This window comes from Nocardia brasiliensis IFM 10847, assembly GCF_000710915.1.
In the GTDB taxonomy this organism is placed as follows: domain Bacteria; phylum Actinomycetota; class Actinomycetes; order Mycobacteriales; family Mycobacteriaceae; genus Nocardia; species Nocardia brasiliensis_A.
The window spans coordinates 1-52435 of record NZ_BAUA01000210.1; the positions used below are offsets into that span (position 1 = coordinate 1).

Annotated in this window: 48 protein-coding genes and 2 pseudogenes; 24 read left to right on the top strand and 26 right to left on the bottom strand. The window is 68.9% G+C overall.

Features of this window, described 5'->3' with window-relative positions:
* Positions 1–230 (bottom strand): annotated as a pseudogene (locus NBRGI_RS44780) (hypothetical protein); the annotation flags it as partial.
* Between the two features lie 127 nt (positions 231–357).
* Here NBRGI_RS44780 and NBRGI_RS41500 point away from each other — a divergent pair.
* Both NBRGI_RS41500 and NBRGI_RS41505 read left to right on the top strand, forming a co-directional pair.
* Positions 358–984 carry a Pr6Pr family membrane protein gene (locus NBRGI_RS41500; protein ID WP_029903568.1) on the top strand — a complete coding sequence of 209 codons (627 nt, stop codon included), beginning with the start codon at positions 358–360 and terminating at the stop codon, positions 982–984.
* A gap of 82 nt (positions 985–1066) precedes the next feature.
* Positions 1067–2290 carry an aminotransferase family protein gene (locus NBRGI_RS41505; RefSeq protein ID WP_029903570.1) on the top strand — a complete coding sequence of 408 codons (1224 nt, stop codon included), beginning with the start codon at positions 1067–1069 and terminating at the stop codon, positions 2288–2290.
* 41 nt (positions 2291–2331) lie between these two features.
* Here the strand turns inward: NBRGI_RS41505 and NBRGI_RS41510 are convergent, their stop codons facing one another.
* Positions 2332–2844 (bottom strand): GNAT family N-acetyltransferase, encoded by a 513-nt coding sequence (locus NBRGI_RS41510; protein WP_051728436.1) that lies wholly within the window; start codon positions 2842–2844, stop codon positions 2332–2334.
* Between the two features lie 139 nt (positions 2845–2983).
* Here NBRGI_RS41510 and NBRGI_RS41515 point away from each other — a divergent pair, with 139 nt between their 5' ends.
* Complete coding sequence (locus NBRGI_RS41515; RefSeq protein ID WP_029903572.1) at positions 2984–4615, top strand: acyl-CoA synthetase; 1632 nt, start codon at positions 2984–2986, stop codon at positions 4613–4615.
* 6 nt (positions 4616–4621) lie between these two features.
* On the opposite strand, the gene NBRGI_RS41520 is transcribed toward NBRGI_RS41515, so the two are convergent.
* Positions 4622–5350, bottom strand: a complete 729-nt coding sequence (locus NBRGI_RS41520; RefSeq protein ID WP_051728437.1) for an SDR family NAD(P)-dependent oxidoreductase — start codon at positions 5348–5350, stop codon at positions 4622–4624.
* 285 nt (positions 5351–5635) lie between these two features.
* On the opposite strand from NBRGI_RS41520, the gene NBRGI_RS41525 reads away from it, so the two are divergent.
* From NBRGI_RS41525 to NBRGI_RS41540, 4 genes are all read left to right on the top strand, one after another.
* Positions 5636–6673: an AraC family transcriptional regulator gene (locus NBRGI_RS41525; protein WP_063726388.1), complete on the top strand. Its 1038-nt coding sequence runs from the start codon at positions 5636–5638 to the stop codon at positions 6671–6673.
* 84 nt (positions 6674–6757) lie between these two features.
* Positions 6758–7435: a DUF5134 domain-containing protein gene (locus tag NBRGI_RS41530; RefSeq protein WP_029903575.1), complete on the top strand. Its 678-nt coding sequence runs from the start codon at positions 6758–6760 to the stop codon at positions 7433–7435.
* Positions 7436–7484: 49 nt separating this feature from the next.
* Positions 7485–8189 carry an ECF RNA polymerase sigma factor SigK gene (sigK, locus tag NBRGI_RS41535; protein ID WP_029903577.1) on the top strand — a complete coding sequence of 235 codons (705 nt, stop codon included), beginning with the start codon at positions 7485–7487 and terminating at the stop codon, positions 8187–8189.
* Positions 8182–8883, top strand: a complete 702-nt coding sequence (locus tag NBRGI_RS41540) for an anti-sigma factor (protein WP_029903579.1) — start codon at positions 8182–8184, stop codon at positions 8881–8883. Before sigK ends, NBRGI_RS41540 begins: the two co-directional genes overlap by 8 nt.
* 500 nt (positions 8884–9383) lie before the next feature.
* Here NBRGI_RS41540 and NBRGI_RS41545 read toward each other — a convergent pair whose 3' ends face one another.
* From NBRGI_RS41545 to NBRGI_RS41555, 3 genes are all read right to left on the bottom strand, one after another.
* Positions 9384–10058 (bottom strand): PhzF family phenazine biosynthesis protein, encoded by a 675-nt coding sequence (locus NBRGI_RS41545; RefSeq protein ID WP_029903582.1) that lies wholly within the window; start codon positions 10056–10058, stop codon positions 9384–9386.
* A 149-nt stretch (positions 10059–10207) separates the two neighbouring features.
* Complete coding sequence (locus tag NBRGI_RS41550; protein WP_029903584.1) at positions 10208–10747, bottom strand: carboxymuconolactone decarboxylase family protein; 540 nt, start codon at positions 10745–10747, stop codon at positions 10208–10210.
* 52 nt (positions 10748–10799) lie between these two features.
* Positions 10800–11387 (bottom strand): peroxiredoxin, encoded by a 588-nt coding sequence (locus NBRGI_RS41555; RefSeq protein ID WP_014986752.1) that lies wholly within the window; start codon positions 11385–11387, stop codon positions 10800–10802.
* A gap of 124 nt (positions 11388–11511) precedes the next feature.
* On the opposite strand from NBRGI_RS41555, the gene NBRGI_RS41560 reads away from it, so the two are divergent.
* Together NBRGI_RS41560 and NBRGI_RS49490 are read left to right on the top strand one after the other, a co-directional pair.
* Complete coding sequence (locus NBRGI_RS41560; protein ID WP_029903585.1) at positions 11512–12420, top strand: hydrogen peroxide-inducible genes activator; 909 nt, start codon at positions 11512–11514, stop codon at positions 12418–12420.
* Positions 12421–13269: 849 nt separating this feature from the next.
* The gene (locus tag NBRGI_RS49490) at positions 13270–13725 is read left to right on the top strand and encodes a gamma-glutamylcyclotransferase family protein (protein ID WP_051728438.1); all 456 of its coding nucleotides are present in this window, start codon (positions 13270–13272) and stop codon (positions 13723–13725) included.
* A 92-nt stretch (positions 13726–13817) separates the two neighbouring features.
* Here NBRGI_RS49490 and NBRGI_RS50055 read toward each other — a convergent pair.
* Positions 13818–14651, bottom strand: a pseudogene (locus tag NBRGI_RS50055) (endonuclease domain-containing protein); the annotation flags it as partial.
* A 148-nt stretch (positions 14652–14799) separates the two neighbouring features.
* Here NBRGI_RS50055 and NBRGI_RS41580 point away from each other — a divergent pair.
* The 3 genes from NBRGI_RS41580 (at position 14800) to NBRGI_RS41590 (ending at position 16405) form a co-directional block, all read left to right on the top strand.
* Positions 14800–15390, top strand: a complete 591-nt coding sequence (locus NBRGI_RS41580; RefSeq protein WP_029903588.1) for a TetR family transcriptional regulator C-terminal domain-containing protein — start codon at positions 14800–14802, stop codon at positions 15388–15390.
* Between the two features lie 65 nt (positions 15391–15455).
* Entirely contained in the window at positions 15456–16202 is a 747-nt protein-coding gene (locus NBRGI_RS41585; RefSeq protein WP_029903590.1) for an SDR family NAD(P)-dependent oxidoreductase, read from the top strand.
* On the top strand, positions 16202–16405 hold the full coding sequence (locus NBRGI_RS41590; RefSeq protein WP_029903592.1) for a tautomerase family protein: 204 nt from the start codon (positions 16202–16204) through the stop codon (positions 16403–16405). The genes NBRGI_RS41585 and NBRGI_RS41590 overlap by 1 nt, the downstream gene beginning before the upstream one ends.
* Positions 16406–16462: 57 nt before the next feature.
* On the opposite strand, the gene speD is transcribed toward NBRGI_RS41590, so the two are convergent.
* From speD to NBRGI_RS41610, 4 genes are all read right to left on the bottom strand, one after another.
* The gene (gene speD / locus NBRGI_RS41595; RefSeq protein WP_029903594.1) at positions 16463–17665 is read right to left on the bottom strand and encodes an adenosylmethionine decarboxylase; all 1203 of its coding nucleotides are present in this window, start codon (positions 17663–17665) and stop codon (positions 16463–16465) included.
* 38 nt (positions 17666–17703) lie between these two features.
* Positions 17704–18816: a type III PLP-dependent enzyme gene (locus NBRGI_RS41600; RefSeq protein WP_029903596.1), complete on the bottom strand. Its 1113-nt coding sequence runs from the start codon at positions 18814–18816 to the stop codon at positions 17704–17706.
* 171 nt (positions 18817–18987) lie between these two features.
* Complete coding sequence (locus NBRGI_RS41605) at positions 18988–21486, bottom strand: DEAD/DEAH box helicase (RefSeq protein ID WP_029903597.1); 2499 nt, start codon at positions 21484–21486, stop codon at positions 18988–18990.
* 35 nt (positions 21487–21521) lie between these two features.
* Positions 21522–22469, bottom strand: coding sequence for a PAC2 family protein (locus NBRGI_RS41610; protein WP_029903598.1), 948 nt, complete (start codon positions 22467–22469; stop codon positions 21522–21524).
* Between the two features lie 238 nt (positions 22470–22707).
* Between NBRGI_RS41610 and NBRGI_RS41615 the strand changes: the two genes are divergently transcribed.
* Both NBRGI_RS41615 and NBRGI_RS49500 read left to right on the top strand, forming a co-directional pair.
* Positions 22708–23415 carry a sensor domain-containing protein gene (locus tag NBRGI_RS41615; protein ID WP_235211287.1) on the top strand — a complete coding sequence of 236 codons (708 nt, stop codon included), beginning with the start codon at positions 22708–22710 and terminating at the stop codon, positions 23413–23415.
* A 139-nt stretch (positions 23416–23554) separates the two neighbouring features.
* Complete coding sequence (locus NBRGI_RS49500) at positions 23555–25594, top strand: DUF4192 domain-containing protein (protein ID WP_235211288.1); 2040 nt, start codon at positions 23555–23557, stop codon at positions 25592–25594.
* Between the two features lie 189 nt (positions 25595–25783).
* Here NBRGI_RS49500 and galE read toward each other — a convergent pair whose 3' ends face one another.
* Together galE and NBRGI_RS41630 are read right to left on the bottom strand one after the other, a co-directional pair.
* A complete protein-coding gene (gene galE / locus NBRGI_RS41625; protein ID WP_029903601.1) occupies positions 25784–26764 on the bottom strand; it encodes a UDP-glucose 4-epimerase GalE in 981 nt (326 codons plus the stop codon).
* Positions 26765–26767: 3 nt separating this feature from the next.
* Positions 26768–27454, bottom strand: a complete 687-nt coding sequence (locus tag NBRGI_RS41630) for a metal-dependent transcriptional regulator (RefSeq protein WP_029903602.1) — start codon at positions 27452–27454, stop codon at positions 26768–26770.
* A 198-nt stretch (positions 27455–27652) separates the two neighbouring features.
* Between NBRGI_RS41630 and NBRGI_RS41635 the strand changes: the two genes are divergently transcribed.
* Both NBRGI_RS41635 and NBRGI_RS41640 read left to right on the top strand, forming a co-directional pair.
* Positions 27653–28921 carry an acetoin utilization protein AcuC gene (locus NBRGI_RS41635; protein ID WP_029903603.1) on the top strand — a complete coding sequence of 423 codons (1269 nt, stop codon included), beginning with the start codon at positions 27653–27655 and terminating at the stop codon, positions 28919–28921.
* Positions 28914–31586 (top strand): bifunctional acetate--CoA ligase family protein/GNAT family N-acetyltransferase, encoded by a 2673-nt coding sequence (locus tag NBRGI_RS41640; protein ID WP_029903604.1) that lies wholly within the window; start codon positions 28914–28916, stop codon positions 31584–31586. The genes NBRGI_RS41635 and NBRGI_RS41640 overlap by 8 nt, the downstream gene beginning before the upstream one ends.
* Positions 31587–31681: 95 nt before the next feature.
* On the opposite strand, the gene NBRGI_RS41645 is transcribed toward NBRGI_RS41640, so the two are convergent.
* Complete coding sequence (locus tag NBRGI_RS41645) at positions 31682–32287, bottom strand: TetR/AcrR family transcriptional regulator (protein WP_029903605.1); 606 nt, start codon at positions 32285–32287, stop codon at positions 31682–31684.
* A gap of 126 nt (positions 32288–32413) precedes the next feature.
* On the opposite strand from NBRGI_RS41645, the gene NBRGI_RS41650 reads away from it, so the two are divergent.
* Positions 32414–33433: a hypothetical protein gene (locus tag NBRGI_RS41650; protein ID WP_029903606.1), complete on the top strand. Its 1020-nt coding sequence runs from the start codon at positions 32414–32416 to the stop codon at positions 33431–33433.
* 181 nt (positions 33434–33614) lie between these two features.
* Here NBRGI_RS41650 and NBRGI_RS41655 read toward each other — a convergent pair whose 3' ends face one another.
* From NBRGI_RS41655 to NBRGI_RS41665, 3 genes are all read right to left on the bottom strand, one after another.
* Entirely contained in the window at positions 33615–34583 is a 969-nt protein-coding gene (locus NBRGI_RS41655; RefSeq protein WP_014986732.1) for a sigma-70 family RNA polymerase sigma factor, read from the bottom strand.
* Positions 34584–34775: 192 nt separating this feature from the next.
* Complete coding sequence (locus tag NBRGI_RS41660; RefSeq protein WP_029903608.1) at positions 34776–36296, bottom strand: DUF7782 domain-containing protein; 1521 nt, start codon at positions 36294–36296, stop codon at positions 34776–34778.
* Positions 36297–36550: 254 nt separating this feature from the next.
* Positions 36551–37297 carry a VOC family protein gene (locus NBRGI_RS41665; protein ID WP_029903610.1) on the bottom strand — a complete coding sequence of 249 codons (747 nt, stop codon included), beginning with the start codon at positions 37295–37297 and terminating at the stop codon, positions 36551–36553.
* 150 nt (positions 37298–37447) lie between these two features.
* Between NBRGI_RS41665 and NBRGI_RS41670 the strand changes: the two genes are divergently transcribed.
* Positions 37448–38746 (top strand): MFS transporter, encoded by a 1299-nt coding sequence (locus tag NBRGI_RS41670; protein ID WP_029903613.1) that lies wholly within the window; start codon positions 37448–37450, stop codon positions 38744–38746.
* A 253-nt stretch (positions 38747–38999) separates the two neighbouring features.
* On the opposite strand, the gene NBRGI_RS41675 is transcribed toward NBRGI_RS41670, so the two are convergent.
* A complete protein-coding gene (locus tag NBRGI_RS41675) occupies positions 39000–39353 on the bottom strand; it encodes a DUF3099 domain-containing protein (protein ID WP_029903614.1) in 354 nt (117 codons plus the stop codon).
* Positions 39354–39560: 207 nt separating this feature from the next.
* Between NBRGI_RS41675 and NBRGI_RS41680 the strand changes: the two genes are divergently transcribed.
* A complete protein-coding gene (locus NBRGI_RS41680) occupies positions 39561–39806 on the top strand; it encodes a DUF3039 domain-containing protein (protein ID WP_086006299.1) in 246 nt (81 codons plus the stop codon).
* A 270-nt stretch (positions 39807–40076) separates the two neighbouring features.
* Here the strand turns inward: NBRGI_RS41680 and NBRGI_RS41685 are convergent, their stop codons facing one another.
* Positions 40077–41204, bottom strand: coding sequence for a YihY/virulence factor BrkB family protein (locus NBRGI_RS41685; RefSeq protein WP_029903618.1), 1128 nt, complete (start codon positions 41202–41204; stop codon positions 40077–40079).
* Between the two features lie 116 nt (positions 41205–41320).
* On the opposite strand from NBRGI_RS41685, the gene NBRGI_RS41690 reads away from it, so the two are divergent.
* Complete coding sequence (locus NBRGI_RS41690; RefSeq protein WP_370466265.1) at positions 41321–43174, top strand: DEAD/DEAH box helicase; 1854 nt, start codon at positions 41321–41323, stop codon at positions 43172–43174.
* A 64-nt stretch (positions 43175–43238) separates the two neighbouring features.
* Here NBRGI_RS41690 and NBRGI_RS41695 read toward each other — a convergent pair whose 3' ends face one another.
* Positions 43239–43871 carry a TetR/AcrR family transcriptional regulator gene (locus NBRGI_RS41695; protein WP_029903621.1) on the bottom strand — a complete coding sequence of 211 codons (633 nt, stop codon included), beginning with the start codon at positions 43869–43871 and terminating at the stop codon, positions 43239–43241.
* A gap of 102 nt (positions 43872–43973) precedes the next feature.
* On the opposite strand from NBRGI_RS41695, the gene NBRGI_RS41700 reads away from it, so the two are divergent.
* Positions 43974–44714, top strand: a complete 741-nt coding sequence (locus NBRGI_RS41700; RefSeq protein WP_029903623.1) for an SDR family NAD(P)-dependent oxidoreductase — start codon at positions 43974–43976, stop codon at positions 44712–44714.
* Here NBRGI_RS41700 and NBRGI_RS41705 read toward each other — a convergent pair whose 3' ends face one another.
* Positions 44715–45482, bottom strand: a complete 768-nt coding sequence (locus NBRGI_RS41705) for an AraC family transcriptional regulator (protein ID WP_148311160.1) — start codon at positions 45480–45482, stop codon at positions 44715–44717.
* A 55-nt stretch (positions 45483–45537) separates the two neighbouring features.
* Here NBRGI_RS41705 and NBRGI_RS41710 point away from each other — a divergent pair, with 55 nt between their 5' ends.
* Complete coding sequence (locus tag NBRGI_RS41710) at positions 45538–46107, top strand: class I SAM-dependent methyltransferase (protein WP_029903626.1); 570 nt, start codon at positions 45538–45540, stop codon at positions 46105–46107.
* A 414-nt stretch (positions 46108–46521) separates the two neighbouring features.
* On the opposite strand, the gene NBRGI_RS41715 is transcribed toward NBRGI_RS41710, so the two are convergent.
* Together NBRGI_RS41715 and NBRGI_RS41720 are read right to left on the bottom strand one after the other, a co-directional pair.
* Positions 46522–47082, bottom strand: a complete 561-nt coding sequence (locus NBRGI_RS41715; RefSeq protein WP_029903629.1) for an SWIM zinc finger family protein — start codon at positions 47080–47082, stop codon at positions 46522–46524.
* A complete protein-coding gene (locus NBRGI_RS41720) occupies positions 47082–48920 on the bottom strand; it encodes a DEAD/DEAH box helicase (RefSeq protein ID WP_029903631.1) in 1839 nt (612 codons plus the stop codon). Before NBRGI_RS41720 ends, NBRGI_RS41715 begins: the two co-directional genes overlap by 1 nt.
* 118 nt (positions 48921–49038) lie before the next feature.
* Between NBRGI_RS41720 and NBRGI_RS41725 the strand changes: the two genes are divergently transcribed.
* Positions 49039–49794, top strand: a complete 756-nt coding sequence (locus NBRGI_RS41725; RefSeq protein ID WP_029903633.1) for a TetR/AcrR family transcriptional regulator — start codon at positions 49039–49041, stop codon at positions 49792–49794.
* A gap of 92 nt (positions 49795–49886) precedes the next feature.
* On the opposite strand, the gene NBRGI_RS49505 is transcribed toward NBRGI_RS41725, so the two are convergent.
* Positions 49887–50081 carry a DUF7455 domain-containing protein gene (locus NBRGI_RS49505; RefSeq protein ID WP_029903635.1) on the bottom strand — a complete coding sequence of 65 codons (195 nt, stop codon included), beginning with the start codon at positions 50079–50081 and terminating at the stop codon, positions 49887–49889.
* 311 nt (positions 50082–50392) lie between these two features.
* Here NBRGI_RS49505 and NBRGI_RS41735 point away from each other — a divergent pair, with 311 nt between their 5' ends.
* On the top strand, positions 50393–50713 hold the full coding sequence (locus tag NBRGI_RS41735; RefSeq protein ID WP_148311161.1) for a DUF952 domain-containing protein: 321 nt from the start codon (positions 50393–50395) through the stop codon (positions 50711–50713).
* Positions 50714–50715: 2 nt separating this feature from the next.
* Here NBRGI_RS41735 and NBRGI_RS41740 read toward each other — a convergent pair whose 3' ends face one another.
* On the bottom strand, positions 50716–51363 hold the full coding sequence (locus tag NBRGI_RS41740; protein WP_029903639.1) for a response regulator: 648 nt from the start codon (positions 51361–51363) through the stop codon (positions 50716–50718).
* On the bottom strand, positions 51360–52435 hold a 1076-nt coding region (locus NBRGI_RS41745), incomplete at its 5' end, for a sensor histidine kinase (protein WP_029903641.1). The genes NBRGI_RS41745 and NBRGI_RS41740, both read right to left, overlap by 4 nt.

The following is a 52435-nucleotide window of genomic DNA, read 5'->3' on the forward strand; positions in this document are numbered from 1 at the left end:
CGTCGCGGCGCTGGGTGACGGGAAGCTGCTCCGGGTAGCGGATCGTGCGGCACCGCCGCGCGGCGCGCGTCGATGCGGAGTTCCGCGGCGGCGATCTCCGCCTCGACCGCGCCGAGGTCGCCGCCGCGCGCCCGGTCGAGCCGGCGGCGCAGCCGGTATTCGTCGCGGAGGGAGAGATTCGCCAGGCGGGTGCGGAGCTCGCGGGGTCCGGTATCAGCTGTCCTGGTCATTGCATCGATAAGCGTAGCGAAGGAAGGCAACCGGTATTTCCGGTAGGCGGCGCGTCAGGGTTGCCACAGATGTGCCGTTCGTCCGGATCTGCCGGGTGAACACGGGTTGATATGCGAGGATCGGGCGATGAGCGCCGATACGGGCACGGCTTTGTTCTATCGGATTCTGCGGGTCGTCTTCGGTGTGCTCGGTGCCGTCGCGCTGGCCTGGATTCCTCTGCGTGATCTGCACGAGGACGCCTTCTCTCTCGGAAACTACTTCAGCTTCTTCACGATTCAGTCGAACGTGCTCGGTGTGCTGGTGCTGCTGATCGGCGGCCTGGTGGACCCGCAAAGTCACCGCTGGCAGGTGGTGCGTGGCGCGACGACGCTGTATCTGCTCATCACCGGTGTGATCTACGCGGTCCTGCTGGCGAATATCGACGTGATGCTGACCGATCGCTGGATCAACGACGTCATGCACCGGGTGCTGCCGATCGTGCTGGTGGCCGATTGGGTGCTGGTCCCGGCCAGTGCGCGGGTGGCGCTGTCGCCGCGCCTGATCGCGCTCTGGCTCGTCTATCCGCTGATCTACGGCGCGTACACCCTGATCCGCGGTCCGCTCGTGGACTGGTACCCGTATCCGTTCATCGATCCGCGTGGTCAGGGCTATATCTCCCTGACCATCGGCCTGATCGTCTTGACCGGCGTCTTCACGTTGCTGGCCGTCGCCATCGCCGCGGTCGGCGGCCGGGCCCGCTACCGCGCGTCATGAGCGGACCGGGCGAACGTGGTACTGGCCATACCCGGGCGACGGGATTCGTTGGGCGACACCTTCCTGAGGTAAAGGTGGACACATGAACTCGCTATGGCACGGTTTTGCCGACATGGGTGCGGTCGAGCGGGACGGCGCGTTCGTCGTCGCCCGGGGCGAGGGCGCCTATATCTACGATGCCGCGGGCAAGCGTTATCTGGATGCCACGGCCGGACTGTGGTTCACCAACGTCGGGCACGGGCGCGGCGAGATCGCGGACGCGGTCGCCGCACAGCTGCGCCAGATCGCGCACTACTCCAACTTCGGCGACTTCGCCGAGCCGGCCACCCAGGAACTGGCCGAACGGCTCTCCGCGCTGGCGCCGGTGCCGGGCAGCAAGATCTTCTTCACCTCCGGCGGCTCGGACTCGGTGGACACCGCCGCCAAGCTGGCCCGCCGGTACTGGCACGAGCTCGGCCGCCCGGACAAGACGATCGTGGTCGGGCGCAGCAAGGCCTATCACGGCATGCACGTCGCGGGCACCGCGCTGGCGGGCATCCCGGTCAACCGCGAAGGCTACGGCGAGCTGATGGCCGACGCGCGCACCGTCGACTGGGACGACGCCAAGGCGCTGCTCGCGCTGATCGAGGAGATCGGCGCCGAACGCATCGCCGCGTTCTTCTGCGAGCCCATCATCGGCGCGGGCGGCATCTACCTGCCGCCGCAGGGATACCTCGCCGAGGTGCGGCGGATCTGCCGTGATCATGACATCCTCTTCGTCGCCGACGAGGTGGTCACCGGTTTCGGCCGCATCGGCGGCTCGTGGTTCGCCTCGTCGCGCTTCGACCTCGAGCCCGACTTGATGACCACCGCGAAGGGCCTGACCTCCGGCTACCTCCCGATGGGTGCGGTGTTCATCGCTCCGCGCGTCGCCGAGCCGTTCTTCGGCGGCGGTGTCTGGTGGCGGCACGGCTACACCTACGGCGGGCACGCGGGGTCGGCCGCCGCTGCGCTGGCCAACCTGGACATCGTCGAGCGGGAGAACCTGCTGGCCGAGGCCGCGCGCCTGGAGTCCACCCTGCACGCCAAGCTGGCGCCGCTGGCCGAGCACCCCCGTGTCGCGGAGGTGCGCAGCGGACTGGGCGCCGTCGCCGCGGTGCAGCTGGTGGACCCCGCCGAAGGGCTGCCGATGGTGAAAACCCTGCGCGCCCACGGCGTTTCCAGCCGCGCGGCGGGCCAGGGCGCGATGCAGATCTCGCCGTCGTTCGTGATGACCGACGAGCAGGTCGACGAGCTGGTCGCCGGCTTCACCGCCGCACTCGGCTGAACCTTCTCGAGCATCCCGAAGGACAAGGGGCGTGGCGGTTTTCAGAGCAAGCGCGTCATGAACCTGCTGTACGGGTCCGTCCGGTACGCGCCGAAGGGCGGGCACGACACGAAACCGTGTGCGGCATAAAGCTGCTGCGCGGGCGCGAAGTACTCCGGCGTGCCGGTCTCCAGGCTGACTCTGCGACAGCCACGCGCCCTGGCTTCGGCGAGCAAGTGCCGCAGCAGGATCGAGGCGACGCCGCGTCGTTTGTGCGTCGCGGCGGTGCGCATGGATTTGATCTCGGCGTGTTCGGCGTCGAGCTCCTTCAGCGCCGCGCACCCCGCGAGAACCGTGCCGTCCCAACCGGTCCAGAAGGTGATCTCCGGGCGGCGCAGCGCATCCAGATCGAGGGCGTGCATGCTCTCGGCGGGGGAGTTCGCGGCCATGTCCTCGAGGTGTTCGGTGAGCAGTGCGGCGATCTCCGGTCCGGATAGATCGTCGACGACGATGCGCAAGGCGAGGTCGGAGGTCTGCGCAGCCTCGGTATCGGACTGGTCGGTATCGCTGGACATCCGTCGATCTTGCCGCGCGGGGTGGCCGCTCGCATCCGGAAAACGAGTGCTCGACGGGACACCGCCGGACGCGCTTTACTGTGAAGGCACTCGCCCGCACTTTTGGATGGACGCGGTTGTCCGGCCAGGGGGTCAGATGATGAAGCTCGCCGAAGTCGCCACCCAGGCCGCGGTGGTCGCGCGCCGGGCCGTCGACGAAACCTATTACGCCACTTTGGCGGTGCGGGCCGGTCTGGTGACGCCGGAATGGCCGGACCGGCTGGCCAGGATGGGTGCGGCGGTCTATCGATCCGGCCTGCTCGGCGGGCTCACCGGGGTGGCCGCGGTGCGCTACCGGGATCGCGCCGCGGTGATCGACGAACTGGGCACGCTCACCTTCCGGGAACTCGACGAGCGCACCACCGCGCTGGCCAATGCCTGGCGGGTGCGCGGCCTGCGCGACGGCGAGACCGTGGCGATCCTGGCCCGCAACCACCGCGGCTTCCACTACGCGGTGTTCGCCGCGGCCAAGTGCGGTGCTCGAATCGTGTTGCTCAACACCGATTTCGCGGGCCCGCAGCTGCGCGAGGTGGTCGCGCGCGAGGGTGCCGACCTGCTGGTCTTCGACGAGGAGTACACCGAGATCCTCGGCGATCTCACCGCGCCGCGCGGGCGCTTCCGGGCCTGGGCCGAGGAACCCGGCGTCGGCACTCTGGAGAATCTGATCGCGGGCGCGCCGCGGACCCCGCTGCGCCGCGCCACCACCACCGCGAAGGTCATCCTGCTGACCAGCGGCACGACCGGAACGCCGAAAGGCGCGCCGCGACGGGACCCGACCTCCCTCGCGCCGCTGGGCGCGCTGCTCGACAAGGTGCCGTTCCGGGCCAAGGAGATCACCGAATGCCCGGCGCCGCTGTTCCATACGCTCGGCTTCGCGCACGTGGCCCTCGCGCTCGGGTTCGGTTCCACGCTGGTGCTGCGCCGCCGATTCGACCCGCAGGCGGTGCTGGACAGCATGCACCGCCATCGCGCCACCTCGCTGATCGCCGTGCCGGTGATGCTGCAACGCCTGGTCGATCTGGGGCCTCGAGCTCGTGCGGGGCACGACTTCTCCGCGCTGCGGATCATCTTCGTCGCCGGTTCGCAGCTGGGCGCCGACCTCTGCACCCGGGTGACCGAGGCGTTCGGCCCGGTGATCTACAACCTGTACGGCTCCACCGAGGTGGCCTACGCGACCATCGCCACGCCCGCCGATCTGGCCGTCGAACCCGGCTGCGTGGGTCGTCCGGTCTCCAGCGCCACCGTGAAGATCCTCGACGACGACGGCAACGAACTGCCGGCGGGACAGACCGGACGGATCTTCGTCGGCAACAACTTCCAGTTCGAGGGCTACACCGGCGGCGGGGACAAGGCGCGCGTCGGCAAGCTGATGTCCAGCGGGGATGTCGGCCACTTCGACAGCGCGGGCAGGCTTTTCATCGATGGCCGCGACGACGACATGATCGTGTCCGGCGGTGAGAACGTCTTCCCCGGCGAGGTCGAAGAGCTGCTCGCCGCGCACCCGGCGGTCGCGGAGGTGAGCGCGTTCGGCGTGCCGGACGAGCGGTACGGGCAGCGGCTGCGCGCGGTCCTGGTGGTCCGGCAAGGACATACCCTGGCCGAGGACGAGGTGCGCGAGCACGTCAAAGCGCATCTGGCCCGGTTCAAGGTGCCGCGTGACGTGCTGTTCGTCGACGAACTTCCGCGCAATCCCACCGGGAAGGTGCTCAAACGCGTGCTGCGCGAGCTGTGACGGAGGTCAGCGCGCCCGCCCGTTGCGCGCGAAGAAGCGGCGCAGTAGCTCGCTCGGCGGCCGCAAGGCTCGCAGGCCCCTGGGCGCGGCCACACTGATCAGCCCGCCCCGCTGCCGGACCACCGCCTCGACCACCGCATCGGCGACCGCCACCGGATCGGTGATCGACCCGGCCGCCACCGTGCTGACGGTGACACCGCGCTCGGCGAGTTCGTGATCGAGTGCCGCGCCGAGTCCGACCACGCCGTGCTTGGTCGCGCAGTACACCGCGACACCCAGCGCCGCGGTCACGCCGGCCGCGGTGCCGATGTTCACGATCTGGCCGTGCCCGCGGACGGCGAATCGTTCAGCGGCCAAACGGGTTCCGGTGATCACCGCGCGCAGGTTGATATCGATCTGGTGGTCGGATTCGGCCTCGGTCTCGGCGAGGAACGGACCGGACGGCGTCACGTCGGCGGCGTTCACCACGACGTCGAGCCCGCCGAGCTTGCGTTCGGCGTAGCCGAGAAAGCTCGCGAACCGGGCGCTGTCGGTGACATCGAGGGCCAGTCCCACCACGATCCCGCCGTGCATCCTGGCGAGCTGGTCGGCCACCGCGCGCACCGAGCCGACATCCGCGTCCCCGATCACGACGTCGGCTCCTTCCGCCAGGAAAGCCAGCGCGGTCTCGCGTCCGATGCCGTGCGCGCCCCCGGTGATCGCGATCCGTTTGCCAGCGAGTGTTTTTCGAGACATTTCGTTCTGCCCACCTTTGTCTCTGTCCAACGCTAGGGTGTCGCTGGGTGGCGTTCCATGCGATATCGGGTCATGAGCTTGCGCAATCCGGCCAATGCGGACAGGGTCGATGCTGTCCATGCCGACATCGGCCGATCCGATTGCGAGTTGCGGCCACTGATGTGTCATGTTCAGAACCGGTCGGACGGTTTTGTTGCCGGTAACCAATGACCTTGGGGCAGCGGAACATACGATCTCCGGCCAAAAACCTTGCGCATATCGGCCATAGCAAGCAACGATGGATACGTGGCCTCATGGGAGTGGCGGCGGTCGGTGACACACGCGGTGATCCTCGTCGAGCTCGGAGAAGATCACGGTCTGACCCAGTCGCAGTGCCTGCACGGCACGGAAGTCGACCCCCGCCTGCTGAAGACGCCCGGTGCGGAAATCACCGCGGCACAAGAGCTGGGCATCGTCCGCAATCTCGTCACGCGGCTCGGCGATCCGCCGGGCCTCGGCCTCGAGGCCGGCTCTCGCACGCACATCACCACCCTCGGGGTGTTCGCGCTCGCGGTGCTCAGCAGCCCGACCATGGGTCAGGCCATCGACGTCGCCATGCGCTACTTCAGCCTGATGACCTCTTTCGCGCGTGCCTGGCATGTGTACCGCGACGACGAGATCTGGCTCTACGGCGATGACCGTGACCTGCCTGCCGATCTGCGCGCCTTCCTCGCCGAGCGGGATGTCTCAGCGCTGCTGACGAATTGGTTCCTGGTGTTCGGCGTGCCGCCGCCGGTGTTGCGCGCCGAGATCGCCGGGGGGCTGGCTCCGCGCTTGGCGCCGATCCTGGAACAGTTCGAGATCCCGAGCACCGAATCCGCCGAACTGCAACTGGCCGTGTTCGACGCCGCCGACGTGGATGCGCCGATGCCGCAGGCGAGTCCGCTCACCGCGCAGCTCTTCGAGGAGCAGTGCGACGAGCTGCTGCAACGTCGCGGCCTGCGCCAAGGGGTGGCAGGTTCGGTGCGTTCGGTCCTGATGCACCGGATGAACGGCCGGCTCAGTCAGGAGGAGGTCGCCGCCGGACTGCACATGAGCCTGCGCACCATGCGCCGCCGGTTGGCCGATGAAGGCACCTCATACCGCAGGCTCTGCGCGGAAACCTTCGGCACCCTCGCCGAGGAGTTGCTCGCGACGGGACTGACCGTCGAGGATGTCGCCTACCGGATGGGATATTCAGGCGCACCGAGCTTTTCGAACGCGTTCAAGCAGTGGCGAGGTGTATCGCCGGGGCGCTTCGCGCGAACCGCCGCCGATCGGTACCGGACGTCGGTGAGCCACTGACGTCGTTCACCGTTCCCCAGTTGCGATCAATGCGAGCATGGAAGGGGACAGATCCCCGGTCGCCGCGGCGAAAGGTGGTGGGGTATGGCGCAGTTCGTGCAGCAGTACGCCGGATTGCGGTGGGCGGTGGTCGCGGCCTTCTTGCTCACGGCGGGAATCGTGGTGGGGCGGATGGTCGCACCGGTCGCGGTGCCGGAACAGGTTCGCCGGCACGGTGTATCGGGACCGGCGCCGCGCGGCGGGTACGCCGAATCCGACGCCGCGCACCTGATCATGTGCCTGGTCATGCTCGCGATGCTGGTGTTCCCGGCCGAGGCGAACCCGATCGCCCTGCGCAGTGTGCTGACCGCGCTGACGGTGGTCTTCGCGGCGTTGCTGCTGGCGCGCCTCGCGGAACCGCGCACCGAGGAGCAGCGGTCGCCGGCCACCGACCGACTGGTCCCGCTCGGGTATCACACGGTGACGGCCGCGGCGATGCTCTACGCCATGTCCGGGCATGTTCCCTCCGGACACGCCGACGGGCCCGCCCCGGTGCCCGCGCTGGTGCTCGCCGGGCTGTTCGCCGCGGACGCACTGCTCGTCACGGTGCTGGGCTGGTTCGGCCGTCCGGGCGTCGACACGCCTGGCTACCTGGGTGTTGTGCTCAGGTCAGGCGGGTGTGTCGCGCTGCTGGCCGGTCCGCGCCGGCGCTGGGCGATGGTGCCGCACGCGGTGATGGACCTCGGCACCGCGTACATGTTGATCGCCGCGGTTTCGAGTTGACGGGCGCCGCAGACCAATCCGCGCGCCATCGCAAACCGAACCCCTGTCTATGCAGGCAGGTGATTCGGCCATCGGCAAGACCGGTTCTGCGCCCTGGTACCGGTTCGCAGACCTGGTGCCGGACGGTATCGGCGAGGATGCGGCGATCGTCGCGTGTCCACGGCCGAGCGCCGTTGCTCGACAGCGATCCGCGCTCGTCAGCCGCGAACTGAGCGCCCTGCTGGCCGCGATCGGCGCCGAGGACAGGGCCGCGTTCACCGAGTTCTACCGGCGCACCAGCGCCCGGGTGTTCGGGCTCGCCGTGCGGATTCTGCGCAGCCACGCCACCGCGGAGGAAGTCGCGCAGGAGGTCTACCTACAGGTCTGGTCGCACGCCGCACGCTACGACCCGGCACTGTCGAGCCCGATCGGCTGGCTGATGATGCTCGCGCATCGCCGAGCGGTCGACCGGGTGCGCGCCGAAGCCGCCGCGGCCGGGCGCGACCTGGCGTTCGCGCACGCGCACGCGGGCCGGGACCACGATGTGGTCGCCGAATCGGTGACACAGCGAATGGAGGAGCGGACGGTCGCCGACTGCCTGGATACGCTCACCCCGACCCAGCGGGAAGCGATCGCCCTCGCCTACTACTCCGGGCGGACGTACCGTGAAGTGGCCGATCATCTCTCGGTACCGTTGCCCACCGTGAAAACCCGTATCCGTGACGGGTTGAAGAGACTGGAGAAATGCTTGTCCGGAGAAGGCGTCGATGGCTGAGGTCCCGCCGCGCTCGGACGCGGAACTACTCGACCTCGCCTATCCGTGCGCGCTCGACGCCGTCGCCGAGATCGAGCGCAGACATATCGAGGAGCGGCTCGAAGCCGCCGATCCCGCTGTGCGGCAAACCTTTCTGGACACCGTGTGGCGGATGCGCGAAGTGATGGCGCGGGTCGCCGCCCTCGACGCGCAGCAACCGCCGCCGGAACTGGAGGCCCGGATTCTGGCCGCGCTGCCGGACGAACGGTCGGGTTCGTCCTCGAGATGGTCGCGGCGCATGCGCTGGGCGGTCCCGGTCGCCGCCGCGGCGTGCCTGGTGATCGGTGGTGTGGTGGTCGCCGACCGGATCAACGACACGCCCTCGCCTGTGCCGAGCGCAGAGCAGGCGACCCGCACCCTCGCCGGACCGGTCACCGGCGGCGGCTCGCTCGTCGTAGAGGTCTCGCCCCAGCAGCGAGTAGCCCGCGTCGCCTTCGACGGGGTAGCGCAACCACCCGCCGGCCAGGTGTACCAGGTCTGGTTGCTGGCCGGCGCCCAACCCCGATCAGCCGGTGTGCTTGCTGAATTGCCCTCCGCCGCAAAACCATTCGTCACAGCATTCGCCCCGGGCGAGCAACTGGCGATCAGCGTGGAACCCTCGGGGGGATCGCCCGCGCCGACAACAAGTCCCATCGCGGGGGTGGTGTTGCCCTGAGGTTGGTGGGGACGGGTTCGAGATGTTTGCGGCGGTTCGCGCCGCGCGCGATCCTGGTGGAGCCGTCGGGGGTAGGCGACGTCGACAGCCACCGGGCGCCTCTCGTTGTCCCGCGTGCGTCTCGTCGCCTGGTGCGCGTCTCGTTGCTCGGTGCGCGTCTCGTTACCCTGCGCGCATCTCGTTGTCCCGCGCGCGTGTCAGCCGAGCGACACGCGCGCGGGGTGCGAAATATTGCGCGGCGCCCACCGTAGAGCCACTGCTCGGGAGCTGCCCCACTTCTGGGCCGCTGTCACGGGTGCGCCGCCGCGGAAGTGGTACGGGGAGTCGAGGTTTGCGTGTCGACACGCGCTAGGCCGGGAGACGGCAGCGGGTGCATCGGAAGCAGCTGATGCCCTGCATGTGTACCGAGCCTGTCGCGGGGTCCGTCGCGGCGCGTGTCTGCCCGATTCGCGCGGACACCCTTTGGTGCGCAACGGGACTCGTTGCGGGTGGGCAGCGGTTCAGATCTCCACGGCCTGGTCGGCGACGACTCGGCCGCCGAGGCGGACCCAGCCGTCGGAGTCCCAGCCGGTGAACAGCTGGGAACCCTGACCCTGGGTGATGATCAGGCTGCGGCGCAGCTGCGCGGTGATGGCGACGGCGGCGGCGCCGGTCGCCTCGTCCTCGGCGATCCCGAGGGTGGGCGCGAACATGCGCGACCGCAACGTCCCCCGGTTCTGGTCGGTCCAGGTCCACAGATAGTGCGGGCCGCCGGTGAAGTCGTCCGGCCGCAGCGCGGCGAGCTCCTCGGCGTCGCGCAGTTCGTGGAAGGTGAAGTTCGGTGTCCACTCCGCGCGGGCGGTGATCCAGGTGAGACCCTCGGCGAGCTCCACCGCGACCGGCCCGGCCGGGACCTCGAGTCGCTCGATCGCGGTGTGGTGCTCGGCGAACCACCAGGCGGTGCCCACACTGGGGTGCCCGGCGAAAGGCAATTCGACGGTCGGCGTGTAGATCCGCATCCGGGCGACGCCGTTCACCGCGTCCTCGACCACGACGGTCTCGCTGTACCCGGCCTTGGCCGCGAGCGCCTGGTGCTCGGTGGCGGCCACGTCGGCGGCCCGCGCGATACCCAGTTCGTTCCCGAAACGCCCCGCGCTGTCGGTGAACACCCGCACAACATCTACCTGTGTCCCCATGAGCGCCGAGCCTACTCGGCACCGGCGACAGCAACCGCCCGCGTGATGTACACCACGTGCCCTGCGGCGAATCGGCGCTGGTCAGTGGCGTGCGAACGAGAAGGCCGCCGTTTCGGTGAGCGAAACGGCGGCCTCCGGTACCCGAGCGATCAGACCGTGGCGCCGGCCAGCGCTTCGGTCGACTGCACAGCCTGGCCGACCCCGGCGACGATCGCGGCCGCACGCAGCGACTCGAAGATCACCTCGCGGGACACGCCCGCCTCACGCAACGTGTGCTCGTGCGCTTCCAGGCAGTGCTGGCAGCCGTTGATCGAGGAGACCGCGAAGGACCACAGCTCGAAGTCGGCCTTGTCGACCCCGGGCGTGCCGATGATCTGCATCCGCAGACCGGCCCGCAGGTCGTCGTAGCGCCCGTCGAGGAACGCTTTGCCGCGATAGAAGACATTGTTCATGCCCATGATCGAGGCGGCGCCGAGCGCGGCGTTGTAAGCCTGCTCGGACAGCACGTCGGCGGCTTCCTCGGCGATCTCGCGCAGCGTGGTCGCCGACCGGGTCGCGGCCGCCGACGCCAGCAGGGTGCCCCACAGCTGCTGTTCGTTCAGCACGGTGGTGCGCGCGAGCGATGACAGATTGAGCTTGAGGTCCTTGGCGTACTCGGGGAGGGAGTTCTTCAGGTTCTCAATGCTCATATGTCGTAATCCTTCTCTGGTTCACTGAGTTTCGTAGTTCTGCGGGTTTGCGTCAGACGCTCGCGGCGAGCAGTTCGCCCGCGTTGATGGTCGGATCGCCCTTCTTCCAGTTGCAGGCGCACAGCTCGTCGGACTGCAGCGCGTCGAGCACCCGCAGCACCTCGTCGACATTGCGGCCGACCGAGCCCGCGGTCACCGACACGAACTGGACCTCGTTGTTCGGGTCGACGATGAAGGTGGCCCGGTCCGCGACGCCGTCGGCGTTGAGAACGCCGGTGGCGGTGGCCAATTCGCGCTTGAGGTCGGACAGGATCGGGAACGGCAGCGTCTTCAGATCCTCGTGCTGGGCCCGCCACTGGAAGTGCACGAACTCGTTGTCGACGGAGGCGCCGAGCACCTGCGCGTCGCGGTCCGCGAATTCCTCGTTGAGCTTGCCGAACGCGGCGATCTCGGTCGGGCACACGAAGGTGAAGTCCTTCGGCCAGAAGAACACGATGCGCCACTTGCCCGCGTGATCGTCGCTGGTGATGGTGGTGAAGTAATCGTCAGGCTGCTGAGCGTCGACCTTGGACAGGTCACCTCCGATGACGGCGGTGAGGTTGTATGCCGGGAATTGGTCGCCGATGGTCAGCAAGGCCATGCCTAATCTCCTCAGTTCTGGGTGGGTTTGCTAGCACTGTGCAGAAAAGCAGAAAAGCTCCCTTTCGATCTTGCCGAAGGGCTAGTGAAAGGTAAAGGTGATCAGTCGCACTACACTGATAGCCGTGACCGATCAGACTTATCAGCCGACCCTGTCACAGCTGCGTGCGTTCGTAGCGGTCGCGGAATACCGCCACTTCGGCACTGCCGCAGCGCGGCTCAGTGTGAGCCAGCCCACGCTATCGCAGGCGCTCGCGGCCCTCGAACACGGGTTGGGGCTGCAGCTGATCGAGCGCAGCACGCGGCGCGTGCTCGTCACCGCGGCGGGGATGCGCTTGCTGCCCAAGGCGATGGCGACACTCGAGGCGGCGGACCGGTTCGTCGCGTCGGCGACCGGCGACGGGCTCGGCGGGTCGCTGCGGATGGGCATCATCCCGACGGTTGCCCCGTATGTGCTACCCGGCCTTCTCCCGGAGTTGCGCAAGAAGTTACCCGCGCTGCACCCGCAGGTGATCGAGGATCAGACCGCGCGGCTGCTGGACGGGCTGCGCACCGGCGTGCTCGACGTCGCGCTGCTCGCGTTACCGGCCGATCTGCCCGGTCTGGTCGAAATACCTCTGTACACCGAAGAATTCGTGCTGGTCACCCCGCGCGGTCACGAACTCGCCGGACGGAAGGATCTGGCGCCCTCGGTACTGGACTCGCTGCCGCTGCTGCTGCTCGACGAGGGGCACTGCCTGCGCGACCAGACCCTCGATGTGTGCCGTTCCGCGGAAATCCATCCGGCGGCGGTCGGCGACACCCGCGCCGCGTCCTTGGCGACGGTGGTGCAGTGCGTCGCAGGCGGTCTCGGTGTCACCCTCATCCCGGAAATGGCCGTCGCCGCCGAAACCGCCCGCGGCACACTGGATACCGCCCACTTCGCCACCCCCGCCCCGGGCCGCACCATCGGCCTCGCCTACCGCACCTCCACCGCACGAGCCGACGACTACGAATACCTGGCCGCCATCATCCGCACCCAGCGCCCGGGATAGGTCGCCCGGCTTCGCGGAAGTGCCTGCGGTGCAGCGGTGTCGGTGCGCGTCGACAAGCGGAGTGGGTAATCTCGCCGTTATTGCCCGCACTCAGCGCCCGGGGTAGACCGCCCGGTTCCGTGGAAGTGTCTGCGGCGCAGCGTTTGCTCGGTGCGTGTCGTCGAGCCGAGTTATCCGATGTCGAGTGGGGCCGCTAGGTGCCGAGCAACTGCCCCGCTGCCGCCGATTGCACGAGCGGCGCCGAATCCGAGCGCTCGGCCTACGAGCCGGTGGTCCGCGAATACCTGCTGTTGGGGCTGCGTCCGGGAAACTGATCGACGGTTTCGGGACGAGATTCGTCAGTACTTCGATGTGGAGATCGCGCTCGGAGATCCGGCGTGCTATGCCGATGCACACGAGGCGATCGCCGAGTTGCTACCGGGCACTGGCGGAGCGTGACGACACGGCGCGTCGGCCACCCGGTGAGGTTTCCTTTGGGCTGGGTCGCGAGGATATCGGTGCTGATGCCGGGCAAGTCGGCGAACAGGTCGCTGTACCGGCTTGGGCCCGAGGATGATTCGCGCAATAGCAGCAGGCTTCAGTGGTCGCCGACGACGTCGAGGGCGCGGCCGACGCCGCAGCAGTGGTCGTAGCTTCGGGTGTGGCACGTCCCCTTTTCGGGTGCCGGCCGCCGAGCGGTGCGTGTGGGGTTATCGGGGCCGCCGGGAACTGGTGGTGGCACGGCTACGGGCTGGGCGAACGCTGCGCACGGATGACCGGAACTCGCTGCGGGGCTCCGTCGACGTGGTGCCCGACTGCCAGGAACCGATCCGACTGGCGCGAACGGCTGGGACGGGAGACCATCGCTCGATGGGATCGCGGGACGGTGGAGACGCTCGGTTGTCCGCAGTGAACGGCGCCGGACAATCGTTGTTCGCTTACGGGACACTGCAGTTCCCGCAAATGCTCGAGGTTCTGCTAGGCCGCGTACCCACGCTCACCCCCGCCGCCGCCGTGGGCTGGCGCGCCGCCGCACTACCAGGCCTGCTTTACCCGGGTCTGGTCCCGCAGGCTGACGCCGTTGCCCACGGAGTCGTCATCACCGGCCTCACACCAGGGGAGTGGCGAACCCTCGACACCTTCGAAGACGACGACTACGACCTCCGCCCCATCCCCCTACGAGACGCACCCATCGCGCCGTGGACCTACGTATGGACCGGCCCAGTGGCACAAGACAATTGGGACGCCCCCACCTTCGCCCGCACCCACCTGGCCTCCTTCGTGGTGCACACCCGCGCCTGGCGCCGCGCCGCACTGGACGAGTGATCAGGGGGAACTGGTGGCGGAGCCTTCTCGGGCGATGCCGCCACCAGTTCCCCCTGATCATTCGTCCAGCCGTGGGAGCGAAGCGCGGCGCAGACGCGGTCGAGGATCACGTGCGGGCGGCGGCGGAGAAGGGTCGCGTTGACCCGTACGACACGCCATCCCAGGGACTCCAATGTCGCCGTGCGGTCGATGTCCTTGGTCCGTTGTGCGGGGTCGGTCCAGTGCTGGGCGCCGTCGTACTCCACGGCGACGTGCCAGCGCTCCCATCCCATATCGACCCGGGCGACGAACGATCCGTAGGGATCGCGGATGACCAGTTGTGTTGTGGGACGCGGGAACCCGGCATCGATGAGCAGCATCCGCGTGAGTGATTCCGGTGGAGATTCCGCCCCACCGTCGAGTAGTCCCAGTATTTTCGGCAAGCGAGCGGCGCCGCGTACACCAGGATGCGCGCGAACCAAGGACTCGATCTCCGACGGCGTCACCCCTGTGGCCCGGCAGAGTGAATCGAGGAGCGGTACAGCCTGCTCACGAGTCGATCCGCGACCGATGTCGAATGCTGTTCTCGCTGCCGTAGTCAGTTGAAAACCATCTATTTCGCAGCACTCGGCGGGGTCGAGCACCGTGCGGACGGCGCGAATTCCGGCAGGTGGCTTGCAGTGTGTACGCCGTGCGATTTCCGCGGGTTCGTCCGGGTCGAGCCATAGAGTGCCGTGCAGCGCCGCGGCCGAGAGTCCGATAAGAATGCCGGAACCCTTTGCCCAGTGCGCCGCCGCGCGGGCGCGCGCCGCCGCGTCGAGCGGGTATCCCTTGGGCAGGTAGACATCCGGGAATACCCGCACGAAGTTGTGCCGGAGTTCCCATCGAGAAATCAGCCCGGCGGCCAGCGCCCAAGATCCTGGAAACGGTGCGTCGAGTGCCCCCATGCGCCCCCACTATGCCGCTAGGTACCGACAGTTTCGGCGAGGAGGAACTGGTGGTGGAGCCTTCTCGGCCGATGCCGCCACCAGTTCCCCCTGATCGCCGGTTCAGGTCGAGTTGGCGTTCCTAGACGACCGGTCGTATATTGGGTGCATGGCGCGACCTCGACGGAGTGGAGATACTCGGCAGCTGCTGGTGGAGGAGGGGGCTGCGGGGTTCTTGAGCAGCGGGTACCACGGGACCGGGATCAAGCAGGTGCTGGACAAGGTCGGGGTGCCCAAGGGGTCGTTCTACAACTATTTCGACAGCAAGGAGAGTTTCGGGCGGGCGGTGATCGAGCATCACTCGCTGTGTGTGCAGCGCAACCTGACCGAGGCGTTCGGGGCGGCGGCGGATCCGATCAGCGGACTGCGCGCGTTCTTCGGTCGTCTGATGGGCGAGTTCGTCGCGGCGGATTTCACCGGCGGCTGCTTGATCGCGAATCTCGGCGGTGAGCTGGAAGGCAGTGAGCTGCTGCGGGAGTCGCTGTCGAGTGCGTGGGGCGCGTGGCGGGATCGGGTCGCCGAGCAGCTGCGCGCGGCGCAGGCGGCGGGGCAGATCCGTGCCGATATCGACGCGACCGAACTCGCCGATCTGCTGCTCGAATCCTGGGAGGGCGCGGTGATCCGGATGAAGATCGACCGGACGCTCGATCCGTTGCACAAGTGCCTGAACCGGCTGCTGGACGACTACTTCCGACCCTGACAGGCGGCGCGAACTCTCAGGGGTCTCGCCATATCTATTCCAAGACGACCGGTCGTATTAAAGAGATGAGGAAGAACATGACCAAGACGGTGATCGTGACGGGATCCTCCAGCGGGATCGGACAGGACATCGCGCGCGCATTCGTCGCGCGCGGCGACAACGTGGTACTCAACGGCCGCGACGCGGGCAAACTCGCGGAGGTGGCCGCGAAGCTCGGCGCCCCGGCCGCCGTGGCGACCGTCGCGGGCAACATCGGTTCCCCCGCAACGGGTTCGGAGCTCGTGCGTACCGCCGTCGACCGGTTCGGTGGCGTGGACGTGCTGGTGAACAACGCGGGCATCTTCGGCGCGACGCCGTTCGTGGACGTCACCGAGGCCGAACTCGACAGCTATATCGACGGCAACCTCAAGGGCACCTACTTCACCACCCAGGCGGTGGTCCGCCGGCTGCGCGAGCAGCAGACGGGCGGCAGCATCGTGAACATCGGGACCGTGCTGGTCGAGCACGCGCTGGCCGGCTTGCCCGCCTCCGCCGCCCTGGTCAGCAAGGGCGGTGTGCACGCGCTCACCACCAGCCTGGCCGCCGAACTCGCCGCCGACGGCATCCGTGTCAACGCCGTCGCTCCGGGGGTCATCCGCACCCCGCTCTTCGGCGACGGCGACGAATCCGCCTCGGCGCGGCTGGCTTTGCTGAACCGGATCGGCGAGGTCTCCGAAACCACCGCCGCCGTGCTGTATCTCGCCGACGCCGAGTTCACCACGGGACACATCTTCCCCGTCGACGGCGGCTACATCTCGGGGCGGGCCGCCTGATGCCCTACGTCAACATCAAGGTCACCGACGAGGGCGTCACCCGGGAACAGAAGTCCCGGCTGATCGCGGGCGTCACTGAACTGCTGCGCGAGGTGCTCGGCAAGGACCCGGCCACCACGTTCGTGGTGATCGACGAAGTCGCACTCGCGAACTGGGGTGTGGGCGGCGTCGACGTGGAGGAGTACCGGCGCAGCCGGTCCTGAACAGCCGAACGCCCCACCGGCCAACGGATTTCCGGCCGGTGGGGCGTTCGCGAGGAGCTACACGCGCAGCGCGTGCGGTTCGATCGCGCCGCGGACCAGCGCGCGAGCGTCGATGGTCTCGGGGCGGTAGGGGAGGGTGACCAGACGATCGGTCATGCCCTGGACCGGATCCTCGATGCGCTCGTTCAGGCCGAACAGGAAGGTCCATTCGTGTTCGTCGCTGCCGTACTGGACGACGGTGCCGAACTGCTCGTGGAACCGAGCCCAGGAGCGCTTCAGCGTCTCGTTGCGCCACATCGTCGCGCAGCCCGCCTGCGCGGTGAGCACGCCGCCGGGCGCGAGCAGCGCCCGACATCGGGACAGGAACTCCGACTCGTACAGGCGGTTGTGCTGCGCGTCCTCTACCCGCTCGTCGGGCAGGTCGATCACGATGACGTCGTAGCGGGTGCCCGCCTGCGCGGCGTCGGCGAGGAAGTCCCAGCCGTCGGCGTAGTGCACCTTGACCGGGCCCTCGCCCTTGACCGCGGCGGCCAGCTCGTCGCTGGTGTAGCCGTAGGGCAGGTGCTCGGCGCACAGCTCGACCTCGAGCTGGTCGATGTCGACGTGGTCGACCAGGGTCGCGCCCGCGGCGACCGACATCTGACTTGCCACACCCTCACCGGAGCCGATGATCAGCACCTTGTCCAGCTTCTCGGCGAGCACGAAGGCGGGCACCATCATGGCCTCGTGGTAGGTCAGCTGGGAGAACTCGGTGGACTGGCGATCGTCGTCGGAGAACAGGCTGATGCCCTGCTCGGTCCGCGCGATCACCATGTGCTGGAACGGAGTACGGGTGTCGACGATCACCTCGTGCAGGTCCCAGATGCGGGTCAGGCCCGCGCCCACCGGCTCCTCGATCCGCTGCGAGCCGTGCCCGCGGCGGATCACCTGCATGCGAACATCCTTGGGGGAGAGCTTGTCTCGCAGGAGTTCGACGGCTTTCGACGCACCGGCGCCGATACTGCCGCAGGTGAAGACGTCGACGAAGATGTCGCCGGACTCGGGATAAGTGTGAATCGAGGCGTGAGACTCCGACAACAGCGCGAGGACAGTCACCCCCTGCGGATCGAACTTCTTGTGTACGACATCGCAGATGGTGACGCCCGCGGCGATCAAAGACTCGCGCAACGCCGATTCGAGTTGTTCGAGGTCGTCGCAGAGGGCCGCGTCGACACCACCGAACTCGGCCAGCACATGCCAGCCGGTGAAATCTGCCGTCATGGGCATACTCACTCTCGCCTAGGGGTTGGCAGCCGGCGTCAGCCGGCGGGGCGGGTAGGTTCAGCGCCCGAGACGTGCACGGTCAAGGGCGGAAAACCATTGAAGGACACCGACGAATAACTCGCGGTATAGGCGCCGGTGTCGAGGATCTGGATGCGATCACCGGCTCGCAACGTGGTCGGTAACAGGACCCGCGTGCGTTGATACAGTACATCGTCTCCGTCGCAGGTCGGACCAGCCACCACTGCCTCGTCGACAGGGTCGCCGTCCCGATCCGTGACGAATCGATAGGCGATGTACTCGTTCTCGGTCTCGGCCATGCCGTTGTAGCGGCCGATGTCGAGATACACCCAGCGCCGGCCGTCCGGCGCGATGCGCACGCCGACGACCTCGGCGTGGATGACACCCGCCGACCCGACCAGCGCGCGGCCGGGCTCGACCACCAAACCGGCGGTGGCGGGCAGGTATTCGGCCACGGCGGCGCCGACCACCGTGGCGATCTCGTCGAGCGCGGGCGCCGGGTCGGCGTACGCGATCGGCAGGCCGCCGCCGATGTTCACCGAGGAGACGTGAATATCCTTGTCGGCCAAGGCTTGTACGATGCGGCCCGCCTGTTCGACGCCGATCCGCCACGCGTTCGGGTCGAGTTGCTGGGAGCCGACGTGGAAGTACGGCCCCGCGACCGTCAGCCCGAGGTCACGCGCCCGGACCAGCAGCCGCAGCGCCTCATGGGGCGCACAGCCGAACTTGGTGCCGAACGGGGTGCGCGACTCGGGAGCCGAAGCGAGGAAACGACATTCGACCTCCGAGCCCGGTGCGTGCTGCACGATGCGCAGCAGGTCGTCCTCGGTGTCGAAGGCGTAGCGGCGCACGCCGAGCGCGTACGCGCGGGCGATGTCGGCGGCCTTCTTGATCGGGTTGCCGTAGCAGAGCGTCTGCGGCTCGACGCCCAGCGCGAGGCACAGCTCGATCTCGCCGATGCTGGCGACGTCGAACTCGGCGCCTTCCTCGTCGAGCACGTGGATGAGCTCCGACACCGGGCTTGCCTTGACCGCGAAGCGAATTCGTGCCGTGGGCAGGGCGGCACGGAGCGCGCGGTAGTTCTCGCGCACTCGCTCGGGGTAGATGACAAGGAACGGTGATTCGGGCATAGTTGATCTTTCGCTCGGGCAGCAGCGGGAAGAGTAGCAGCGGCCCCTACCCAGAAACGAATCCGTCAAACCTCACGTTGACCACAGGCCGACTCTGCCCTCGAAAAGCGGCGGGAAGTAGTCGATGACCTGTATGGATTCTGTAGAGATCGGAGCCGGCGGCGGTGCGGATCAGCCCGCGGACACCGTGAGTTCATCGAAGACGATCTCACCGGCGGCATCGGACTCGGCCAGGTCCACCAACGCGACGATCGACCAGCCGTGGTCGCCCGCCGGGTCGTCGAGAACCTGACGCACCTGCCAGAATCCGGGTCTTCGTTCGATCTGGAACAGTTGCGGTCCGCGCGCGTCCGGCCCGGTGCCGATCCGCTCGTATTCGGCGAAGTACGGGGCCAATTCGGCGGCCCAGTCCGGGCCGGTGCCGAGCTCGTCGAGCAGGTCCCAGCGGCGCAGCGCGGCCAGCTCGACGCGGCGGAACATGGCGTTGCGGATCATCACGCGGAAGGCGCGCTCGTTCGCCGAGATCGGCCGGACCGTCTCCGCGCCGAAGGCGAGCTGCTCGGCGTCGGTCTCGGCGCCGGGGTTGGTGAGCTGCTCCCATTCGTCGAGCAGGCTCGAATCGACCTGCCGGACGAGCTCGCCCAGCCACTCGGTGATGTCCTCGAGCTCCTCGGTCCGCGCGGCATCGGGCACGGTGCGGCGCAGCGCGCGGTAGGCGTCGGCGAGATAGCGCAGCACCACGCCCTCCGAGCGGGCCAGCTCGTAGAACGAGATCAGCTCGGCGAAGGTCATCGATCGTTCGATCATGTCCCGCACCACCGATTTGGGCGACGGCGCGAACTCCGACACCCAGGGATGCCCGGCGCGATAGGTCTCGAAGGCGGGCTCGATCAGCTCGGCCAGCGGCTTGGGCCAGGTGACCTCTTCGAGCAGTTCCATCCGCTCGTCGTATTCGATGCCGTCGGCCTTCATCTCGTTGATCGCCACACCGCGCGCCTTGTGCTGCTGAGCCATCAGCAGCTGGCGCGGATCCTCGAGCGTGGATTCGATGAGGGACACCACATCGAGGGTATAGCCGGGCGCGTCTTTGTCCAGCAGGTCGAAGGCGGCCAGGGCGAACGGTGACAGCGGCTGGTCCAGCGCGAAGTCGCGTTGCAGGTCGACGGTGAGCCGGGCGCGCCGGCCTTGCGCGTCCGGCTCGTCGAGCTGCTGCACCACCCCGGCGTCGCGCAGCGCGCGGTAGAGCCGGATGGCGCGCAGGATGTGTCTGCGCTGTGCGGGACGCGGTTCGTGGTTGTCCTCGAGCAGGTGCCGCATGGCGTCGAAACAGTTGCCCGGCCGCGCGATCACGTTGAGCAGCAACGAGTTCGTCACGGTGAAGCGGGAGACCATCGGCTCCGGCTGAGCCGCGATCAGCCGGTCGAAGGTCTCTTCGCTCCACGACACGAAACCCTCGGGTGGCTTGCGGCGCACCACTTTTCGCTGCTTCTTCGGATCGTCGCCGGCCTTGGCGAGCAGCCGGGTGTTCTCCACCTCGTGCTCGGGCGCCTGGACCACGACGGTGCCCATGGTGTCGTAGCCCGCGCGGCCGGCGCGGCCCGCGATCTGATGGAACTCACGGGCTTTCAGCCTGCGGGTACGCACGCCGTCGTACTTGGTGAGTCCCGTGAGCAGCACTGTGCGGATCGGCACATTGATGCCGACGCCCAGGGTGTCGGTGCCGCAGACGACCTTCAGCAGCCCTTCCTGCGCGAGGCGTTCGACCAGCCTGCGGTACTTCGGCAGCATGCCCGCGTGATGCACGCCGATGCCGTGGCGGATCAGCCGGGAGAGCGTTTTGCCGAAACCGGACGCGAACCGGAACTCGCCCAGCGCCGTGGCGATGGCGTCCTTTTCGGCCCGGGTGGCGAAGTTCACACTGGTGAGCGCCTGCGCTCGCTCCAGCGCGGCGGCTTGGGTGAAGTGCACCACGTACACCGGAGCCTGGTGGGTGGTGACGAGCTCTTCCAGGGTCTCGGTGATGGGCGTGCGCGCGTACGAGAAGGTCAGGGGTACCGGACGTTCCGTGCCCGCGACGACCGCCGTCGATCGGCCCGTGCGGCGTTCGAGATCCTTCGCGAAGAAATCGACCTCGCCCAGAGTCGCCGACATCAGCAGGAACTGCGCGCGCGGCAGTTCGAGCAGCGGGACCTGCCAGGCCCAGCCGCGATCCGGGTCGGCGTAGAAGTGGAACTCGTCCATCACGACCTGGCCGACATCGGCGGCCGCGCCCTCGCGCAAGGCCAGGTTCGCGAGGATCTCGGCGGTGGCGCAGATGATGGGAGCGTCGGCGTTGACCGCGGCGTCACCGGTCACCATGCCGACCCGCTCGGCGCCGAACACGTCGCAGAGCGCGAAGAACTTCTCGCTGACCAGCGCCTTGATCGGGGCGGTGTAGTAGGTGCGTTTGCCCTGCGTGAGCGCGATGAGGTGAGCGCCGACGGCGACCAGCGACTTACCGGAACCGGTCGGCGTCGCGAGGATGACGTTGGCACCGGAGGCCAATTCGAGCAGCGCCTCGTCCTGCGCCGGATACAGCGGGGTGCCCTGCTCGGCGGCCCAAGCCCCGAAGGACTCGTACAACGCGTCGGCGTCGGTTCCCGGTATCTCCAGCAGCTCGGTCAAATCCACTCCGCACACCCTACGTGCCGGTGTGCGGAGGCTTGTTACCGCTGCTCGTCTGTTTCGGTACCGCCCTCGTAGCCGCCTTGTTCGGCGAGGAACCGTTCGAACTCGGCGCCCAGTTCGTCACCGCTGGGCAGCTCGCCGTCGCCCACGAGCAGGCTCGACTGCCGCTCCTGCGCGCTGACGAAACTGTCGTACTGGCGTTCCAGCGCGTGCACCACGGTCTCCACCTCGGAGTTGCCCGCGATGTGCTCGTTGACCTGTTCGCGCACGCGTGCGGCGGCCTCGCCGAGCGCGGCGAGCGGGATGTCGAGACCCGCGTTGTCGGCGACGTTCTCCAGTAGCGTCTGCGCCGCCTCCGGGTACGCGGTCTGGGCCAGGTAGTGCGGCACGTGCACCGAGAAGCCCACCGATTCGTGACCGTGCTGAGCCATCCGGTACTCCAGCAGCGAGGACGCGCTGCCGGGCACCTGCAGCTCGCCCGGCCAGCGCTGATGCTCGGGGATCAGATCGCGGTCGGAGGAATGCGCGGTCACACCGAGCGGGCGGGTGTGCGGGATCGCCATCGGAATGGCGCTGAGACCGATGCTGCGGCGCACGCCGAGCTGTTCGGCGAGCAGCCGCACCGCGGTGGTGAACTTCTCCCAGCGCAGATCCGGTTCGATGCCCGCGAGCAGCAGGAACGGCGTGCCCGCCGTATCGCGCAGGGCCCAGAGGTTCAGCTCGGGCTCGGCGTACTCGGAGAAGTGGTCGGTCTTGAAAGTCATGAGCGGGCGGCGGGAGCGGTAGTCCAGCAGCTCGTCCACATCGAACGAGGCAACCAGTTCGCTTTCGAGACTCTCGCGCAGGTGCGTGGTGGCCAGCCGCACCGCGTGCCCGGCATCGGTGAAGCCTTCCAGCCCGTGCACCAGGACGGGACCGGCGCCGTCGTCGGACGACAGCTGGGGAGCGGGGAACTCCAGTTCGTACATTCGCGACTCGTGCTCCATCGCGTACTCCTTCCTGCGCGGTTCCTGCACCGGTGCTGCTCGGCGCTCGACAGGGATGTCGTTCGAGAGCGGCCGACCGGGACGGGACCATGTCCATTGTCCCCCATGCCGGTGACCGCCACCGTGCACGGTCGGACACCGACCCATACGACGAGCCAACAGCTCCGGCGTGCCGCGCATTCCCGGCGCGCGGCGTGGCACCGCGGGCGGGCACCGGGAGTTTGGCACAGTGGATCGGGTGACTGTGGCGGATTCGACGCGCAAGCGGGTGCGCTTCGCCATGCCCGCGGCGTGTGCGGTGCTACTCGCCGGGTGCGGGTCGACGGTGACCGGACATCCGGTGTCGGCCGAGCAGACGTCGGTGACCCGCCAGATCAGCAGCCCCTTGGCCGCGCTGCTGCCCGAGCCGGCGCAGTTCCCGAAGCGCTACCCGGCGGTCGTGCTGCCGCCGGAGGCCGCCGCGCAGGCCGCGGGCGACCTCACCGGGGTCGGGCGCGGCGCTGCGGTGCAGCCGCCGGAATGCGCACCGCCGGAACCGAAATTCGGCGCCGACCAGCGGGCGGTCGCCGTCGGCACCGACGACGCCACCCGGGCCACCGTCACCGTCGAGCTGGCCCGGACGCGCCAGCCGCTGGCAGCGTTGCGCAGTCAGCTGACACAGTGCCGGTCGATGCGGGTGAACCAGAGCGGGGCCGGGACGACCGTGACGACCGAACTCGTCGCCGCCCCGAAGTCCGAGGCCGAGGATGCGCTGGGGTTGCGGCGGACGGTCCTGCCGGACGTCGCGGGCACCGGTCTGACGCAGACGATGCGGGCGGTGACCGGGCAGATCGGTGATGTGCGAATTACCGTGACGTACCTGTCCTTTTCCGCGTCCGAACCGGATACGGCGGCGGTGAACGAACTGTTCGTGACGACCGCCCACCGCGTCGAACAGGGGTCGTAGCACGCCTCTGGTGACAAGCGGCAGCGCTCGCACGGCAGCGGTGCGTGCGGTTGTCCACAATGCGGCGGAATCCACAGGCGCGGTGAATCGCCTGGTCGGCGTGGGGCGTTCGGCGGGGTGCGCGGGCAGGCTCGCTGCCATGACCACTCCCGTGAACCCGTACCTCACCGTCCTGGCCTCCGATTCGGCGTCCGGCGCCGTCCCCGGGGCGCCTTGCTCCCGTCCCACGTTGCGCAGCAGCACATCTCGCGCACCGGTGAGTCTCGCTGTCGCGCTGCGCTCGTGCAGCTTTCTGAAGCGGCGCCCGATGCCGGACGCCACCGTCCGCTCGGCCGACTGTGCGCGCCCGGACGACTGCGCGCGAGCTGGGACGTGCGTGCAGCCGGACGATTGCGCGGTGCCGGGCGCACGGGACGAAGGCGCGCCGACCGAGCAGCCCGTCGACGCGGGCGTGCGTGTCGCAGGTGGTGAGGACCCGCGGTCCGGCGCCGATGAAGCGGTTCCTGGTGCGGATCGGTGCGCCGACGAGCCGGGCGTGCGCATGGTGGATGGTGCGAACCCGCGGTCCCGCGCGGACGAGGCGGTTCCTCGTGCGGATCAGTGCGCTGTCGAGGCGGGCGTGCGTGTGGCAGGTGGTGAGGACCCGCGGTCCGGCGCGGACGAGGTGGTTCCTGGTGCGGATCGGTGCGCCGTCGAGGCGGGCGTGCGCGCGGCCGGTGGCGAGCAACGGCGGTCCCGCCCGGACGAGGTGGTCCTGGGAGCGGATCAGTGCGCCGACGCGTCCGATGAGCGAAACCGGTTGGCGGCCAGTTGGTCTCGGAGTAGCGACGCCGAGCCTGATGTGCATGCTGCGGGGAACGACACGGTGGTGGCCGAGGAGGGCGACGGCCCGGTCGTCGTCGAGCAGCACGAAAGCGTGCCGACGGCGCGAGCGTCAGCGGGGCGCGAGGACGTGCCGGGCCGCGACGGTGCCGCGGGCGCGGCTCCAGCGGACTGGGCGGCCGATATCGACGCCGATCTCGCGTTGGTCTGTGCCGAGCCCGCACCACCCTTCGGTGTCGAGACATCCGAGTGTGTCGTGCACGTGGACGAGCCGGGGGACCTGATCGCGGGGGTACCCGCCATGATCGGGTTCGCGCCGCAGCGTTCGCTCGTCGTGCTCGTGCTGCGGGCGGTGCCGGATCGGGACGACGGCGCGATCATCGACGCGGTCATGCGGTTCGACCTGGACCAGGAGGGCGGGCGCGGACGGCTGCGCGCCGAACAGGTGGCGCGGTGCGTAGCCCAGGTGTCCGCGCACGACGATGTGGCCGAGGTGCTCGCGGTGGTGGTCGACGATCGATCCGTCGAACCGGATCTGTGTGGCTCAGACCTCGTCGCGCGTTGCGGCATAGGGCGATTCGACATGCTGGTCGCCGCCCTGGCCAGGCGGCTCGCCGCCCAGGACATCGCGCTCGCCGGCGCCTGGGCCGCGCGCGAGATCCGGCCGGGTGCACGGTGGTGGAGCCTGTTCGGTGAGCAACGCAGTGGACTGCTGGCAGATCCGGCCACTTCCGCGGTGGCGCTGTCGCAGGTGCTCGACGGGCGGCCGGTTCTCGGCTCCCGTGCGGAGCTGGCCGCAATGGTGACCGAGGACGTCGCGCTCCAGGACGAGGTCGCCGCGCTGCTGGACACCGCGCTCGCCATCGCCCGCGAGCGGTACGCCCGGGCGGTGCGCCGTGGCGAGCCGGACGCTTACAGTAGGCAAGCCCTGGAGTACGTCCTGTGGCAGGTCGCCAACCTCGAATCCGACAACGAGCCGATGGCCCGGGAACTGGCCGAACTCGCTGCCGCACTGCGTGATCGGACCGTGCGAGACGCCATGTTCGCGCTCGCGGTCGGCGACCATGCCGCCGCGGCCGAGGCACTGTGGGCCGCCCTGACCAGGGCGTTGCGGGGACGCGACCGCGCGGAGGCCGCCGCCTTGCTCGGCTACAGCGCCTACGCCAGGGGTGACGGTCCGCTGGCCGGGATCGCGCTGGAGGCGGCCCTGACGGCCGATCCCGACCACCCCATGGCCTTGCTGCTGGAGACCTCGCTGTCGCTCGGCATGCGTCCGGAACAGATGCGCCGCCTGGCCCGCAGCGGCTATCACGCCGCCGCGGACCTCGGCATAGACCTCGGCGAACCATTGATGTGAAGCCCTGCCGCGGTGCATGATTCGCGGTCCAGGGTCCAGGCGCGGGATGCCGACGGGGTCCGGTGCCGGGGATGGTCGGGGAGTGCGCCGTGCTGCCATCGGGGCAGCACGGCGCGTAGGGCGATCGTCACCAGGTCCCGTGATCCGGCACTCGGGTCAGGCGTTCAGGTGGGGTGCTCGGCCCGCAGGTTACTTGGCGCTGTGCGCGCGGGAGCCGAGTGACCGGAGGAATGTCCAAGCGTCGGAGACGATTTCGTCCAGATCGTTGTGCTCGGGATGCCAGCCGAGTTCGGCGATGGCACGGGCGCTGGAGGCGATGAGGGTGGCCGGGTCGCCGGGGCGGCGCGGTGCGTCCTGGGCGGCGATGGGCAGGCCGGTCACACGCTCGCAGGCCGAAATCACCTCGCGGACCGAGAAACCGGTGCCGCTGCCGAGGTTGTACACGCGGTGCGTGCCCGCCTCGGAACTGGTCAACGCCAGCAGATGGGCCTGGGCGAGGTCACGGATGTGGATGTAATCGCGCACGGCGGTGCCGTCGGGCGTCGGCCAGTCGGTGCCGAATACCGAGATGGCCTTGCGGTGCCCGAGCGCGACCTGCAACACCAGCGGAATGAGATGTGTTTCCACCACCCGGTTCTCGCCGAGGCCGCCGTAGGCGCCGGCGACATTGAAATAGCGCAGGCTGGTCGCCGCCAGCCCGTGCGCGATCGCATAGGAGGTGATGGCGTGATCTATGGCGAGCTTCGACGCGCCGTACGGGTTGGTCGGCCTGGTCGGGGCGTCCTCGGTGATCGGCACCTGCTCCGGTTCGCCGTACACCGCGGCGGTGGAGGAGAACACCAATCGTGGTGTGCCCGTGTGGCGCATCGCCTCGAGCAACTCGAAGGTCTTCACCACATTGCCGTGCCAATACTTCTCCGGTTGCTGCACCGACTCGCCGACCAGCGACTGCGCGGCGAAATGCAGCACACCGTCGAAGGTTTCGGCGGTGAGCAGCGCGGGCGCGACCTGCGCCACATCACCCTCGACGAAGCGGGCCGCGGTGGGAACACCCTCGGCATTGCCGGTGGACAGATCATCGACGACGACGACCTCGTGTCCCGCCTCGAGCAGCACCTGCGCGCAGACGCCGCCGACATACCCGGCGCCACCAGTGACCAGAAGTTTCACGGATCAGACCAACTTCACCTGGACGGCGTGCGCCATCTCGTCGGACAGTTCGAAACCCGCGTGACCCGGCACGGTGATGACAACGGTGCCCGGCTTGTTCTCCACCGTCACGCGGGCATCGGGCACCACCCCCGCCTCGCGCAGCTGGCCGATGACCTCGGGATCGGTCTGGATGTGCTCGGCGAGCCGGCGCACGACGACGGCGTGCACCTGGCCGTGCGGCAGATCGGTCAGCCGGACCAGGGTCTCCTCGGCGGAGGTCGGCGGCACGATACCGAGCTCGTCCAGCCCGGGGATCGGGTTGCCGTAGGGGGAGGTGGTCGGGTGGTTGAGCACCTCGACCAGGCGGCGCTCGACGTCCTCGCTCATCACGTGTTCCCAGCGGCAGGCCTCGGCGTGCACGTTCTGCCAGTCCAGGCCGATGATGTCGACGAGCAGGCGCTCGGCGAGGCGGTGCTTGCGCATGACGGCGATCGCCATGCTGCGGCCCTTCTCGGTGAGCTCCAGGTGGCGGTCTCCGGCGACAAGCAGCAGGCCGTCGCGCTCCATCCGCGCGACGGTCTGGCTCACCGTCGGTCCACTCTGCTCGAGGCGCTCCGCGATCCGGGCGCGCAGGGGCACCACGCCCTCCTCCTCGAGGTCGTAGATGGTACGGAGATACATCTCCGTGGTGTCGACAAGATCCTTCACCTGTTACCCCTTCGTCGGCACGAATTCTACCTACGCACGGCGACACGACCGTGCGCCGGATGGTGTCGCGCCGCATCGGACGCGGCATTGCGGAATTCCGGTCGGCGCACGGCGAGCCGCCGTTATCGCACTTGCTTGTATTTCTACTGCATAGCAACGTTCAACGGGGTTGGTACCTTCCCGCGTAGCGTGGCGACCATGGCCACTGCACCGCGCAGCGAACACCCGGCGCCACCCGGCGCAGAGCGCAGCACCGGAACCGTCGTCTGGACCGACCGGTTCCTCGATTACACCTGGACTCCGGAGCATCCGATGAAACCGGCGCGTCTGAAGTTCACCATGGCGCTCGCCGAAAGTCTCGGATTACTCGACGGTGTCGAACTATTGGCGCCGGCCGCGGCCGAGCGCGCCGACCTGCTGCGCATCCATACCCCGGCCTATATCGACGCGGTGGAGCACGCCGTAGCGCCCGAAGGCGCCCCGCTCGCGCCACCGTACGGCTTGGGGTCACCGGACAATCCGGTGTTCCCCGGTATGCATCAGGCCGCGTCGGTGATCGTCGGCGGCACCCTGGCGGCGGCGCGGGCCATCGCGGAGGGGCGGAGCAGCCGGGCGGTGAGCATCGGCGGTGGCATGCATCACGCGATGGCCGACTCGGCGGCGGGGTTCTGCGTCTACAACGATGCGGCCGTGGCCATCTCCTGGCTGCTCGACCACGGCTTCGATCGCATCGCCTATCTCGACGTCGACGTGCATCACGGCGACGGTGTGCAGCGCGCGTTCTATGGTGATCCCAGGGTGCTGACCATCTCGTTGCACCAGCACCCGGCGACGCTGTGGCCGAACACCGGGTGGCCGGAGGAGACCGGGGCCGGCGCCGCGGAAGGCTCCTCGATCAACCTGCCGCTGCTGCCCGGCACCCGAGATGCCCAGTGGCTGCGCGGTTTCCACGCGGTGGTGCCCGGCGCGGTGGCGGCGTTCCGGCCGCAGATCGTAGTGAGCCAGTGCGGCGTGGACACCCATCGCGAGGATCCGCTGGCCGATCTCGAGCTCACGGTGGACGGTCAGCGCGCCGCCTTCCGCGCGATGCGTGACCTGGCCGACGAACATGCCGAAGGGCGCTGGCTCGCGGTCGGGGGCGGCGGTTACGGACTGGTCCGGGTGGTGCCGCGCGCGTGGACCCATCTGCTGGCCACCGCGCTGGACCGGACCATCGCGCCGGACACCGCGATTCCCCAGGACTGGATGGATCTGGTCCGGGCCGCGGCGCCCCAGACGGACCCGCCGCGCACCATGGGTGACGGTGGCGACATCGACTACCGCCCGTGGGATGGCCCCGGCGGTACGGGGGAGACTGGAGACGCGCGCCTCGACCGTGCCCAACGCGCCGTCGACACGGCCGTGCTTGCCACCCGCCGAGCGAGTTTCGGGCTGCTCGGCCTGGATCCGGAGGACCCTCGTGACTGACCCCGCCGACACACCGGACACCCCGGCGGTCCCGCCTCCGCCGCCGCAGCACTGGTTCGCCGACGTCCTCGCCTCCGACGGCGGGGTGGTACGGCTGCGGCCGATCACGCCGGACGACGCGGAGCGCTTGCAGGAATTCCACGGCGCGCTCTCCGATCGCACTCGGTATCTGCGGTATTTCGGCCCGTACCCGCGGATTTCACCGAAGGACCTCTACCGCACCACCCACGTCGACTATCACGACCGGGTGGGCTTGGTGCTGGTGCTCGGTACGGCGATCGTCGCGGTCGGCCGCTACGAACTGCTCGACCGGGTGGGACGCCGCTCCGCCGAGGTCGCGTTCGTGGTGGCCGACGAGCATCAGGGACGCGGGCTCGGCTCGATCCTGTTGGAGCACTTGGCCGGTGCCGCCGCCGAGAACAAGATCGAGACCTTCGTCGCCGAGGTGCTCGCCGAGAACACCACCATGGTGACGGTGTTCCGCGACGCGGGCTACCAGGTCGAGCGCAGCAGGGACGGTTCGGTGCTGCACCTGGAGTTCGCGATCGATCCCACCGAAGCGCTGCTGTCCGTGCGGGATTCGCGCGAGCGCGCCTCGGAGGCCCGCAGTGTCGGCAATCTGCTCACGCCGCGTTCGGTCGCGGTGATCGGCGCGACGCCGAGCGCAGGCCGGGTCGGCGGTGCGGTGTTGCACAACCTGCTGTCCGGGGTGTTCCAGGGGCCGGTGTTCCCGGTGAATCCGAATCGGCGCTCGGTGCGCGGCGTGCGCGCCTACGCGACGGTGCGGGAGATCCCGGACGAGGTGGATCTCGCGGTGGTCGCGGTGCCGCCCGGCGAGATCGCCTCGGTGCTGGACGACTGTATGGCCAAACGGGTCAAGGGACTCGTCGTGCTCACCGCCGGCTTCGACGAGACCGGCGTGGGCGGCGGCACCGCCGAACGCGAATTGGTCGCCGCGGCAAGGGGACACGGCATGCGGGTGGTCGGGCCGAGCGCGCTCGGCATCGCCAACACCGATGCCGCGGTGGCGCTCAACGCGACCCTGGCGCCGGTACTGCCCGGCCGGGGACGGATCGGCTTCTTCTGTCAGTCGGGTCCGCTGGGCGCGGCCATTCTCGGTGAGGCGGCGGCCCGGAATCTGGGCTTGTCGACGTTCGTGTCGGCCGGTGACCGCGCCGACGTCTCCGGTAACGACCTGTTGCAGTACTGGGATACCGACCCGGATACCGACGTGGTCCTGCTCTATCTGGAGTCGTTCGGTAATCCGCGTAAGTTCTCCCGGATCGCCCGCCGGGTGGCCAGGACCAAGCCGATCGTCGCGGTGAGCAGCGGCAGGCACGCCGCGCAGCCGGGCGGGGACATGGATCGCTCGATCGTGCGAGACCTGTTCGCGCAGGCGGGCATCGTGCAGGTCGACTCCATTTCGGAGCTGTTCGACTGCGCCGCGCTGCTGGGCTATCAGCCGCTGCCCGGCGGTTCCCGCTTGGCTGTGGTCGGCAACAGCGCGGCGTTGAACTGGTTGGCGGTCGATGCCGCGCAGTCCGAGGGTCTGGCCGTCGGCGATCCGGTGAACCTCGGGCCTCAGGCGACGCCGGGTTCTTATCTCGACGCCACTGTCGCGGCCCTGCGGTCCGACGAGATCGATTCCGTGCTGGTGGTTTTCGCGCCGCCGGTGCCGGTGCCGATGGCCGGGTTCGCCGACGCGATCCGGGCGGCGGTCGCCGCCGTGCCCGACGCGGGCAAGCCGATCTTGACGACCTTCATTGCCGAGCAAGGCATCCCGAACCTGCTCGCCGTGCGCGGGCAGGGCGCCGCCGCGGTTCGTGGTTCGATTCCGAGCTATCCCGACCCGGAGCGAGCCGCGCGTGCCTTGGCCCGGGTCCGGCGTTACGCGCAATGGCGTAACCGGCCGGTGTCGCCGGTGCAGCGTCCGGATCGGATCGATACCGAGCGGGCGCGCGGGTTGGTGGCGCAGTGGATGACCGATGCGGGCGGCCGCAGGCTCACCGACTTGGAAACCGTCGAACTGCTCGACTGCTACGGCATTTCCGTCGTGGAGTTCCGCGAGGTGCGCAGCGCCGAGGAGGCCGTCGCGGCCGCGCACGAACTCGGCTATCCGGTGGCGGCCAAGGCGACCGGCGAAATGTGGCGGCGGCGCCCGGATCTCACCGGTGTGCGGCTGGACCTGTGGACGCCGGAGGCGGTGCGGCAGGGTTACGCCGATCTCGCCGAACTGTGCGGCGATCCGGTGCAGCACATTCAGAAGATGGCGACCAAGGGTGTCGGCTGTGTGCTGCGGGTGCAGGACGATCCCTCGTTCGGCTCGGTCATCGAATTCGGCCTGTCCGGCTTGATCATCGAACTCCTCGGGGACCGGGCCTACCGCGCGCTACCGCTCACCGCCGACGAGGCGACCGCGCTCATCGACGCCCCGCGCGCGGCACCGCTGCTCTCCGGCACCCCGGCCAGTCCGCGAGTAGACAAGGCCGCGTTGGCCGAACTGGCCCAACGCATCTCGGCCCTGTTCGATGACCTTCCCGAGATGCGCGAACTGGCCTTCGACCCGGTCCTGGCCTCCACCAACTCCGCCGAAATCCTGTACGCCCGCGGCCGTATCGGCCCCGAGCCCAGCCGCTTCGACACCGGCCCCCGCCGCCTCGGCTGACCCGCCGAACCGCGCTGGAACACCGAGCCGCGCTGGAACACCGAGCCCGCTGGAACACCGCCCCGTCGCGTCGAGCCGTGGGCGGGGTGCCCGGGTCAAGTCCGCGACGGGCTGCGGTGCCGGATGAGCGGCAGGAACACCTCGTCGACGATTTCGACGAGGACGTCGTCGGGGGCGGTGGGGACGCCGCGGGTGACGAACTCGTTGCGCAGCAGGACGATTGCGACGGTGGCGACGCGGGGGTGCAGGGCCTCGGGGGCCGCTTCGCCGCGGGCGACCGCCCGGCCCAGGACGGTGAGCCAGAGCGCGGCGGTGGCGTCGCCGGACTGATCGGGCAGCTGGGACAGGAGTTCGGCGGCGCCACCGGCGGCGGCCATGAGGTCGCGCAGGATGGCGCCGAGCGGGGAACTCCAGTGGCGGTTGGCGCCACGCAGCAGGCTCAGCGCGTCGTCCCGGAGTGAACCGGTGTCGGGAGCCTGCACGGCTGTGGTGAGCTGCCGGTAGGCGGCGATGCCGAGCGCGAGCCGGTTCGGCCAGCGCCGGTACAGGGCGTTCTTGTTGGTGCCCGCGCGGACCGCGACCTTGTCCATGGTGAGTCCGGCGTATCCGGATTCGAGCAGTTCGTCCGCGGCGGCGCGCAAGAGCGCTTCCTCCAGGGCCGCGCCCCGGCGCCGCATCGGCTGCTCCTGCGGCTGCCGCATTCTCTGTCCTCCCTCGAGCGTCGTACTCAGACCCGCAGAATCGTACCCTAAACAATGTACTTGCCTGGCTGGCACATCGATGATTAGGGTACTTTCTGTACCTTAAAGATCGAGAGGGTGGTTCCCATGCGGGTCAAAGGCATCAGCTACGACACCGGATTTCTGCGTGACGGAATGTTTTCGCGCACGCGATTCGATCCGGTGATCGTCGAGCGGGAGCTGCGCGTCATCCGGGATGACCTGCACTGCAACGCGGTACGCCTGATCGGCGGCGATGCCGGACGTCTCGAACTCGCCGCGACGATCGCGGCCGAACTCGGCTTGATCGTGTGGTTCTCCCCGTATCCGCTGGAATCGTCCGTGGACGAGATGCTGGCGTTGTTCGCCGAGTGCGCCGAACGCGCGGAGCGGATCAGACGGGGCGGTGCCGAGGTGGTGTTCGTCACCGGCGCTGAATTGAGCCTGATGGCACCGGGTTTCCTGCCCGGCGACACAGTCGAGGAACGTCTGGCCGCGTTGCTGCGAGCGGAAGGGCGGGCCGAACGGCTGCGCGCGGCGGGCGAGGCCGTCAACGAGGTGCTCGGCAAGGCGGTCGCACTGGTTCGAGAGCGGTTCGAGGGCCCGGTCACCTATGCGTCGATCCAGTTCGAGCGCGTCGATTGGACACTGTTCGACATCGTCTCGGTGGATCTCTACCGCTCGGCGGAGGTCGCGGATCGGTTCCAGGACGGTGTGCGCGCGCTGGTGGGGTGCGGAAAACCGGTAGCCATCACCGAATTCGGCTCCGCCACCTACCGTGGTGCGGGCGATCGCGGTGCGCAGGGCTTGGACATCGTCGAGTACGACGCACACGGACCGGTCCGCTTGAACGGCGTCTACGAGCGCGACGAAGCGGGCCAAGCCGCGTACCTCCACGAACTACTGGAGGTTTTCGACGCCGAGGGCGTAGCAGCCACTTTCGTCTTCGTCTTCGCTCTCTACGACCACGTGCACCGTCCCGGCGGCGACCCCCGCGACGACCTGGACTTGGCCAGTTACGGCATCGTCAAGACCTTCGAATCCGGTGGTGGACAGACCTATCCGAGTCTGCCGTGGGAACCGAAGGCCGCATTCGCCACGCTCGCAACGTTTTACGCCGCATCCTGAACGGATCGGCGGGCCCGGTACTCAGTGGAGTTCGCGCCGACCGGCTCGCGCGAACTCCCGGAGGGGGCGGGGATGCGCGGCACCGGCCGGCGCTGGAAGGTGACCCCGAGGGTCACCTGGTCGGACAACGGTACGTGCCGTCGTCGGGTGCCGAAACCTGTTCGGCACCAGGCATTTCGGGTCAGCTGGCGTAGGCACGGAGGCGGTCGGCCCGCTCGCCCTTGCGCAGCTTGGACATGACCTCACGCTCGATCTGGCGGACCCGCTCGCGGGACAGCCCGAACAGCTTGCCGATCTGGTCGAGGGTGCGCGGCTGGCCGTCGTCGAGTCCGAAGCGCAGGCGGATGACCTGCTGTTCGCGCTCATCGAGGGTGGCCAGGACGCTGCGCACGTCGTGGTGCAGCAGTCCGGCGATCACCGCGGACTCGGCCGAGGTCGCCTCGGAGTCTTCGATGAAGTCGCCGAGCGGGGCCTCTTCGTCGTTGCCGACCGGCATGTCCAGGCTTACCGGGTCGCGGCTGTGGTCGAGCAGATCGGAGATCTTGTCGACCGGAATGCCGGACTCGTTGGCCAGTTCCGCGTCGGTGGCTTCGCGGCCGAGCTGCTGGTGCAGTTCACGCTTGATCCGGGCCAGCTTGTTCACCTGTTCGACCAAGTGGACGGGCAGCCGGATGGTGCGGCTCTGGTCGGCCATACCGCGGGTGATGGCCTGGCGGATCCACCAGGTGGCGTAGGTGGAGAACTTGAAGCCCTTGGCGTAGTCGAACTTCTCCATGGCGCGGATCAGGCCCAGGTTGCCTTCCTGGATCAGGTCGAGCAGCGGCATGCCGCGGCCGGTGTAGCGCTTGGCGAGCGAGACCACGAGGCGGAGGTTGGCTTCCAGCAGATGCGACCGGGCGGCCTGGCCTTCGCGAACGATCAGGGCCAGATCGCGCTTGCGGGTGGCCGACAGTCGTTTGCCGGTCTCCAGCAGGTGCTGGGCATAGAGGCCCGCCTCGATACGCTTGGCCAGCTCGACCTCGTCGGCAGCCGTGAGCAGTGCGGTGCGGCCGATCCCGTTCAGGTACACGCGTACCAAATCGGCTGCGGGGCTCTGGGCGTCGAGGTCCTGATCGCTGGTGCGCACACGAGTGGTGGCGGGGCTTGTCATGACTTGCCTCCTGTCGGTGGTGTCTCACTCCGAACAACGGACCCGACAGGGAGAAAGTTCCCCGTCTCGGCTGAGATAAACCGCTCTGACGTGCGGTTTTCATCACTCTCGTCTGAGAAGTTCCTGAGAAGCACGCCGTTGTGGAACTGCCGCTGTCCGATGCCTGCACCGACCTACCCGCGATTGCTGTCTTTACACCGGCCGTACCAGTCCGTGGCGCACCAGTCCGGCCACCACGGACAGTGCCTCGGACGCGAACTCCGAGGTCACGTCGTCAGCTCCGTGGGCAACCGCCAGCAGTTCGATCAGCTCGTACAACGGCAGGCCGTCGGCGCGCATTCCCGCGAGCAGGGAGATGGTTGTCTCATCCACCTCGTGCTGCCAGCGCGGCCCGTCGCCGCGATGCACCCGCGCCACCCGCGGCGTCCAGCCCTCGGGCCCGGGCAGTGCGACGCGCTCCAGCGCCGTCGCCGGGTCCACCACGAATCGTGAAGTCCAGGCCAGGTTTTCGTCACCCGCGACGGCGCGCAGCCAGGCCGACCGCTCGAAATACTTCGTCGCCTCGTCACCGAGCGGATCCTCGAAACCGTGCGTGAGGTCTTCGGCGAGCAGTTCGGTCGGTCCGTCGATGGCGCGCAGATAGACGAACCCGAACCCGACCCCTTCCACCTGCGCCGCGGTGAACGCGTCGAGCCACTGATCGGCACGCGCCTGGGCGGCGGTGTCGCGCGGGTCCAGGCCCGCGTCGCGCAACCAGGTGCCGACATAGAGGGCGGGATCGGCGACGTCGCGCTGTACGACCCAGGCATCGATGCCGTGCGCGGGCAGCCAGGACGACACGCGGTGACGCCAGTCCTCACCCTCGACATGCACCCATGCCGCGAGCATCGCGGCTGTGCCGCCCGGGTTGAGCAGATCGGCGGCCTGGCCGATGACGAGCTCGCTCGCGCCGTCGAGCGCCAATCCGGAATCCCGGTAGGTGTGCTCGATCCTGGCCGGGCCGACGACGAACGGCGGATTCGCCACCACCTGATCGAAGCGGCGTCCCGCGACCGGCTCGAACCAGGATCCTTCGACGAGCTCCAGATCCAGGCCGTTGAGCGCGGCGGTCGCTGCGGCGAGCCAGAGTGCGCGCGGGTTCACGTCCGTCGCGGTCACCCGGTCGGCATAGGACGTCGCGTGGACGGCTTGCACACCGCAACCGGTGCCCAGGTCGAGCACGGAACCGACGGGCCGGGTCGGGGTGGCGCGCAGCAGCGACAGCGAGGCGTGGCCGACGCCGAGCACGTGGTCTTCGCTCAGCGTCCGCTTGCGCATCGAGTCGTCGAGATCAGACAAAATCCATCGGGTGCCCGCGCCCGCGTCGAGCGGACGCAGATCCAGCACGGCCAGCACGGTGTCCCCGGCCCGGCGCAGCAGGCCCGCCGCGATCGCGCGATCGATGTCCACGGGCGCCAGGGCCGCGGCCACGTCGCGTTCCGGCATCGGATCGCCGAGCAGCAGCAGCCGGATCAGCGTGCCGAGCTCGCCCGCGTCGCGGGCCGCGCGGCGCACCGGGACCGGTTCGGAACGGCCCAGCGCCGCGTGCGCGTCCTCGCCGAGCACCTCGAGCAGCGTGTCGGCGTCGTAGCGGACGCGGGTCAGCGCCGTCCGCAGGTCCGGGCACAGCGCGGTGAGCAGGGATTCGGTGGTGGTCGATCGGTTCGTGGGCACCTCGGTACTCTGCCACCGCAGTGGTGCCGAACCGGTGAGGTGGTCGCGATGTCGAACTCGAACACCTACGCCGTGTGTCTCCCCGGCACGCCTGAACCAGCGCGAGGGTCACACCTGAACCAGCGCAAGGGCTTGGGACGGCACGGAGCCCGAAAGCGTGCGGGGTGCCCGCATGGGTGCGGGGTGCCAGGATGGGTGCGGCACGCTGGAGCGGGTGCGAGCAGTTTCCCGCACGGGTTCTCGAACGGTGGGGTTCAGAGGAGGCCCGTGGTCGGGTTGCGGGCGGTGACGCAGTAGGTGGCGTCCGCCGGATCCGCCATCACGATCCAGTAGTCGTAGCGCTGCACGATGGTGGCGCCGAGGGATTCGTGCCAGGTGGCCGTGGCCTCGATGTCGTCGGACGCGAGGTCGATGTGCGCGCTGGTGGCGCGGTCTTCGCCGAGGCGTTGTAGCAGCAACTGCACCGGCAGGTGCTGTTCGGCGCGCAGCCGGGCGAACTCCGCCAACCTGCCTTGTTGAAAGGTCCAGCCGGTCAACGACTTCCAGAACTCGGTCTCGACCGCGTGATCGGCGGGGCCGATGTCGAGGCACACCTGATCGAGACGGCTGAGGGTGCCGTCGGGTGCGGTCACCGGGGGCGCGGGGGTGCTGGTGGCGCGACCGCTCGGGGTCAGGCAGAAGGTCTGGCCGCCGGGGGAGCGCAGCACCGCGTAGTCGGGGTGGTTCGCGACCAGATCCGCGCCGAGGTCGAGTGCGGTGCGCACCGCGGTGGGGATGTGGTCGACATCGAAGTCGAGGTGCACGCCGCCGAGCCCGGTCACCGCCTGCATCTTCACGCCCGCGGCGGCGAAGAGCGCGGGATCGGGTAGCAGCGTGAGGAATTCGTCGTGCTCGCCGCGGCGGGCGGAGAGTTCGGTACCGGTGACCGTGGACCAGAACTTGGCGCAGTCGTCGAAACGCTGTGCGGGGCGGTCGAGGAAGGCCCAGACCCACCGAATCATGTTCTCTCCTGTCTTGTTCCCCGGGACACATTAGGGAAAGCGGCATCCACTGTCGAGGACATTGGCGTGTCGTCGGAAGTGGCACGATATTGGTGTTTTGTGGCTTTCCGGCCACTCGTTGCCCCGGCGGAATTCCGGCACGCTCAGCGGATGACCGAACTCCAGACGCCGCCGACCGCTTCGATCCAGCACCGGCGACTGCACCCGGCATGGGTGGTCGCGGGAGTCGGGTTCGTGACGTTGATCGGGGCGGCGGCGTTCCGCTCCGTGCCCAGCGTGCTGCTGGATCCGCTGCACGCGGAGTTCGGGTGGTCGCACGGCACCATCGGTGCGGCCGTGTCCTTGAATCTGCTCCTCTACGGGCTGATTTCGCCGTTCGCCGCGGCGCTGATGGACCGATTCGGCATCCGCGAGGTGGTGGCGTGCGCGCTGGTGCTGGTCGCCGCGGGCAGCGGGCTCACCGTGTTCATGACCGAGGCGTGGCATCTGATGCTCACCTGGGGTCTGCTGGTGGGCATCGGGGTCGGGTCGATGTCGATGCCGTTCGTCGCCACCATCACCGGGCGCTGGTTCGTGCGGCAGCGCGGCCTGGTCACCGGGGTGCTCACCGCGGCGGGCGCGACCGGTCAGCTGGTGTTCCTGCCGCTGGTGTCGGCCCTGGCGCACGCGCACGGCTGGCGGGTGCCGTCGCTGATCGTCGCCGGAGCGGCGCTGGCCGTGGTGCCGCTGGTGCTGCTGTTCGTCCGGGACTTCCCCAGCGACGTCGGGGTCACCGCGTACGGCGCGGAAGAAGGCAGCCTCGTCGGTCTGCGCACGCCGGCGAGTGCGGGGGCGTGGCGCGCGCTCACCGTGCTCGCCGCGATCGCGCGGCGGCCCGGATTCTGGTTGCTGGCCGGGGGATTCGCGGTGTGCGGTGCGTCGACCAACGGGCTCGTCGGCACCCACTTCGTCAGCGCGGCACACGACCACGGGATGCCGCCGACGGCCGCCGCGAGCCTGCTCGCCGTGGTCGGCGTGTTCGATGTGGCGGGCACCATCTTCTCCGGCTGGCTGACCGACCGGGTCGACCCGCGCTATCTGCTGGTCGGCTACTACGTGCTGCGGGGCGCGTCGCTGCTGATCCTGCCGTCGCTGCTCGGTCCGCACACCCAGCCCAGCCTGTGGGTGTTCATCATCTTCTACGGATTGGATTGGGTCGCAACCGTTCCGCCGACAGTGCTGCTCTGCCGCGAACTGTTCGGCGCCGACGGACCCGTCGCCTTCGGCTGGGTCTTCGCCGCCCATCAGATCGGCTCGGCGATCGCCGCCACCGGTGCCGGCGTGATCCGCGACCTCCAAGGAAACTACGACCTCGCCTGGTACCTGGCCGGTGCCCTCTGCGCCGTCGCCGCCGTGATGTCCGCCTTCGTCACCCGCCGCCCGAGCGAAACGCTCGCCGTCCCCGCGTGAGTGTGGTCGGCCCGAGCGAAGTGGGGTCCGGTTGCTGTGGCGTCGATTCCGAGGTGGCCGGAGATCGGTACCGGTGGTGCGGTGGACGGCTGGGATTCCGGTGTCGGCGGCGGTCGGTGCTGACGCCGCGATGAGCGCGGCGGCGATCCCTGTGGACGGTGAGCGGCACTGCTGACGTGCGGAGGTGGCCGGCCGACGCCGATGGACTCCGCTTTTGCGGTTGGTTTCGCGGTGTGGGGAAGTTCGGCCGGTATCAGCCGTCGATGGCGTTGTGCGGGCGCGATTCGATGGCGGTGCGGGGGCGGTCCCAGCGGCTCGGTTCGTCTTTGCGGCGCGGCGGGCGGTCGTTGGCGATGAGGACGGCGATCCAGGGGAGCGGGATGGACACCGCGATGACGAGTATCGCGAGCAGCGCGCTGTGGAACGAGCTGTAGACGATCGCGGCGATCACCAGGCACGGGATACGGAACGCCATGATGATCGTGTAGCGGCGCACCCGGGCGCGGTGCTGATCCTCGAGCGAGGGCTGCGCCTCGGTGATCAGGACGGGATGTTTGTCGTCGCTGCCGGGGAAGTATCCGGCTTTGCGCGGAGAAACGGAGGGCATCGTGACCTCGGGGCCGGAGCCGTCGAGGTCGTCGGCGTCGGAGGAGTCGCCGTGCTGCTGCATGCCGTCGAGTCTTCCACTGTCCGGGCTCGACCGCACACACAGTGGTCAGCCCGGCGAATGCGGAGCGAAGGGACACGACGCCGGTTGGGTCACGTGTCCTCGACGTCCATAGCCTCTTGGGCAGCGAAGTTGTCATGCGGCATCATGGAGTGCGTGAGTAGTGACACGATGGTTCGCCCGGATTCGACCACCGACGAGTCGACGAGCGACGACACCCCGAAGTTCTTCCACTACGTGAAGAAGGACAAGATCGCCGAGAGCGCCGTCATGGGCACCCATGTCGTCGCCCTGTGCGGCGAGGTCTTCCCGGTGACGCGCTCGCCCAAGCCCGGCTCCCCGGTCTGCCCCGACTGCAAGAAGGTCTACGACGGCCTGAAAAAGGGCGACTGACCCCCGCCGAATCACCGCACGTGGTACGCCTGGCAGCGTCGCCCGAGTTGGCGTCCCGCGCGTGAATTGTCGTCCCGCGCGCGAAATCGCTGACGAACTTGCGCGCGCCGTGCCAATTCGTGCGCGTCGTGGCCGCGATGGCTGGTCAGCTGCGCTGTGGCTGGCGTAGCGGACGGTGAACGGGTGGCGGCCGTGGTTCGGGTGGGTTAGGGTCCGGCTGCACCGCGGCGCGTGTGCCGACGTAACCGGAGCGCTGCCCGACCCTTCGTGCTAGGCGGTTCTCGGTTCGGTGTCGACGGGGTCTTGGGGCGTGGCGCTCGAGTTCGGGTCGGGGGTGGTGGGATTCGGGGTGTCGGGGGCGGGTTCGTCTTCGGGGTCGCCGTTGAGTTGGTTGGCGATCCATTCCTTGACCTGTTCCATGCGGGTGGCGCGGGCGGGCCAGAATTCTTGGACGGCGGCATTGAATTCGGCGCCCAGGATCACCGCGAAGCCGAGGAAGTAGGTGAACAGGAGGAAGGCGATGGGGGTGGCGAGCGCGCCGTAGGTGACGCCGGTGTCGGTGACCCAGGACAGGTAGCGCCGCAGTCCTTCGCTCGCGGCCATGAAGAACACGCCGGCCACCAACGCCCCGTTGAACAGTCGATGCCAGGGCAGCGAGGTGTGCAACGCCAGCTTGTACAGCGTGGTCAGTCCGACGATCAGCAGCAGTCCGACGCCGGGATAGTAGAAGAAGTCCAGCAGGCGCAGCCCGGTCGCCCGCCATGCCGCGGGCAGCACCCGCCCGATCAGGGTCGGCCCCAGCGCGACCAGCGGCAGAATGAACACCGACGCCACCAGGAACAACACGTACAGCAGCAGCGCGAAGATGCGCTGCCACACCGGGTGTCGCGCGTCCTGCTGATCGTGCGCCTCGACGATCGAGTCGACGAAGGTCGCCATCGCGGACGACCCGGCCCACAGCGACAGCACGAAACCGACCGACACCACCGCACCGCGTCCGCGCCCGAGCACATCCTGCACGGTGGGCTCGATGAGATCGGAGACCACGGTGGAACTGAACAGGTCGCGGCTGAACGAGATGATCTTGGATTCGACGATCTGCACGGTGTCGGGCCCGAACCACCCGCCGACGTAGCCGAGGCTGCCGAGCACGCCGAGCAGCAGCGGCGCCAGCGAAAGCGTCTGCCAGAACGCTGCGGCCGCGGACTTGGCGAAGATCGAGTCGTCCCACGCCTTCACCGCGACCCGCACGATGAGCCGGATGGTCCGCCTGCGTGCCCGTCGCCCGCCGAGGATGACGCGCTGCGACCAGGTCAGCTTTCGCGCAGCAAATCCACCACTGAGCGACGGTAGGTCGGTGCGCAGCGGGTCGCTCGGCAGGGCCTTCTTCTCGGACATCGTGCCTACAGCATCGCCTACATCTTCGATCCGTACCGCAGTCCGGGGGCGACGTGTCGTCGGGCAACACGTGAATTCGGGCGTGTCTGCTGGTGAACATGTGATGCCGATCGCGCATGCCGCGTCGGTTTGGCAACACGCCGTGCCGGGCCAGTAGGGTCGAGTGCGTGACTGGGTCGGGTGGCGCCGCTGTGGCGGGACAAGCGGAGACACCGGGCGATTCGGGAACACCCGAGGCTTCGGGCAGACCGAACAGCTCCGGTACATCGAGTGGCGGGTCGCTGCGTGCCTGGCAGCGGCGGGCTTTGACGAAGTATCTGGCGTCCAAGCCGCGCGATTTCCTCGCGGTGGCGACGCCGGGCGCGGGTAAGACCACCTTCGCGCTGCGGGTCGCGGCCGAGCTGCTGGCCGACCGCACCGTCGATCAGATCACCGTGGTCGCCCCGACCGAGCATCTCAAGCATCAGTGGGCGCAGTCCGCGGCCCGCGCGGGCATCGCACTGGACTCGCGGTTCTCGAATGCGGCGGGCGGCACTTCCGGCGACTATCACGGTGTCGTGGTCACCTACGCGCAGGTCGCCTCGCACCCGTCGCGGCACCGGGTGCGCACCGAAAACCGCAGGACCCTGGTCATTCTCGACGAGATCCACCACGCGGGCGACGCGAAGAGCTGGGGTGAGGCGACCGCCGAGGCGTTCGGTGACGCCACCCGCAGGCTCGCGCTGACCGGTACCCCGTTCCGCAGCGACGACAGCCAGATCCCGTTCATCACCTACGAGCCCGACGAGTCCGGTTTCCCGCGTTCGCGCGCCGATCACGCCTACGGCTACTCCGAGGCGCTCGCCGACGGCGTCGTGCGGCCCGTGGTGTTCCTCGCCTATTCCGGTGACGCGCACTGGCGCGACAGCGCCGGCGAGGAGCACACCGCCCGCCTCGGTGAGCCGCTGAACGCCGAGCAGACCGCGCGGGCCTGGCGCACCGCGCTCGATCCGGCCGGCGACTGGATCTCGGCCGTGCTGCGTGCCGCCGATATGCGTCTGCGTCAGCTGCGCAATACCGGCATGCCGGACGCGGGCGGCCTGGTGATCGCCACCGACCAAGAGCGGGCGCGCGACTACGCCGAACTGCTGGAACACATTTCGGGCAGTAAGCCCGCGCTGGTGCTGTCCGACGATCCGTCCTCGTCCGACCGGATCGGCGAGTTCGCCGCCAGCAAGGATCCGTGGATGGTCGCGGTGCGCATGGTGTCCGAGGGGGTCGACGTGCCGCGGCTGGCCGTCGGCGTGTACGCGACGAGCGCCTCGACCCCGCTGTATTTCGCGCAGGCGATCGGCCGGTTCGTGCGTGCCCGGCGGCCCGGTGAGACCGCGAGCGTGTTCCTGCCCTCGGTGCCAGTGCTGCTCGACCTGGCCGCGCAGCTGGAATTGCAGCGCGACCATGTGATCGGCAAACCGCACCGGGAGAAGGACGGCCTCGAAGACGAGCTGCTGATCGAGGCGAACAAGCAGCAGGACGAGCCGGGCGAGGAGGAGAAGTCCTTCGTCGCGCTGGCCGCCGACGCTGAGCTGGATCAGGTGATCTACGACGGATCCTCTTTCGGCACAGCGACTTTCGCGGGCAGCGACGAGGAAGCCGACTATTTGGGCATCCCCGGGCTGCTCGACGCCGACCAGATGCGCGCGCTGCTGCGCGACCGGCAGTCCAAGCAGATCGCCGACCGCGCCGAGACGACCTTCACGCCCGCGCCCGGCCCGCAGGTGGCGAGTGCGTCCGAACGGGTCGCCACCGCGGATAGGCTGGGTGAATTGCGCCGGGAGCTCAACAGTCTGGTCGCCATGCACCACCACCGCACCAACAAGCCGCACGGCGTGATCCACGGCGAGCTGCGCCGCGAATGTGGCGGCCCGCCAACAGCTTTGGCCTCCGCCGATCAGCTGGAAGAACGCATCGCCGCACTGCGCCGGATGTAGGGCACTGTCGGGCGCGGGTGCCGCTGGGTGTGGTCTCGCAGGCGGCCGGGTGCGCGGTGTGTCGCTATTGCTGGTCCCCGCTGCCTGCAGTAGTTGCGGAGGAGTCCGCCGGCCACGCGGCCATCGCGCAATCGATCGCCAGGGTCAGGTTTTTCAGCGGGACCCCGTCGCGCGCCTGGATCGACAGGCCGTACAGCACCGTGGTGTAGAAGTTCGCGAGGGCGGCGGTGTCCGTGTCCGCGGCCAGATCACCTTCCGCCACACCGCGATCCAGTCGCTTGCGGATGTCTCCGGTTGTGCCCCTGCGTTTTTCGACCAGGAAGTCGCGAATGGACTCGTTGCGGGTGGTGTAGGTCGAGCCGGCCAGCACGATCATGCAGCCATGCGGTTTGTCCTCGACGGTGTAGGCGATCGCGTTGTCCCGCAACATCGCTTCGATGGCGGAGCGCGCGGTCGGCTCTTCGCGCAGTGCCCGCTCGGTGTTCCCGCCTTCGGTCTGCCCGTAGAGGTCGATGGCCTCCCGGAACAGTGCCTCTTTGCAGCCGAACGCGGCGTACAGGCTCGGTGAGTTGATGCCCATCGCGGTGGTGAGATCGTTCATCGACGCGCCCTCGTAGCCGTGCTCCCAGAACACCTCCATGGCGCGGCGCAGCGCGTCCGTGCGGTCGAAAGCGCGCGGTCGTCCCCGTTCGGCCATCCCGATCCTTTCTGTGTCGATCACTAAATATACCGCTTGACGCAGAGCGGGCCTGTGCGCTTAGCTATTTATGTATTGATCGACACAGAAATAGGAGGAGCGATGTCGGGTCTCACGGGCAAGGTGGCGCTGGTGACGGGCGGCAGCCGGGGTATCGGGGCGGCGATCGCGCGTAAGCTGGCCGCCGACGGGGCGGCCGTGGCCATCACCTATCAGAACCGCGACGTGCAGGCGAAAGCCGTTGTGGCGGAGATCGAATCAGCCAGCGGCCGGGCTGTCGCCTACCGTGCGGACAGCGCCGACGCCGCGGAGGTGGTGGGTGCCGTGCACCAGACCGCGAGCGATCTCGGCCGGTTGGACATCCTGGTGAACAACGCGGGCATCTTCCCCGCGAAACCGTTCGAGGAGTTCACCGTCGACGAGATCGACCGCGCGCTGCACATCCACGCTCGTGCCGCGTTCGTCGGCGCGCAGGCCGCGGTGGCGCACATGCGCGACGGTGGCCGGATCGTCAGCGTCGGCAGCAACCTGTCCGAGCATGCGCCGTTCGCCGGTCTCGCGCTGTACAACCTGAGCAAGTCGGCGCTGAACGGTTTCACCAAGGCGCTCGCGCGTGAACTCGGTCCGCGGGGAATCACCGTCAACCTGTTGCAGCCGGGATCGACTGTGACGGATATGAATCCGGTCGACGGCGGGCACTACGACCTGCAAGTCCAGCTGTCGGCGCTGGGCCACTTCGCGGCGCCGGAGGACATGGCGGCGATGGTCGCGTTCCTCGCGGGGGACACCGGTCGCAGCGTCACCGGCGCGATCTTCACCATCGACGGTGGCACCAACGCGTGATCAACCGGTGAAATAACGGCCGGGGGAGACGCCGACGGCACGGCGGAACGCCGCGACGTAGGCACTCGGGGTGGCGTAGCCGACGCGGCCCGCGATGCGGGCGATCGGCAGGCCCGCCGCCAGCAGTGGCAGGGAGGCGGCGAGGCGGACCTGAGTTCGCCAGTGGCCGAAGGTGATTCCGGTTTCCGCGAGGAACAGCCGCGCCAGGGTGCGGGGGCTGGTGGCGACGGCCGCGGCGAACGCCGCCAAGGTCCGGTCGTCGGCGGGATCGCGGGTCAGCGCGTCGGCCACCTGCTTGGCACGCGGATCGGTCGGGGGCTGGAGCGTGATCGGGACGACGTCGACCGGGCTCAGCAGATCGAAGACCACCGCCTCCGCTCGCTCGCGTCGGGCGGCGGCGGTTCCGGGTGCTGTGAGGTGGTCGAACAGCTCGTGCAGCAGCCGGGTGACGCGGAGCATGGTCGGCGTCGTGAACGTGACGGGGCAGCGGCCGGGTTCGAGGTAGATGCCGCGCATTTCGGCACCGTCCGCGGTCCCGGTCCGATGCCGGATGCCGCCGGGGATCCACAGTGCCCGGGTGGGCGGCAGCACCCAGCGGGCGTCGCCCACCTCGACGGCGATGACTCCGCGTGCGGCCCAGGCGATCTGGTGCTGCGGATGCTCGTGCGTCGCGAACCAGAAGCCGGCGGGCAGCAGCCCGACGCCGAACACCATCGCCGTCGGACCGGGTGGCACCGGCTGGAGGCGGGGATGGCCGTTCAGCGACACAGTATGTCACCGTAGCCGGTAGTGGTCATCGCTGTCCGCTCCTAATCTCGTGGCTATGGCGATGAACCTGCTCCATCGGGCGCTGTGCCGCTCTGCGCGGTGGGAACGGACCAGCGCGACCAAGCTCGTGCCGTGGGCGCTGCACGGCCTCGAGCTCGGTGACCGTGCGCTCGAGATCGGGCCCGGCTACGGCGCGAACGTGGGGGCGCTGCGCGCTCGCACGGGTTCGCTCACCGGGGTCGAGATCGACCCGGAACTGGCCGCGCGGTTGCGCACCCGGCACGGGTCGGCGATGACCGTGGTGCAGGGCGACGGCGCCGAGATGCCCTTCGCCGCAGAGCAATTCGACTCGGTCGTCTGCTTCACCATGCTGCACCACGTGCCGACCGCACGGCAGCAGGACCTGGTGTTCGCCGACGCGCTGCGGGTGCTGCGTCCCGGCGGGGTGTTCGCGGGCAGTGACGGCCTGGACGGCTGGCTGTTCCGGCTCATCCACCTGGGCGACACGTGCGTGCCGGTGCCGCCCGAGCATGCCGCCGACCGCCTCACCCGCATCGGCTTCACCGACGTGGAAATCGAAATCGGGCAGGGAAGCTTCCGCTTCCGTGCCCGCCGCCCCGCCTGACCGCCCCGACACTGTCCGGACGCCATCGGCGGATCCGATCCGAGCCGAATCCGTCACCAGGACAGTGAGATCGGGCGCTCAGGAGAGGTGCGCACGCCGCAGAGGAGGGTGCCGGCGTGCGCACCTCGGTCGGACCGCCACCGTCCGTGAGAGGCGCTCCCGTCCGCCCTCGCTGGTCGGCCGTCTCGCCCGCCCCCTGCCTTCACCCCTTCTGGCGTGCCGGAAGGGGTGGCGGTGGGTCTCGGGCGCCGTCGGACTGTCGTCGGACACCGAGACCGGGCAACCTGCCCGCACGCCGGATGCGCGTACCTGCACCGCCTCTGGCGTTCCGCGCCGCCACTGGCTTCCCCGCACCCGCCGACCAAAGCGGGTGCGGGAAGCCGGAACTGGTGCGAGGCTGCCGCAACGAGTCCGTCAGTGCACGGCTGGCGCGCTGAAGTAGTCCGCGGGGTCGAGTGTGTTGATCGGTGCCCAGCGGGGTGCCTCGACAGCGGCCGGTGTGTCCTGCTCCGGGGCCGCTTGGAAATAGCCCTGGAGTTCCAGTGCCAGGCGTGGATTCTCGTCGACCCGTCGTGCCATGTCGTAGTACAGGGCGAGGATGTGCAGGCAGCGGGCGGACCGCGCCTTGCAGGAGCAGTCCGTTCCGGCCAGCACCGGCGCGACGGCGATGCCCGCGGCCTTGGCGGCGCGGTGCATGTCGTCGGTGAGGACGGTGGTGTCGGGGATGACCGCGTTGATGGCGGTGACCGCCGTGCGCGGCAGCGGCGCGACCTCCAGATGGAGCACCGAAGCCTCGCTGCCCCGGTGCAGGGTCGCGCGGACGACGCGGCCCTCGACGGTGGCCTGGATACCGTGGTTGCGGGCGATGCTGCGAGCACGGGGGAGCAGTGGGTCGGGCCGGGTCTGCCGTAGCGGTTCGGCGAGCCGGACCCAGTCCATGCCCCACAGGGTGTAGCCGAATTCGTTGTCCGCCATCAGTTCCCCCGTTTCCGGCGCAGGATTTCGATCAGCTGGTCGTCGTCGAGCCGGGCCAGCGCGGCGATGCCGGCGGAATCGCCGAGGTCCGAGAGCGCGGACTTGCGATCGTGCATCCGGGCGATGTGTTCTTCGACAGTGGTGGTCGAGGTCAGCGTGGTGACGGTGACCGTGCGGGTCTGGCCGATGCGATGGGCGCGATCGGAGGCCTGTGCCTCGACGGCCGGATTCCACCAGCGGTCGAAGTGGATGACGTCGGCGGCGCGGGTCAGGGTGAGGCCGGTGCCCGCCGCGCGCAGGCTCAGCACGAGCACGGGCGGTCCGTCCGCGGCCTGGAAACCGTCGACGATCGCGGCGCGCTCGGCCTGGTCCAGTCCGCCGTGGAAGAACGGCGCCGCGACCTCGAACTGTTCGGCGAGGTGGCGCACGAGCAGTTCTCCGGTTTGCCGGTACTGGGTGAAAATCAGGGTGGGAGCGCCCAATTCGAGGTTGTTGGCGACGATATCGGCGCACAGGTCGAGCTTGCCGGAGCGGCCGGCCAGCTCGGTCAGCTCGCCGGTGACCAGCCCCGGATGGTTGCAGACCTGTTTGAGTGCCGTGAGTGCCGCGAGGACTCGGCTCTGGCGCTGGGCCCCGGAGCCGAAGCCGTCGTCGATGGCGCGATCGAGCAACTTGTCGTACAGGCTCTCCTGCTCGCCGGTGAGGTCGCACAGCAGGTCGGTGTGGATCTTGGCCGGTAGCGACGCGGCCACCTGCGCCTTTTTCCGCGCGAGCACGACGGGCTCGATGGCGTCGCGCAGCCGGGCCGCGGCGCTCGCCGAGCCCTCCTGGATCGGCCGGACGAACCGGCGCCGGAACTGGGTGCGATGCCCGAACAGTCTGGGCGCCACCAGATTCAGCAGCGCCCACAGCTCTTCCAGGTGGTTCTCCACCGGCGTGCCGGTCAGCGCGACGCGCACCTCGGCGTCGAGCGTGCGTGCGGCCTTGGCGAGTTGGGTGCGCGGATTCTTCAGGGCCTGCGCCTCGTCGAAAACCGTGGTCGCCCAGCGATGCTCGCCGAGCAGGTGTCCGTGCAACCGCAGGGTCGGATATCCCGCGACGACGACCGTCCCGGCCTCGGCCGCGATCTCGCCTCCCCGCCAGACGGTTACGCGCAGTCCCGGCGCGAACCGGTCGATCTCGTGCGCCCAGTTGCCCACCAGCGAGGTGGGGCACACCACGAGCTGCGGCCCGTTCGCGGCCCGCCCGTGCAGGAAACCGATGGTCTGCACGGTCTTTCCGAGCCCCATCTCGTCGGCCAGCACAGCCCCGCCGTGCGCCGCGACGGTTTCCCGCAACCAGCTCACCCCGCGCACCTGATAGGGCCGCAGCTCCGCTTTCAACGCGACCGCCAATTCGGCCGCCACCCCTTGCGTTTCACGCAGCACCCGCACCGCCCGCTCCGCAGCGACAACCGACGTCCCCGCCGCGTCCGGCACAGCGTGCGCCGCAATCGGCAATGCCTCGGCACGCAGACGGATCAGGTCCGCCACATCGGGCAGCGACTTCGCCTCCGCGACACCGGTATTCCCCGCAGCTGCGACGGTTGGTACCGGATCAGCCGCGGCTATCCCTGTCCCCTCCTCGCGCAGCGCCGCTTGCCAGGCGTGCACCGACGCGCCTGCGTCATCGATAACCGATCCCGCGAAGGTCTGAGGATCGCGCAACGCGCAGTCGACCTCGCTGATTTCGATCGTGCCGTCCGGTCCCGTCGGGACCGCGAGCGGGACGGATTCCCGGTCGCCGACCTCGGGTGCGGGCCCGGTGTCCCGGCCGGTCCATGTCCACAGGGCGAACATGTGCCGGTCGGGTAGATACGTGGCCTGTGTGCTGCGCAGAACGAACCCCTTATTCGGCGTATGGTGTACGAAGTATCTGAACAACGTACAGGGTACCGAGTTTGTTCCGAGGAGTCCCGTGGCCGACGAAACCACCGTCGAACAGGCGAAACAGCTGATCGGACTGCTGTGGCGGCGCGAGGTCCCGCCGCGCCCGGGCGGCCGCGGGCCGAAACAGACGGTCAGCGTCGACGCCGTGGTCCGTGCCGCGATCGAACTCGCCGACCGGGACGGGTACGCCAGGGTATCCATCCGCGCGGTCGCCGCGGAGCTGGGTCTGCGGCCGATGAGTCTCTATACCTACGTACCGAGCAAGGACGCGCTGGCGGTGCTGATGGCGGACACGGTCGCCGACGAGGACGCGCCCATCGCCCTAGAGCTGCCGCTGCGCGACCGGATGGCCGCGATCGCCCGGCAGGCCCGCGCGGAGCTGATCGCGCATCCCTGGCTGCTGGAGGTGCCGCCGTGGCGGCTGGTGCTCGGCCCAGGGCGGATGCGGCGATTCGAGCGGCAACTGGCGGCGATCGACGACATCGGCCGGTCCGAGGTGGAACTGGACCGGGTGATCGCGGTACTCACCGAGTTCGCGACGGGTAATGCCAGGATGGCCGTCGCCGCGCGACGGGAAACCCAGGTGATGACCGACGCCCAGTGGTGGGACGTGCACGGCCCGCTGCTCTCGGGCGCGATGTCGCCCGAGGCGTTCCCGCTGGCGTCGCGGGTGGGCAAGGTGGTCGGAGAGCTGTACGAAGCGCCCGGCGACCCGGACGGGGCGTTCGAATACGGCCTGAACCGCCTGCTGGACGGGATCCTGCCCGCCTCGATCGGCTCCTGAACAGACCGAGAGCGGGCGATCCGTGGATCGCCCGCTCGGGTCGAACGGTGTTCTGTTGTCGGATGCTGTTATCTCAGGACGCGAGGAGTTGATCAGAGCGCGGGAGCGGACTCCGTGTCGATCACGGCTTCCAACTCACGCAGTCGATCCATGTGTTCGTTCGCGTGGTGCTGGCAGAAGAGCAACTCGCCACCTGCGGGCAGAACGGCGCGCACTCGAGCTGCCGCCCCGCAGCGGTCGCAACGATCGACCGCGGTCAGTGGGGTGCTAGTCAGGGTTCCTGGCATGACTCCTCCGTCCTGGCTCCCGGTTCACAGACCGTTCGCCTGGTGTGGGGCCCGTGGTCACTCCGCGGGCTCGCTACCGCTACTTCCCAGCAGTGGTATGACTACTCTGTCAGACGTTCGGGACGGGGGCTTTGTTCCCGTGAGTGATTCGGTGTGTTTTCGATAACACGACCAGGGATTTCGCTACGGGCGAACATTCCAGGTCACGCTTCGAACTCAGTGTGGTCACCACCTCGAACAGGCCGATCCAGTTGTCTACCGGGAGATTACCCGTGACCCATGACACTCACACGCTCGTTCACATATGTACTTTGAGCGAGTGGCTTTCCGCCCGGCAAACCGGTGAGTATCGGGCTCCGTCGCTCGAAGAGGTCGGGTTCATCCATCTGTCGGCGCCGGAGCAGGCGCATCTGCCGGCCAACCGGCTCTTCGCGGGCCGCCGCGACCTGGTGCTTTTACGGCTCGATCCGGCCCGTCTGGGTGCACCGGTGAAGTGGGAACCCGGCGTGCCCACCGACCCCGAGTCGATGCTTTTCCCGCACCTGTACGGTCCGCTGCCGACCGGTGCGGTCGTCGCGGTCGAGGAGTTCCAGCCCGGCCCCGACGGCTCGTTCGCGCCACTGGCGAAGTGAGGCTAACGGTCGCGAACCTCGCGCGCCACGATGGCGGCCTGAACCCGTGACCGCACACCGAGTTTCGTCAGCACCCGGGAGACGTGGGTCTTCACCGTCGTCTCGCCGATGAACAGCTTGCCCGCGATCTGCGCGTTGGACAGTCCGTCGCCCAGGCAGTCGAGCACCTCGCGCTCGCGTTCGGTGAGGTCGGCGAGCCCGTCCGGCTCCGGTTGCGTCGCATCGGGATTCACCGCGGCGAACGCCGAGATCACCGCCCGGGTCACCTCGGGGGCGAGCACGCCGTCGCCCGCGGCCACGGTGCGGACGGCATCGATCAGCGCCTGCCCCGACGACGACTTGAGCACGAACCCCGACGCGCCGGCCCGCAGCGTCCGGAAGACGTACTCGTCCAGGTCGAATGTGGTCAGGATCAGCACCTTGGCGAGCCCGTCGGCGGTCACCCGCTCGGTCGCGGTGATGCCGTCCACCCCGGGCATGCGCACGTCCATCAGCACGACGTGCGGGCGCAGCGCCTTGGCCTGCGATACCGCGACGTCACCGTCGGCGGCCTCGCCGACCACCTCGATATCGTCCTCGGCGTCCAGGATCATCCGCAGTCCCGCGCGGATGGCGGCGTGGTCGTCGGCGATCAGCACGCGGATCGTCATGACGCGCTCGCGATCGAAACCGGCAGGGTCGCTTGCACTTCCCAGGTGCCTGCGCTCGATCCGGCCGTGAAACTGCCGCCCAGCGCCGCGGCGCGCTCGCGCATGTTGATCAAGCCGCGATGCGGGTCGCCGTTCTCGCTGTGCCGCACCGTGATCGCCGGTACCGGATTGCGAACCGCCACCCGCAGTTCTCCGTCCCGCGCACTCACATCGATGTCGACCCCTTGTCCCGGTGCGTGTTTCATGGCGTTGGTCAAAGCCTCCTGGATGATGCGGTACGCGGCCTGATCGACCGCGCTCGGCAGTTCGGTGTCGTCGAGGGTTTCGTTGACCCGCACCGCGATTCCGGCCGCGCGGGCGGCATCGACCAGGATGGACAACTGTGCGAGCCGCCGCGGCGCCGCCACCTCGTCCTCGCCCTCCCCGTCGCTGCGCAGCAGGCCGATCATCGTCCGCATCTCCTGCAGGGCGCTGACGCTGTTGGTGCGGATGGACTGCATGATCCCGGTGACCGCGGCGTCGGGCTGCTTGCGGGCCAGCACCCCGAGCGCGGCCTCGGATTGGATCGCGATGGCCGAGAGATGGCCGGCGATCACGTCGTGCAGGTCGCGGGCCATGGTGGTGCGCTCGTCGGCGATGGCCGCACGGCGGTCGAGTTCGGCCACCAGGGTCAGCGCCTGCGCCCGGGCCCGTTCGGCCGCGGCGATGTCTTTGTGCGTGCGCACCGAATTGGCCCACCACAGCGGCGTGGCGATGAACGCGAGCACCACCAGCAGCGCCAGCGAGATGGCCCGCAGGTCGTGCGCGACGACGGCGGTGACGAGCACCAGCAGCACCGAGAACGTGGCCCAGCCGATGATCACCCAGCGCGACGTGCGTTTCGCGGAGTACAGCACCGCCGCGTACATCAGGTCGCCGTAGATCAGCCACACCGGCACCGAGGGGCCGATCCAGATATCGATACTCAGCGGGATCAGCCCGACGAGCATCGCGGGCACCGGCATTCGGCGCCGCGCCATCGTCAGCAGGCACAGCGGAGCGAGGATCGCGAGCCGGACCGGAAACGGGACCG

Bases quoted from the DNA above. Each gene is read 5' to 3' on its own strand.
- NBRGI_RS41505 (WP_029903570.1), top strand. From the start codon at position 1,067: ATGAACTCGCTATGGCACGGTTTTGCCGACATGGGTGCGGTCGAGCGG.
- NBRGI_RS41520 (WP_051728437.1), bottom strand. From the start codon at position 5,350: ATGTCTCGAAAAACACTCGCTGGCAAACGGATCGCGATCACCGGGGGC.
- speD (WP_029903594.1), bottom strand. From the start codon at position 17,665: ATGACGGCAGATTTCACCGGCTGGCATGTGCTGGCCGAGTTCGGTGGT.
- NBRGI_RS41710 (WP_029903626.1), top strand. From the start codon at position 45,538: ATGGCGATGAACCTGCTCCATCGGGCGCTGTGCCGCTCTGCGCGGTGG.
- NBRGI_RS41690 (WP_370466265.1), top strand. From the start codon at position 41,321: ATGCCGCGTCGGTTTGGCAACACGCCGTGCCGGGCCAGTAGGGTCGAG.
- NBRGI_RS41635 (WP_029903603.1), top strand. From the start codon at position 27,653: ATGGCCACTGCACCGCGCAGCGAACACCCGGCGCCACCCGGCGCAGAG.
- NBRGI_RS41675 (WP_029903614.1), bottom strand. From the start codon at position 39,353: ATGCCCTCCGTTTCTCCGCGCAAAGCCGGATACTTCCCCGGCAGCGAC.
- NBRGI_RS49505 (WP_029903635.1), bottom strand. From the start codon at position 50,081: ATGCCAGGAACCCTGACTAGCACCCCACTGACCGCGGTCGATCGTTGC.
- NBRGI_RS41510 (WP_051728436.1), bottom strand. From the start codon at position 2,844: ATGTCCAGCGATACCGACCAGTCCGATACCGAGGCTGCGCAGACCTCC.
- NBRGI_RS41650 (WP_029903606.1), top strand. From the start codon at position 32,414: ATGCGGGTCAAAGGCATCAGCTACGACACCGGATTTCTGCGTGACGGA.
- NBRGI_RS49490 (WP_051728438.1), top strand. From the start codon at position 13,270: ATGGGATCGCGGGACGGTGGAGACGCTCGGTTGTCCGCAGTGAACGGC.
- NBRGI_RS41655 (WP_014986732.1), bottom strand. From the start codon at position 34,583: ATGACAAGCCCCGCCACCACTCGTGTGCGCACCAGCGATCAGGACCTC.
- NBRGI_RS41680 (WP_086006299.1), top strand. From the start codon at position 39,561: ATGGAGTGCGTGAGTAGTGACACGATGGTTCGCCCGGATTCGACCACC.
- NBRGI_RS41585 (WP_029903590.1), top strand. From the start codon at position 15,456: ATGAGGAAGAACATGACCAAGACGGTGATCGTGACGGGATCCTCCAGC.
- NBRGI_RS41700 (WP_029903623.1), top strand. From the start codon at position 43,974: ATGTCGGGTCTCACGGGCAAGGTGGCGCTGGTGACGGGCGGCAGCCGG.
- sigK (WP_029903577.1), top strand. From the start codon at position 7,485: ATGCAGGCAGGTGATTCGGCCATCGGCAAGACCGGTTCTGCGCCCTGG.
- NBRGI_RS41545 (WP_029903582.1), bottom strand. From the start codon at position 10,058: ATGGGGACACAGGTAGATGTTGTGCGGGTGTTCACCGACAGCGCGGGG.
- NBRGI_RS41695 (WP_029903621.1), bottom strand. From the start codon at position 43,871: ATGGCCGAACGGGGACGACCGCGCGCTTTCGACCGCACGGACGCGCTG.
- NBRGI_RS41500 (WP_029903568.1), top strand. From the start codon at position 358: ATGAGCGCCGATACGGGCACGGCTTTGTTCTATCGGATTCTGCGGGTC.
- NBRGI_RS41555 (WP_014986752.1), bottom strand. From the start codon at position 11,387: ATGGCCTTGCTGACCATCGGCGACCAATTCCCGGCATACAACCTCACC.
- NBRGI_RS41685 (WP_029903618.1), bottom strand. From the start codon at position 41,204: ATGTCCGAGAAGAAGGCCCTGCCGAGCGACCCGCTGCGCACCGACCTA.
- NBRGI_RS41645 (WP_029903605.1), bottom strand. From the start codon at position 32,287: ATGCGGCAGCCGCAGGAGCAGCCGATGCGGCGCCGGGGCGCGGCCCTG.
- NBRGI_RS41715 (WP_029903629.1), bottom strand. From the start codon at position 47,082: ATGGCGGACAACGAATTCGGCTACACCCTGTGGGGCATGGACTGGGTC.
- NBRGI_RS41530 (WP_029903575.1), top strand. From the start codon at position 6,758: ATGGCGCAGTTCGTGCAGCAGTACGCCGGATTGCGGTGGGCGGTGGTC.
- NBRGI_RS41665 (WP_029903610.1), bottom strand. From the start codon at position 37,297: ATGATTCGGTGGGTCTGGGCCTTCCTCGACCGCCCCGCACAGCGTTTC.
- NBRGI_RS49500 (WP_235211288.1), top strand. From the start codon at position 23,555: ATGACCACTCCCGTGAACCCGTACCTCACCGTCCTGGCCTCCGATTCG.
- NBRGI_RS41600 (WP_029903596.1), bottom strand. From the start codon at position 18,816: ATGCCCGAATCACCGTTCCTTGTCATCTACCCCGAGCGAGTGCGCGAG.
- NBRGI_RS41580 (WP_029903588.1), top strand. From the start codon at position 14,800: ATGGCGCGACCTCGACGGAGTGGAGATACTCGGCAGCTGCTGGTGGAG.
- NBRGI_RS41550 (WP_029903584.1), bottom strand. From the start codon at position 10,747: ATGAGCATTGAGAACCTGAAGAACTCCCTCCCCGAGTACGCCAAGGAC.
- NBRGI_RS41515 (WP_029903572.1), top strand. From the start codon at position 2,984: ATGAAGCTCGCCGAAGTCGCCACCCAGGCCGCGGTGGTCGCGCGCCGG.
- NBRGI_RS41720 (WP_029903631.1), bottom strand. From the start codon at position 48,920: ATGTTCGCCCTGTGGACATGGACCGGCCGGGACACCGGGCCCGCACCC.
- NBRGI_RS41540 (WP_029903579.1), top strand. From the start codon at position 8,182: ATGGCTGAGGTCCCGCCGCGCTCGGACGCGGAACTACTCGACCTCGCC.
- NBRGI_RS41740 (WP_029903639.1), bottom strand. From the start codon at position 51,363: ATGACGATCCGCGTGCTGATCGCCGACGACCACGCCGCCATCCGCGCG.
- NBRGI_RS41670 (WP_029903613.1), top strand. From the start codon at position 37,448: ATGACCGAACTCCAGACGCCGCCGACCGCTTCGATCCAGCACCGGCGA.
- NBRGI_RS41610 (WP_029903598.1), bottom strand. From the start codon at position 22,469: ATGGAGCACGAGTCGCGAATGTACGAACTGGAGTTCCCCGCTCCCCAG.
- NBRGI_RS41590 (WP_029903592.1), top strand. From the start codon at position 16,202: ATGCCCTACGTCAACATCAAGGTCACCGACGAGGGCGTCACCCGGGAA.